Source organism: Oceanobacillus phoenicis (genome assembly GCF_047238145.1).
Classification (GTDB): domain Bacteria; phylum Bacillota; class Bacilli; order Bacillales; family Amphibacillaceae; genus Oceanobacillus.
Genome location: NZ_JBDFME010000001.1, coordinates 3,907,276 through 3,953,746, shown reverse-complemented (window position 1 = coordinate 3,953,746; position 46,471 = coordinate 3,907,276). Strand labels below are relative to the sequence as shown.

General features: G+C 35.7%; 35 protein-coding genes, 2 tRNA genes, 2 rRNA genes, 1 pseudogene and 1 riboswitch (1 of these 41 cut by a window edge). Of the genes and pseudogenes, 30 read left to right on the top strand and 10 right to left on the bottom strand.

All coding sequences use genetic code 11. The annotated features are described in order from the left end of the window. Nucleotides 1-124 precede the first annotated feature (124 nt). Together rrf (ABC346_RS19780) and ABC346_RS19775 are read left to right on the top strand one after the other, a co-directional pair. Nucleotides 125-240: ribosomal RNA gene (gene rrf, locus ABC346_RS19780) — 5S ribosomal RNA — on the top strand. An 848-nt stretch (nucleotides 241-1,088) separates the two neighbouring features. Further along, the gene (locus tag ABC346_RS19775) at nucleotides 1,089-1,457 is read left to right on the top strand and encodes a thiol-disulfide oxidoreductase DCC family protein (RefSeq protein ID WP_413236488.1); all 369 of its coding nucleotides are present in this window, start codon (nucleotides 1,089-1,091) and stop codon (nucleotides 1,455-1,457) included. Between the two features lie 444 nt (nucleotides 1,458-1,901). Here the strand turns inward: ABC346_RS19775 and tenA are convergent, their stop codons facing one another. The 3 genes from tenA to thiM are packed head-to-tail and all read right to left on the bottom strand — an operon-like array spanning nucleotide 1,902 to nucleotide 3,775. Continuing rightward, nucleotides 1,902-2,579 (bottom strand): thiaminase II, encoded by a 678-nt coding sequence (gene tenA / locus ABC346_RS19770; protein WP_413236487.1) that lies wholly within the window; start codon nucleotides 2,577-2,579, stop codon nucleotides 1,902-1,904. A 23-nt stretch (nucleotides 2,580-2,602) separates the two neighbouring features. Beyond that, complete coding sequence (locus tag ABC346_RS19765; protein ID WP_413236486.1) at nucleotides 2,603-2,962, bottom strand: Lin0512 family protein; 360 nt, start codon at nucleotides 2,960-2,962, stop codon at nucleotides 2,603-2,605. A 33-nt stretch (nucleotides 2,963-2,995) separates the two neighbouring features. Next, complete coding sequence (gene thiM, locus ABC346_RS19760; RefSeq protein ID WP_413236485.1) at nucleotides 2,996-3,775, bottom strand: hydroxyethylthiazole kinase; 780 nt, start codon at nucleotides 3,773-3,775, stop codon at nucleotides 2,996-2,998. 90 nt (nucleotides 3,776-3,865) lie between these two features. Further along, a riboswitch (TPP riboswitch) is annotated at nucleotides 3,866-3,968 on the bottom strand. 385 nt (nucleotides 3,969-4,353) lie between these two features. On the opposite strand from thiM, the gene rrf (ABC346_RS19755) reads away from it, so the two are divergent. The 9 genes from rrf (ABC346_RS19755) to ABC346_RS19715 all read left to right on the top strand — a co-directional run bounded on the left by rrf (ABC346_RS19755) (nucleotide 4,354) and on the right by ABC346_RS19715 (nucleotide 9,920). Further along, nucleotides 4,354-4,469 (top strand): 5S ribosomal RNA (gene rrf, locus ABC346_RS19755). An 88-nt stretch (nucleotides 4,470-4,557) separates the two neighbouring features. Continuing rightward, nucleotides 4,558-4,634: transfer RNA gene (locus ABC346_RS19750), tRNA-Met, on the top strand. An 81-nt stretch (nucleotides 4,635-4,715) separates the two neighbouring features. Beyond that, nucleotides 4,716-4,792: transfer RNA gene (locus tag ABC346_RS19745), tRNA-Asp, on the top strand. Between the two features lie 153 nt (nucleotides 4,793-4,945). Beyond that, nucleotides 4,946-5,905, top strand: a complete 960-nt coding sequence (gene thiL / locus ABC346_RS19740; RefSeq protein ID WP_413236484.1) for a thiamine-phosphate kinase — start codon at nucleotides 4,946-4,948, stop codon at nucleotides 5,903-5,905. A 9-nt stretch (nucleotides 5,906-5,914) separates the two neighbouring features. After that, entirely contained in the window at nucleotides 5,915-6,364 is a 450-nt protein-coding gene (tsaE, locus tag ABC346_RS19735) for a tRNA (adenosine(37)-N6)-threonylcarbamoyltransferase complex ATPase subunit type 1 TsaE (RefSeq protein ID WP_413236483.1), read from the top strand. A gap of 10 nt (nucleotides 6,365-6,374) precedes the next feature. Continuing rightward, nucleotides 6,375-7,082: a tRNA (adenosine(37)-N6)-threonylcarbamoyltransferase complex dimerization subunit type 1 TsaB gene (gene tsaB / locus ABC346_RS19730; RefSeq protein ID WP_413236482.1), complete on the top strand. Its 708-nt coding sequence runs from the start codon at nucleotides 6,375-6,377 to the stop codon at nucleotides 7,080-7,082. After that, on the top strand, nucleotides 7,075-7,524 hold the full coding sequence (gene rimI / locus ABC346_RS19725; RefSeq protein WP_413236481.1) for a ribosomal protein S18-alanine N-acetyltransferase: 450 nt from the start codon (nucleotides 7,075-7,077) through the stop codon (nucleotides 7,522-7,524). Before tsaB ends, rimI begins: the two co-directional genes overlap by 8 nt. Further along, on the top strand, nucleotides 7,521-8,531 hold the full coding sequence (gene tsaD, locus ABC346_RS19720; RefSeq protein ID WP_413236480.1) for a tRNA (adenosine(37)-N6)-threonylcarbamoyltransferase complex transferase subunit TsaD: 1,011 nt from the start codon (nucleotides 7,521-7,523) through the stop codon (nucleotides 8,529-8,531). The genes rimI and tsaD overlap by 4 nt, the downstream gene beginning before the upstream one ends. Nucleotides 8,532-8,750: 219 nt before the next feature. Further along, a complete protein-coding gene (locus ABC346_RS19715) occupies nucleotides 8,751-9,920 on the top strand; it encodes an FtsW/RodA/SpoVE family cell cycle protein (RefSeq protein WP_413236479.1) in 1,170 nt (389 codons plus the stop codon). A 67-nt stretch (nucleotides 9,921-9,987) separates the two neighbouring features. On the opposite strand, the gene ABC346_RS19710 is transcribed toward ABC346_RS19715, so the two are convergent. Both ABC346_RS19710 and ABC346_RS19705 read right to left on the bottom strand, forming a co-directional pair. After that, nucleotides 9,988-10,863 carry a transporter associated domain-containing protein gene (locus ABC346_RS19710; protein ID WP_413236478.1) on the bottom strand — a complete coding sequence of 292 codons (876 nt, stop codon included), beginning with the start codon at nucleotides 10,861-10,863 and terminating at the stop codon, nucleotides 9,988-9,990. 133 nt (nucleotides 10,864-10,996) lie between these two features. Continuing rightward, nucleotides 10,997-12,928, bottom strand: coding sequence for an ABC-F family ATP-binding cassette domain-containing protein (locus ABC346_RS19705; RefSeq protein ID WP_413236477.1), 1,932 nt, complete (start codon nucleotides 12,926-12,928; stop codon nucleotides 10,997-10,999). A 146-nt stretch (nucleotides 12,929-13,074) separates the two neighbouring features. Between ABC346_RS19705 and ABC346_RS19700 the strand changes: the two genes are divergently transcribed. After that, entirely contained in the window at nucleotides 13,075-13,704 is a 630-nt protein-coding gene (locus tag ABC346_RS19700) for a redox-sensing transcriptional repressor Rex (protein ID WP_413236476.1), read from the top strand. A gap of 97 nt (nucleotides 13,705-13,801) precedes the next feature. Here ABC346_RS19700 and ABC346_RS19695 read toward each other — a convergent pair whose 3' ends face one another. Together ABC346_RS19695 and ABC346_RS19690 are read right to left on the bottom strand one after the other, a co-directional pair. Then, nucleotides 13,802-13,999 carry a YdiK family protein gene (locus ABC346_RS19695; protein ID WP_413236475.1) on the bottom strand — a complete coding sequence of 66 codons (198 nt, stop codon included), beginning with the start codon at nucleotides 13,997-13,999 and terminating at the stop codon, nucleotides 13,802-13,804. A 3-nt stretch (nucleotides 14,000-14,002) separates the two neighbouring features. After that, nucleotides 14,003-14,701: a CPBP family intramembrane glutamic endopeptidase gene (locus ABC346_RS19690; protein ID WP_413236474.1), complete on the bottom strand. Its 699-nt coding sequence runs from the start codon at nucleotides 14,699-14,701 to the stop codon at nucleotides 14,003-14,005. A 278-nt stretch (nucleotides 14,702-14,979) separates the two neighbouring features. Here ABC346_RS19690 and groES point away from each other — a divergent pair, with 278 nt between their 5' ends. The 7 genes from groES (at nucleotide 14,980) to ABC346_RS19655 (ending at nucleotide 28,671) form a co-directional block, all read left to right on the top strand. Next, nucleotides 14,980-15,261 carry a co-chaperone GroES gene (gene groES, locus ABC346_RS19685; protein WP_011065061.1) on the top strand — a complete coding sequence of 94 codons (282 nt, stop codon included), beginning with the start codon at nucleotides 14,980-14,982 and terminating at the stop codon, nucleotides 15,259-15,261. A 61-nt stretch (nucleotides 15,262-15,322) separates the two neighbouring features. After that, the gene (gene groL, locus ABC346_RS19680) at nucleotides 15,323-16,957 is read left to right on the top strand and encodes a chaperonin GroEL (protein WP_413236473.1); all 1,635 of its coding nucleotides are present in this window, start codon (nucleotides 15,323-15,325) and stop codon (nucleotides 16,955-16,957) included. Nucleotides 16,958-17,295: 338 nt separating this feature from the next. Further along, nucleotides 17,296-19,830 (top strand): GH39 family glycosyl hydrolase, encoded by a 2,535-nt coding sequence (locus tag ABC346_RS19675; RefSeq protein ID WP_413236472.1) that lies wholly within the window; start codon nucleotides 17,296-17,298, stop codon nucleotides 19,828-19,830. A gap of 513 nt (nucleotides 19,831-20,343) precedes the next feature. Continuing rightward, nucleotides 20,344-23,094: a glycoside hydrolase family 3 protein gene (locus ABC346_RS19670; protein WP_413236471.1), complete on the top strand. Its 2,751-nt coding sequence runs from the start codon at nucleotides 20,344-20,346 to the stop codon at nucleotides 23,092-23,094. Between the two features lie 73 nt (nucleotides 23,095-23,167). Continuing rightward, nucleotides 23,168-25,504 (top strand): glycoside hydrolase family 3 C-terminal domain-containing protein, encoded by a 2,337-nt coding sequence (locus ABC346_RS19665; protein WP_413236470.1) that lies wholly within the window; start codon nucleotides 23,168-23,170, stop codon nucleotides 25,502-25,504. Nucleotides 25,505-25,898: 394 nt separating this feature from the next. Next, nucleotides 25,899-27,428 carry a BCCT family transporter gene (locus ABC346_RS19660; protein ID WP_413236469.1) on the top strand — a complete coding sequence of 510 codons (1,530 nt, stop codon included), beginning with the start codon at nucleotides 25,899-25,901 and terminating at the stop codon, nucleotides 27,426-27,428. Nucleotides 27,429-27,609: 181 nt separating this feature from the next. After that, entirely contained in the window at nucleotides 27,610-28,671 is a 1,062-nt protein-coding gene (locus ABC346_RS19655; RefSeq protein ID WP_413236468.1) for a tartrate dehydrogenase, read from the top strand. A gap of 112 nt (nucleotides 28,672-28,783) precedes the next feature. On the opposite strand, the gene ABC346_RS19650 is transcribed toward ABC346_RS19655, so the two are convergent. After that, on the bottom strand, nucleotides 28,784-29,845 hold the full coding sequence (locus ABC346_RS19650; RefSeq protein ID WP_413236467.1) for a 2,3-butanediol dehydrogenase: 1,062 nt from the start codon (nucleotides 29,843-29,845) through the stop codon (nucleotides 28,784-28,786). Between the two features lie 176 nt (nucleotides 29,846-30,021). Between ABC346_RS19650 and ABC346_RS19645 the strand changes: the two genes are divergently transcribed. Continuing rightward, nucleotides 30,022-30,612: a TetR/AcrR family transcriptional regulator gene (locus ABC346_RS19645; protein WP_413236466.1), complete on the top strand. Its 591-nt coding sequence runs from the start codon at nucleotides 30,022-30,024 to the stop codon at nucleotides 30,610-30,612. 99 nt (nucleotides 30,613-30,711) lie between these two features. Here the strand turns inward: ABC346_RS19645 and ABC346_RS19640 are convergent, their stop codons facing one another. Further along, nucleotides 30,712-31,260, bottom strand: a complete 549-nt coding sequence (locus ABC346_RS19640; protein WP_413236465.1) for a cell wall hydrolase — start codon at nucleotides 31,258-31,260, stop codon at nucleotides 30,712-30,714. 881 nt (nucleotides 31,261-32,141) lie between these two features. Beyond that, nucleotides 32,142-32,495 (bottom strand): UPF0715 family protein, encoded by a 354-nt coding sequence (locus tag ABC346_RS19635; protein ID WP_413236582.1) that lies wholly within the window; start codon nucleotides 32,493-32,495, stop codon nucleotides 32,142-32,144. A 525-nt stretch (nucleotides 32,496-33,020) separates the two neighbouring features. Between ABC346_RS19635 and ABC346_RS19630 the strand changes: the two genes are divergently transcribed. The 10 genes and pseudogenes from ABC346_RS19630 to fabG all read left to right on the top strand — a co-directional run. Beyond that, nucleotides 33,021-33,611 (top strand): CalY family protein, encoded by a 591-nt coding sequence (locus tag ABC346_RS19630; RefSeq protein WP_413236464.1) that lies wholly within the window; start codon nucleotides 33,021-33,023, stop codon nucleotides 33,609-33,611. 27 nt (nucleotides 33,612-33,638) lie between these two features. Further along, on the top strand, nucleotides 33,639-35,219 hold the full coding sequence (locus ABC346_RS19625; protein ID WP_413236581.1) for a M4 family metallopeptidase: 1,581 nt from the start codon (nucleotides 33,639-33,641) through the stop codon (nucleotides 35,217-35,219). A gap of 57 nt (nucleotides 35,220-35,276) precedes the next feature. Next, nucleotides 35,277-36,761: a serine hydrolase domain-containing protein gene (locus ABC346_RS19620; RefSeq protein WP_413236463.1), complete on the top strand. Its 1,485-nt coding sequence runs from the start codon at nucleotides 35,277-35,279 to the stop codon at nucleotides 36,759-36,761. Between the two features lie 65 nt (nucleotides 36,762-36,826). Then, a complete protein-coding gene (locus ABC346_RS19615; protein ID WP_413236462.1) occupies nucleotides 36,827-38,362 on the top strand; it encodes a M14 family zinc carboxypeptidase in 1,536 nt (511 codons plus the stop codon). 368 nt (nucleotides 38,363-38,730) lie between these two features. After that, nucleotides 38,731-39,409 (top strand): annotated as a pseudogene (locus ABC346_RS19610) (L-ribulose-5-phosphate 4-epimerase). A gap of 20 nt (nucleotides 39,410-39,429) precedes the next feature. After that, nucleotides 39,430-41,109 carry a ribulokinase gene (locus ABC346_RS19605; protein WP_413236461.1) on the top strand — a complete coding sequence of 560 codons (1,680 nt, stop codon included), beginning with the start codon at nucleotides 39,430-39,432 and terminating at the stop codon, nucleotides 41,107-41,109. Nucleotides 41,110-41,126: 17 nt separating this feature from the next. Next, nucleotides 41,127-42,605: an L-arabinose isomerase gene (araA, locus tag ABC346_RS19600; RefSeq protein WP_413236460.1), complete on the top strand. Its 1,479-nt coding sequence runs from the start codon at nucleotides 41,127-41,129 to the stop codon at nucleotides 42,603-42,605. A 214-nt stretch (nucleotides 42,606-42,819) separates the two neighbouring features. Further along, nucleotides 42,820-44,403, top strand: a complete 1,584-nt coding sequence (locus ABC346_RS19595) for a long-chain-fatty-acid--CoA ligase (protein WP_413236459.1) — start codon at nucleotides 42,820-42,822, stop codon at nucleotides 44,401-44,403. 331 nt (nucleotides 44,404-44,734) lie between these two features. After that, nucleotides 44,735-45,913, top strand: coding sequence for an acyl-CoA dehydrogenase family protein (locus ABC346_RS19590; RefSeq protein WP_413236458.1), 1,179 nt, complete (start codon nucleotides 44,735-44,737; stop codon nucleotides 45,911-45,913). A gap of 11 nt (nucleotides 45,914-45,924) precedes the next feature. Continuing rightward, nucleotides 45,925-46,471 carry the 5' portion of a 3-oxoacyl-ACP reductase FabG gene (gene fabG / locus ABC346_RS19585; RefSeq protein WP_413236457.1) on the top strand. The gene runs 218 nt beyond the window's last position, so the window shows 547 of its 765 coding nt (coding positions 1-547); its start codon is at nucleotides 45,925-45,927; its stop codon lies off the right edge, out of view.

Genomic DNA, 46,471 nt, shown 5'->3' with positions numbered 1-46,471 from the left:
TTCTTAGAATGATGTCACGTTACTCTTATTTAGTTTTTAGGGTATAAACCTAAAAAAATTAAGGAAGTTCGATTAAAACCGTTCACGTCCTGTGAACAACACCGAACGACCTACATTGTGTAGGTCTGGTAGCGATAGCGAAGAGGCCACACCTGTTCCCATGCCGAACACAGAAGTTAAGCTCTTCAGCGCCGATGGTAGTTGGGGCTTTGCCCCTGCAAGAGTAGGACGCCGCCAGGCAACGAACGAAAAGACGGATTAGATTTAAGTATCTAATCCGTCTTTTTTGTTAGGAATGAAAATAAGGTTCTATAATAATTGTTTGGTTGTTGGGGTAAGGGAAAAATTTAATCAATAAAAAATACGCAATCTCCTATTTCTGATGATCTTTAACTAGTAAGCAAAAGAGTTAATCCATACTTTCACCCTTTCTTTTGCAAAGGGGAATGGAGCGAAGTGAATAAAGTTAAGTAAGCAGTAGTTACTGTTTACGTTTAATGTCTAAAGTACCCCTATTACTTGGCGACTCAAATTCGAGTCTTTAGACTAATTTAAAAGAATACAAATAGGCTAATCCTTTACAAAAAAAGGTCAACCAAATTTATTCTTTTTATTCCTCAGTAAGTAAACAATTTTCTCCGCTTCTTAAAATACGACTAGGCTTTTCTAATGTACGATCAATAACTAGATTAACTTTTCCCTTTGAAATTTCTTCTAGCATTTGTTTAAATTCTGCTCTTGTACTTAAAAACAGAGCCATACAGGATAAAATGTTTTATGTACATGGTTTAATGACCACTTGCAAAGACAGATGTACAAAACTTCCCGCCTTTTTTCAATACTTAAAGGGAAGTGAAGGACAATGCATCGCACACTACATCTACAATAGAATCAATAGAAAAAACATTGACTTCCATTATTTACTCAGTAAGATGATCTGATTTGAAAAACAGATCATGGTTTACTCAGAAGAAGTAAAAGGAAATGTATTTATATTGAAGTTATTAAGGGAATATATACAAATCAACAAATGATGGAAAACAATTTAAACTAGAAAAGACATCTGAAACAGAAGGGAGAAAAATCGTTTGAATAAACATATTGTTTTTTTCGATGCTGAATGCCCTTTATGTAGGACAGTGAAGGCAGTACTGAAAAGTCTGGACTGGAATAACAACATTTTCTGGTACCCTGTTCAGGAATTAAGTGATTCAATAAAAGAGAGAGCCAATAACTATAAAAATATGTATGACGAAATCTATATGTATACCAAAGATAAACGAATCCTGACAGGATTTAATACCGTCCGCAAGATTCTTTCTTTACTACCAGCCACTATCCCTTTAGCTTTATTGCTTTATTTACCGTTTGCACAAAAAATTGGTGATCCTGCATACCGTTTTATTTCAACTCGCCGTTATAAATGGTTTGGAAGAGTGCCTTATAATAAGCTGTGACTGGCAAAAAAGAGAGGCAGTGACAGAACATGTGGTTATTTTATATATCTTTCTCGCTTCCATAGCCTTCTCTTTATCCTCTACTCTTTCAAGTGTCTTTACCTATTTTTTTCGGTCTGAAAAACGTGCTTTATAAAGCAAATTATGGGAGGCATGGACTCTTTGTTAGTCAACTAAACTGGCTCTAAAATAATTGTTGGGGTAAGGGGAAAATGTAATCAATAAAAAACAAGCTACCTCCTTATTGCTTTATTTACACCACTAAATAAAGCAATAAGAGGATGCACTTAGATCATAAACGTAAGATATCAGCCTTCCAATGAATTGTTTGTCTGGTAACTTACATTTTACACGAAGCTGTTATGGGTTGATTATATTAACCACAATTTATAAGTAGTTCACTTATTATTACAATTTATTACAATTAGTATATTTAAAAGTCTGCTAGATTTGTTGCTTTTCCGAAAGCCATATTTCAAACGTATAGGACATTTCCCAGAATGCAAGCTCATATTCTTTCGCGATAATAAATTGTGCTTTGATTTTTTCCTTCTCTGCTTCTCCTGCTTGTTCAGCTAATGTATCGAGCAGATCAATCATTTCTTGTGTGGATTCTTGGAACCAGTCACTCCCATAGGTGTTCAACCAGTTCTGGTAAATTTTCTCCTTTGGCTTCGCATCGTTGTAGGTCAAACCAATATCTGCATACAACCAATAACATGGTAGCATTGCAGCTACAATTTGAGCTAAACTTCCGGACAACGACGCGCGGTATAAATGTGATGTATATGCGTAGGCAGTTGGTGCTGGTTTGAAATTCTCGATTTCAGCTTCTGTAATTTGTAAAATTTCTGCGTGCTCCTTATGCACCGTAAGTTCTGCTTCAGCTGTCTTCTTTGCTTTTTCAGCCAATTTAGCAGCAACATGAAAGTCATCTGAATGGGCAGCCGCAAAAGCATGCACCTTGCCGTAATGCTTCAAATAATAGATATCCTGCAGAATATAATTTTTGAATGTTTCAAATGGCAAATCACCACTTACAATCCCCTGTACAAATGGATGATTTAAACTTAACTCCCAGCTCTCTTTCGTTGCCTCTCGCAATGACTCTGAAAAACGCATAGAGAATCCTCCTTAATTTTTGTTTAATAGCCTACTTCTACAACAGCATTAACAATATACATTAAATCATTTTTATCCTGCTGATCTTCCAGAAAAATCCCACTAGTAGTTGCCAGGCCTCCAGGTAAGATCTCAACAGTGACTGTACCATAAGGAATTAATTGTTTTATTTTGTCGTGATCCAATTTTTCCAGATCCAATGGGATGCCCAGTTTTACATGTACCTTCATCTTATCTAAGTCACCATCTGGTAGAATTTTCTTCATTCCTGGCATAGAATTGGTATGGATTGCATTCATCACAGCTCTTTCTGATGCAATATTCACGTTCTGTCCATGTACATCTACGCCTGTTCTTGTCTCGATAAAGAGAAGATTTTCCAATTGCTTTTCCTCCTTCCATATTGTTACAAATCCTTATAGTTCGTGAACTTGTTTGTATTTTCCTACTTTTTCATCGGATAGAAAGTATAATTCATCGAGTAATGCCGGAATAAATGTTCCAGGCCCAGATGCTTTTTCCATTGCTAATTCAGCTGCAATACCATAACTTGTCACAGCATATATACCTGCTTGATAAAAGTCATCAACTACACTTATAAAAGGTCCAACAAAAGATGAAAGTAAACAGCCACTAGCCGTAATGTTTTGTAGCATTTCATGCCCGTTTTTACATAACGCAGTTCGCCTACCATCTGTCACAACGTCAACTTTCCCAGTTGAGATGACAACCGTATCATATTTTTTAGCGACTGTTTTTGCGATTTCTGGATCGTTTTCTTGAATAATGGAATCTGGCCCCTTTGTTTTTTCTAACTTACCCGCCAACACAGCTATTTCCCCAGCATTAGCACGTATTGTAGCTAGCTTTACCTTTTTAAGTATGTCATCAATGATCTCCGTCCGAAAATCTGTACCTCCAACTGCAATGGGGTCAAGAATAACTGGAACCCCATTCTTGTTTGCTTCCATTCCAGCTTTTAACATTGCTTCTCCCCGGTCTTCCGTTAATGTCCCCAGGTTTAGCACTACTGCATCGGCCATTTCTCCATACTTTTTAGCTTCTCTTGGAGTATGAGACATCGCAGGTGACGCTCCGATAGCGATTAAACCATTAGCAGAAAAATTAGATGCAACTTCATTGGTAATATTAAAAATAAACGGTTTATTTTCTTTAATCTTAGCAATAGCATCCACCAAAAATTCTCCTCTCCTATTAATTTAGAATAAAGAACAAAAAAACCACCCCAAAATGGAGTGGTTATATATACAGCTACAGAATAGGTATAGTCGCCAACTCCACTTTCCTACGCTGGTATTAACCAGTTCAGGTTCAAAGGGATTAAGAAATGAATCTTATCTCAGCCAATTGGCACCCCTAGTGGATTTTTATTTATTCTACCTATATCTTATTTCATTTTTTCTTAAAAGTAAAATTATTCATATGAGTCAATTTTCATCGATACTTAAGTTTTTATTATTTTATTAAAATGTTCGGATTATAACAATGACCTGGTTTGATCGTAATGGAAGTTGGCGGTATCGGTATGATGAAACTTAAAAAAACATAACACTTAAATGTACGCACAAATGTAGATTTTCTAACTGAGACTAATTTAAATTAGCAACTCGTTTAGCGATATTAGATTGTCATATCAACGTTTACTAGCATTTTTTTATAAAAACAAACGACGAAATAAAAAAAGTTTTAAAAAGGTATTGCTTTTTTATAGTTCTATGGATATAATATTACTTGTCCTTGTTTTTAAGGATTGTCTGGTAGCGATAGCGAGAAGGTCACACCTGTTCCCATGCCGAACACAGAAGTTAAGCTTTTCAGCGCCGATGGTAGTTGGGGTTATACCCCTGCAAGAGTAGGACGCCGCCAGACAAGGATAATTTATCCTTAGATTGGATAGAATATGTTAGTATAACACATAGAAGTGTACGACCATATTTTCCCATATCATAATGCATATCGCGGGGTGGAGCAGTCTGGTAGCTCGTTGGGCTCATAACCCAAAGGTCGCAGGTTCAAATCCTGCCCCCGCAACCAAATTATTTATAGTAAATAACTATTACTAAGATCCAGATTCACCATTGAAATACTGGATACCATACATAAGTAAAAAAAGTTGGTCCGGTAGTTCAGTTGGTTAGAATGCCTGCCTGTCACGCAGGAGGTCGCGGGTTCGAGTCCCGTCCGGACCGCCATGAAAATTATATTAGAAATTGTAGAGCACATGGTTTTAATTAAAACCTGTGTTTTTTTAGTTTGTGGACATAATTTAGTCGTCCAATTTTTTTCTTTTTTCTTTTGTTTTTGCTATGATAGTTGGTAGTGAATACAAAGAATGGTGATTTTAAATGGATGAGTTTTCTTTTATAGATTCGATTAAGCCGACATTTTATCAGCAGTCTTCTCTTGTAAAAGGAATTGGAGATGATGCTGCTGTCTTTCGAAGTTCGATGGATATTGTTACAGCAGTAGATACCTTTGTAGAGGACGTACATTTCTCTCGTTCTACTATGGAACCATTTCATATCGGTTATCGTGCATTAGGAGCAAATATAAGTGATTTAGCAGCAATGGGAGCTTTACCTAGTTTTTATTTAGTTTCTATTGTTATACCAAAGAATTGGACTGAAGAGGAGCTATCTCAGATATATTTAGGTATGGATGATTTAGCTTCGAAGTATCACATGGATATTATTGGTGGAGACACTGTTTCTGGTAAACAATTAACAATCTCTATTACTGTGATTGGATATACGAATACAAACAAAGCTCGATATCGTCGGCATGCAAAAGAAGGAGATATTGTTTTTGTTACGGGTACGTTAGGGGACTCTCAAGCAGGGTTTCATATCTTGTCCAATGAAAATAATTATGTTGATCAAGATTTTTATATAAGTCGACATCGAAAACCCGAACCGAGAGTGGCTTTTGCACTAGCTTTAGAAAAACTGGACAGAGTATCTTTAAATGATGTTAGTGATGGCATTGCTAATGAGGCAAGTGAAATTGCAGAAGCTTCTAATGTATCTATTGTTATAAGCGAAAATGACATACCAGTTGCACGTTCTTTTTATCAATTTACGAATGAGCAACAATACCATTGGAAATTATCTGGTGGTGAAGATTTTGAACTTCTAGGAACAGTAGATAAGCACGATTGGAATGTAGTAAAAAAAGCTGCTGAGGAAACAAACACCCAATTAACGATAATTGGTAATGTTGTAGAAGAAAACAAACATCCTGTTTATATAGAAGATAATGATGTGCGTAAAGTGCTTAAAAAAAGCGGATATACACATTTGAAGTAGGTGAATTAGATGAAAATACAGCTTCATTCTCCGGAAGAGACAAAAACTTTCGGGGAGAGACTAGCAAGGTTGCTGCATCCTGGTGATGTCATTACGTTAGAAGGTCAGCTAGGTGCCGGTAAAACAACGTTTACGAAAGGAATTGCTTCTGGATTAGAAGTGAAGCGTTATATTACGAGTCCTACGTTTACAATAGTGAAAGAATATCGTGGTAAAATGCCTTTATATCATATGGATGTCTATCGTTTGGAGGATTCACTCGAAGATATTGGTTTTGATGAATATTTTCATAGCAATGGAATCTCTGTAGTGGAGTGGGCAGGCTTTATTGAGCCATACTTACCCGAGAATCGTTTAGATATTTCCATCCATTACACAGAAGATGAAGATATCCGTGAAATTTATTTGAATCCGTATGGGTCCCATTTTGAACAAGTAGTAAATGAATTACAAGGTTAGGAGTTTATGTATGAATATACTTGCAATCGATACTTCCAATCAAGTATTAGGTGTGGCATTATTAAAGAATGGAGAGATAATTGCTGAACTTACAACTAATCTCGCAAAGAATCATTCCGTTCGTTTAATGCCTGCTATAGAAAGTCTTATGTATCAAGTATCTATGCAACCAGAAGATCTTGATCGGATTGTTGTAGCAAAAGGGCCTGGCTCATATACTGGAGTAAGAATTGGCTTATCTACTGCAAAGACAATGGCATGGGCATTACAAATACCAGTAGTAGGTGTCTCCAGTTTAGAGGTACTAGCATATCAAGGAAAGTTCTTTAATGGAATTATATGCCCTTTCTTTGATGCGAGAAGAGGATTGGTGTTTACTGGTGGATATCAATTTAACGATAATAAAATTGAAAAAGTGATTGAAGAAGAAAATTTACTTATGACTGCCATGCTTGATAAGTTAAAAAAGCAGGGTGAAAATGTAGTATTCTTAAGTCCAGATATGGATCAATTTAAAGAAATAATTAAAGAGGAATTAGGAGATTTAGCAATTATTCCTGAATCTGTATATCAGCTTCCAAAAGCTTCGCACCTAGGGCTTGCAGGAATGAATATAGAACCGAAAGACATTCATGAGCTCGTTCCAAACTATTTACGTTTAGCAGAGGCAGAAGCAAATTGGCAAAAAAGCCAAAAGGAACGTCAATTGAATGACTAATTTAACCATTCGTCCAATGGAACTTACTGATGTACCTGAAGTTTTACTTGTAGAAAATGCATGTTTTCAAACACCTTGGACAACGGATATTTTCTATCAAGAAATAATCGAAAATGCACATGCGTATTATTATGTCGTTGAAATAGAACATACAATTGTTGGTTATATTGGTTCGTGGATGGTGCTAGATGATGCTCAAATAACGAACTTTGCTATTTTACCAAGTTACCGAAGAAATAAATTAGGTGAAAAGTTATTTCGTTATGTGATGCAGCTTGCCATATCAAAAGGAGTAGAGCGTCTTTCACTAGAAGTGCGCGTATCAAATATAGCCGCGCAGTCCTTATATAGAAAATTTGGTTTAGTTCCTGGTGGTATTCGTAAGAGGTATTATACGGATAATCATGAGGATGCCATCGTGATGTGGGTGAATTTAAAATGAAAAAAGAAACAATTATATTAGGTATAGAGACTAGTTGTGATGAGACTGCGGCCTCTGTAGTAAAAGGTGGTAGAGAGATTCTAGCCAATGTAGTTGCATCACAAATCGAAAGTCATAAACGCTTTGGCGGAGTTGTTCCAGAAATTGCTTCAAGACACCATGTTGAACAAATTACACTTGTGCTTGAACAGGCAATTACGGAAGCTAATGTTACCTGGGAAGAAATAGATGCAATCGCAGTTACCGAGGGACCTGGATTAGTTGGAGCTTTATTAGTAGGTGTGAATGCAGCGAAAGCATTAGCTTTCGCTAAAAAGAAACCATTAGTAGGGGTGCATCATATTGCTGGTCATATTTATGCAAACCGTTTAGAGAATGAATTCGAATTTCCAATGTTAGCTCTGATTGTTTCTGGTGGACATACAGAATTAGTTCTAATGAAAGATCATGATGATTATGAATTAATAGGTGAGACCAGAGATGATGCCGCAGGAGAAGCATATGATAAGGTAGCTCGTATGCTGGATTTACCGTATCCAGGCGGTCCGCAAATTGATCGTTTAGCTGCTGAAGGTAAAGAGTCGATTGATTTTCCGCGTGCTTGGCTAGAAGCAGATAGTTATGATTTTAGTTTTAGCGGTTTAAAATCAGCAGTGATAAATAAAATACACAATGCGAAACAGCGTGGATTGACTTTGGATGCAGAAGATATTGCAGCTAGTTTTCAAGCGAGTGTTGTGGAAGTACTGACAGAAAAAACATATCGTGCAGCGAAAGAATATAACGTAAAACAAGTTATTGTAGCAGGTGGAGTAGCTGCTAATACAGGGTTAAGAAAAAGTCTGGAGAAACGTTTTTCAGATGAAAGTTTTCCTTTATATATTCCACCAATTCAGCTATGTACAGATAATGCAGCAATGATTGCGGCAGCTGGTACGATAATGTATGAAAAGGGATATCGTTCAACACTTGATTTAAATGCAAATCCTTCGCTTATGCTGAGTTAGTCACAGGTTATTCACAGGGATGTGGATATATCCTGTAGATAAGCTACATCATCATCTTTTAAATGTGGATGGAAAAAGTGGATAACTGTTCATTAGGTTGTGGATTATGTGTATAACTTTTTCTGATTCGAGGTTTTTAGACATTTTTCGAGCTTTTCGTTGTGGGTAAGTGTTTGGTTAAAGAAGGATATTAACAGGAAGAAATTTGGTGGGAATCCGATGAATAAAAAACAAAATTATTATTTTCAAACTGATTTGATTCTGCTTTTTTTAGGATTTGTAATCATTAGTTTATTAGCTATTTATAATGCGCAGCAAATTGACCAAAATAATACTAATTTTGTCATTAGACAAATTGCTTTTTTTGGTATTGGTGTTTGCTTTGTGGCAGCGGTACAATTTATCGATCTCGAGCAGTTATATAGAGGTAGTATATATATCTATTTAGGTGGAGTTTTCTTGTTGGGACTGTTACTCATCAGTCCGGATGCAATTGCAAGGGAAATTAATGGTGCAAATAGTTGGTTTACTTTACCTGGATTATCCATTCAACCCGCTGAATTTGCGAAAATGTCAACGATATTATTTTTAGCTGCTACAATTACTAAGCACAAAGAGAAAATAGAAGTTCAAACTATAAAGACGGATATTAAACTTTTATTGAAGTTAATCATCTTCACATTGATTCCAGTAGGATTAATTATGCTGCAACCTGATTTTGGTACATCGATGGTGTATTTGTTTATTGCAGGAATGATGATTATTTTATCAGGTATTAACTGGAAGATTATTGTTTCACTAATTCTTGGGTTGGCATCTCTGGGAGCTGCTGTCATAGGAGTGATAATTCGATTTCCACAGTTTGCGATCGATGTATTAGGAGTAGCCTCTTATCAAGTTGATCGGATTATGACATGGTTTGATCCGTCACAACAATCAGCGGATGCGACGTTTCAGTTTGAACGATCACATATGTCATTGGGTTCTGGACAATTATTTGGTAAGGGAATGAGTGGTTTAGAAGTACAATATCCAGAGGCGCATACAGACTTTATCTTTTCTGTAATCGGTGAAAGCTTTGGATTTATTGGAAGCGCGATTGTGATATTTCTTTACTTTATGCTTTTATACCGTTTAGTAACTTTAGGATTAAGCATCTATAAACATTCTCCGTTTGGCACATATTTCTGCTTTGGATTTTTAAGTTTGATGCTTGTCCATGTATTTCAAAATATCGGGATGACAATTGGTATCATGCCGATTACAGGTATTCCGTTACTGCTCATTAGTTATGGAGGGAGTTCTGTCATGTCCACCATGTTAGGGTTGGCAGTAGTATACCGAGTAGCAGTCGAGCATACGATACAAAATGACTATCTATTTAAATAAATTAAAAAAACTCTCTAAATCCAACGTTGTGGATAAAGAGAGTTTTTTAATCTATTATGAAATTGATTCAACTAGGTTGTTTATGAAATTGATCGATGTATGTTACGCCTTCTTCATAAATGGTTGCAATTGCAGATTGTATTTGTTGTGACGTATGTTCAGTTATTTCAAATTGCACATTTTTATAAAGAAGATTTGGTTTCTCGTGATTGGCAGGAGTATAGCCTAATTGATCGATTAAAAAATCACTTAAAGTATCAAAGTTCTCTTCAGGAAAAGTAATGCCCAGTATACCTTCTAATTCATACAATGGTGAATTAGCGTTAATGCGGTATCGATTTCCAGCCAATTGTTGGATAAAGGAAGGTTTATTCAATACATAACTATCATCTTCTTGAAGCACATCTGTAACCATTTCTTTGACCATATCTTCAGTTGTAATCAATCCTTCTGTTCCTCCATATTCATCTAAAACAACTGCAAGTGCAATCTGTTCTTTTTGCATATCCTTAAATGCAAGGTCTACACGTTGTGATTCTAAGATAAAGAAGGGATCATGCATGATATTCCGAAGTTGAAACTTGGTGGTATCATTATGATTATGTAAGTAAGATAGTATGTCTTTTACGTGGATAATTCCAACAATTTGATCGATATCCTCTTCAAATACAGGATATCTATTATATGGTCGGTTTATAATAACATCCATTACTTCCTTATAAGATAAATCCACTTCAAGCACACACATATCTATGCGATGAATAACGATATCCGAAATATGTTTATCATTAAATTCATAGATGTTTGTTTCAGATTCAGCTGATGCGTGCTCTCCTACATTTTTAAGCACACTTGTATTGATTACCAGCAGACCTTTTCTCCAAGCAACAAAACATGCTATGCCTACCATTAGACTAAACAAACTTATCAGCGCTATCGTCAAAATTTAACGACCTCCATGATTTATTATTATATACTTATCCGGAACCATGTCATCAATGAGACAGACCGCATATTAAAAAACAGGCAAGTTTAAACTTACCTGTTGATAATTATAAACGAAGATGAATATTTTTTCAATTGTCTAACTCTTCTAAGCTTGTCCATTGCTCTAGTAAGTCATCAAGTTTTTGTTTGTACGTGTTTGTTTGTTCCGTTAACTCTAATGCTTTTTCATGATCTTCATACACTTCTGGTAACGTCATTTGTTCTTCTAAATAAGCAATATGCTCTTCTACGGATTCAATTTGCTTTTCAAGTTCAGCAATCTGTCTTTTTCGTTTTCTTTCTTCGCTTTGTTTTTGCTTCTCTTCTTTAAAATTACGTTTTTTATCAGTAACGGTTGTTGATTGTACTTCTTTTTCCATCTGAAGACGTGCAAGTTCTGCTTCTTCTGCTTTTTTCTCTAAATAATAGTCATAGTCTCCAAGGTACATTTTAATTCCTTGTGAGCTCATTTCAGCCACTTGGTCTGCGATTCGATTAATAAAATAACGATCATGTGAAACAAAGATAATCGTACCAGGGAAATCTGCTAATGCACCTTCTAACACTTCTTTACTATCAATATCTAAGTGGTTCGTTGGTTCATCTAGAATAAGCAAGTTTGCTTTTTGCATTTTTAATTTAGCTAATGCTAAACGTGATTTTTCTCCACCACTTAATGCAGAAACTGGCTTTAACACATCATCCCCAGAGAATAAGAAATTACCTAGAATCGTACGAATATCTTTTTCGTTTACTAAAGGATACTCGTCCCATAATTCTTGAAGTACGGTTTTATTCGAATGGAGTTCGGTTTGCTCCTGATCATAGTAACCAACTTGTACATTCGTTCCTAATTGAATGTCTCCTTCAAAGGGAGATTCTTTTTCCACAATGGTCTTTAGTAACGTTGTTTTTCCGATCCCGTTTGGACCTACTAATGCGATTCGTTCTCCACGATTTGCATGGAGATTAACATGACGGAATGTAGGTTCTTGTTGCTCTTCATAACGGAAGCCTAAATTAGAGATTTTTAACACGTCATTTCCACTACGACGATTAATTTGAAATGACATCGAAGCGGATGATTCATCACCCATTGGACGATCCATTCTATCGATTTTTTCTAATTGTTTCCGTCTACTTTGTGCTCGTTTTGTAGTGGAAGCACGGACGATATTCTTTTGAATGAATTCTTCCATTCGTTTAATATCCGTTTGTTGTTTTTCATATTCTTTCATTTCTTGTTCGTAATCAAGTGCTTTTTGTTCCAAGTATTTACTGTAGGTACCGTGGTATTTTCTAGAATGATGTCTAGAAATTTCATAAACGATCGAAACGGTTCTATCAAGAAAATAACGGTCGTGGGAAACAATCACAATAGCACCAGGATAATTTACAAGATAACCTTCTAACCATGTTAGTGTATCAATGTCCAGATGGTTTGTAGGCTCATCGAGGATGAGTAGTTGAGGTTTTTGTAGTAATAATTTACCAAGAGCAAGTCTTGTTTTTTGTCCGCCACTTAATTCGTTAATCGGTGTTCCATAATCGTAATCACCAAATGAGAGTCCAGTAAGTACCGATTTTATATCCGATTCATACGTATAACCACCATTTGTTTGATAGCGAACTTGTAAGTTATCATATTCTTTTAAAATTGCTTGGTAACTAGCTTCATCTATTGCAGTAGGATCTGCCATTTTTGTTTCTAATTCACGTAACTTTTTCTCCATCTGTTGTAAATGGGAAAATACATCCGCCATCTCATCCCATATTGTTTTACCTGATTCTAACTTCATATGTTGTGATAGGTAACCATAGGTAAGATCTTTCGGTTTGAAAAATTCTCCTTCGTCATGAGAGAGTTCATTTGCCATTATTTTTAGTAGTGTCGATTTTCCTGCACCATTTCTTCCAACGATGGCTATTCGATCTTGGTCCTTTATTTCTACTTTTATATTAGACAAAATCTCTTCTGCGCCAAAAGATTTTGATATTCCGTTTAATTGCATCAGTATCATTTCATTGTCACCTCATAATACTAGTTTAGCTTATCGCCATAGAAGCGACAATATTATTGTGAAAAATGTCACGACTTCTAAGGAATAATCTGTTAAAATAAATATAGTATGATAATTATTCTAAGCATTGAAAAGAGGAAGGTCGTATGGAACAAAACAAGATTCCGCAAGCAACTGCAAAACGCTTGCCATTATATTATCGTTTCATTAATAACTTAAATCAACAAGGAAAAAAGCGTGTTTCATCAAAAGAATTAAGTGAAGCGGTTAAAGTAGATTCCGCAACCATTCGTAGAGATTTCTCTTACTTCGGTGCACTAGGTAAAAAAGGATACGGATACAATGTCGAATACTTACTAGGTTTTTTTAAAAGTACATTAGATCAACACGAAATAACAGAGGTAGCATTAATAGGTGTTGGAAATTTAGGTACAGCTTTCTTACATTATAATTTTATGAAAAACAATAACATCCGTATTACCATTGCATTTGATGCTGATGAGAAAAAGGTAGGCACCGATATCGGAGGAGTTCCAGTCTATCATATTGACGAACTAGGGGAAAGATTAAAGGACACAGAGGTTGCGATTCTAACGATACCTGCAGATGAAGCAGATGCAATTGCAAATCAACTGGTCGAACATGGTGTTAGTGGAATACTAAATTTTACACCAGCAAGAATTACAGTACCAAGCCATATTCGTGTACATCACATTGATTTAGCGATCGAACTTCAATCACTTGTATATTTTCTTAAACACTATTCATTACAGTAATTAATTCACTATTTTAAATCGATTATTATGTAAGCGGTTGTCAAAATCCGAAGTTTTTAGAAAAGAATTAAAGAAAAAGTAGACTGCAATTAACAGTCTACTTTTTCTTTTTTCTTATTTTATTGTGATAACCGAACATCTTGAAGGAAACAAAGAAGCATAATGCAGAAACAGCTGCAAAAATTAATGTAACAGTATTCCAAACCGTGCTGTCCTTACTTTGAACCCCGAAATATATAAAAGCAATTCCAACGAGAAAGTATAGAATTGCTCTTGTTAAATAAGGATGTTTCATGGATTAACCTCCAAAGAATATCATTTGCATCTCATCTAACATTCGCTGCAGCTCCTCAGGATCAATATTATATTGCATTAATAAAACAAAGGAGTTCATCCCTGCATGTACGATTATAGGAACGATAATTCGTTTTGTTTTCACATAAAGAAATGCAAATACAAATCCCATGGATGCATAAATGAGAATATGCGTTGGATCTAAATGAATAAACCCGAATATAACAGCAGAGAGTAACCCAGCGAAAAAGAAATTCATTCGCTTATAAAGCTCACCGAATATAATTTTGCGGAAGATAATTTCTTCTAATATTGGTGCAAAAATAGCCGGTACGATCATAAAGATGGGTGCTGCTCGAGTAATATCCATAATTTGTTGGGTGTTCTCTGAACCAGGGTCAATCCCTATGGCTATTTCAATTTGGGCAGCAATACCTTGCGCGAATAAAGCCATAAACACACCGAGGATGGACCACAGGATTATGCTTTCAATTCCTGCAGCGTTGTCGTTTCGCATTTGCATATCTGGTTTTAGAAAGAATAGCGTAACAACCACCGCTAGGCCAAAGGAGAATATCGACCAATAAATAGTTGCATCAGTGATAGATAATCCGAAAACCACTGTTAAAATTGGTGAAAAAAGCAACCCTGAAAACTGCATAATAATATATGTAAGAATGACATACCAATATCTACGACTCAAATAAAACGCTCCTTTATCATGTACTGTACTAATTACTATAGTTTAACATATGCATATATAGTTATTATAATCAGAACAAGCTATTAAATGAAAAGAAAATGCAGTATTATTTTTCAATATTTGATTGCTACATATATTGATTAAAAAATATAAATTCTTCACTCTCTTTTGCTTGCATTTTTTTATAGAATTAATTATTATAATAATTGTGATTAGCACTCAACTGTTAAGAGTGCTAATAAAAATAAAATGAAATCGAATTAAGGAGGCATTTCTACATGATTAAACCATTAGGAGATCGTGTTGTTATCGAACTTGTTGAACAAGAAGAAACAACTGCAAGCGGAATCGTACTTCCAGACTCTGCAAAGGAAAAACCGCAGGAAGGTAAAGTAGTAGCAGTTGGTTCTGGACGTGTAGAAAATGGAGAAAAGATCGCTCTTGAAGTTTCAGAAGGAGATCGAATCATTTTTTCTAAATTTGCTGGTACAGAAGTGAAATATGAAGGTACAGAATACTTAATTCTTCGTGAAAATGATATTTTAGCTATTATTGGCTAGTCTCTTATGAAAATTTAGAATGAATAATAAATACGTAACTACATTCAAGGAGGAATAAAGAATGGCTAAAGACTTAAAATTTAGTGAAGACGCTCGTCGCGCAATGCTACGTGGTGTAGATACATTGGCAGATGCAGTAAAAGTTACGCTTGGACCAAAAGGACGTAATGTAGTATTAGATAAAAAATTCGGATCACCTTTAATTACTAATGATGGTGTTACGATTGCAAAAGAAATTGAGTTAGAAGATGCATTTGAAAACATGGGTGCACAATTAGTATCTGAAGTTGCATCAAAAACAAATGATGTTGCTGGTGACGGTACCACAACTGCAACTGTTCTTGCTCAAGCAATGATTCGTGAAGGATTGAAAAACGTAACTTCTGGTGCGAACCCAGTAGGTATCCGTCGCGGTATTGAAAAAGCTGTTGAGTTAGCAGTTCAAGAATTAAAAGGAATTTCACAGCCAATTGAAAGTAAAGAAGCTATTTCCCAAATTGCTGCTGTATCTTCTGGAGATGAAGAAGTTGGTCAATTGATCGCTGAAGCAATGGAACGTGTAGGTAACGACGGTGTTATCACAATTGAAGAATCTAAAGGATTCAACACAGAGTTAGAAGTAGTAGAAGGTATGCAATTTGACCGTGGTTATTCTTCTCCATACATGGTGACAGACCAAGATAAAATGGAAGCAGTTTTAGAAGATCCTTATATCTTAATAACGGATAAGAAAATTGGTAATATCCAAGAAGTATTACCAGTGTTAGAACAAGTCGTTCAACAAGGTAAACCACTTCTAATGATTGCTGAAGATGTAGAAGGCGAAGCGCTTGCTACATTAGTAGTAAACAAACTTCGTGGAACATTTAATGCAGTAGCTGTAAAAGCTCCTGGATTTGGTGATCGTCGTAAAGCAATGCTAGAAGATATTGCAGTACTAACTGGTGCAGAAGTAATTACAGAAGATCTTGGATTAGATCTTAAATCTGCTGGTATCGAGCAATTAGGTCGCGCTTCAAAAGTTGTTGTAACAAAAGAAAACACAACAGTCGTAGAAGGTTCTGGTGACCCTGAAGCAATTTCTAGCCGTGTAGCACAAATCCGTGCACAAGCAGAAGAATCTACTTCAGATTTCGATAAAGAAAAATTACAAGAACGCCTAGCGAAACTAGCTGGTGGTGTAGCAGTCATCAAAGTTGGTGCAGCTACAGAAACAGAATTAAAAGAACGTAAGCTTCGTATTGAAGATGCGCTTAACTCTACTCGTGCCGGTGTTGAAGAAGGTATGGTTCCTGGAGGCGGTACAGCTCTTGTAAATATTCATCGTCAAGTAAGTGAACTAACTCTAGATGGTGATGAAGCAACTGGTGCAAGCATCGTTCTTCGTGCTTTAGAAGAGCCAGTACGCCAAATCGTACACAATGCTGGACTAGAAGGTTCAATCATTGTTGAACGTCTAAAAGGTGAAAAAGTTGGTATTGGTTACAATGCTGCAACTGACGAATGGGTAAACATGGTAGACGCAGGTATCGTTGACCCTACAAAAGTTACTCGTTCGGCACTACAAAACGCAGCATCTGTAGCAGCTATGTTCCTAACTACCGAAGCAGTAGTCGCTGATAAGCCTGAAGAAGGCGGCGGTGCACCTGCAATGCCTGATATGGGCGGCATGGGTGGAATGGGCGGCATGATGTAATAAGCCGTTTCAACCCTTGATATGTAAAGCATTTTGAGGAATTGTACCAATATGTTAAAGACAGATATATAGTAAGAGGCTTCTCATTAGTTGATTCAACTTCTGAGAAGCCTCTTTTTTTGTAAGCATTATTGTGAAATTTTTGATTTCTAATAGCCCAGGTTAGCACAAGACTGTCCTTTTCTTCTTTGCTTTATTAACGAATGGTTTATTGCTATAACAAAGTTATCAAGAACAAAGGTAGGCTTACATATGTTTAGATATAAGAAATGATTTAGTTAAAACTCTTGAAAAATTGTGTAAATATTTTTCTTATGCTAAAGTATGGATGAATTATTATGGACGAGGGATGGGTAAACATGCAGTACCAATATGAGCAGATAGATTATCAAGTTGATTTACCAATTAACATTTTCACACATACAGTAGAACAATTTCCTTTTCATTGGCACGAAGCTACGGAAATTCTTTTTGTGTTGGAAGGCGAATTAGATATTAGGATTAATCAAGATGACTATCTACTGAAAATGGGAGATATTTTTCTTGTGAATGGAAATGAACTACATTTTATTAACTCTAGAACAGTGTTTGGACAAACTCATGTGTTGGCTCTGCAATTTGACAACAGGTATTTTAAGAAGCTGGGCATTGATGTTGAACAAAAAAGATTCTATATGAACTCAGGAGATGTTGAAGAAGAATCTATTTTTGTCTTAGATGAAATCAAATATATTCTAGCCAATATGATGGATCTAGTATTGAATAAAAAAAACCTTTACAGTCTTAAGGCTACGAAAATGCTATTAGATCTTGTGATTCTTCTTCTAGAGCATTTTGAAGTTCCGACACCAACAAAGAATAAGCAATTGAAAGATGAAGAAAGACTTGTAAAAATACTTCAATATATGAATGAACATTGTATAGAAGTACATTTTGGACTACAGAATGTAGCAAAAGAGTTCTCATTAAATCCACACTATTTGTCGAGGTATTTTAAGTCAAATGTAGGGGTTTCTCTAAAGAAATATTTAGATAATATGCGTTTGAACAAATCATTGTTTACCTTGCGAACCACAGATGAGACTGTTACTGATATAGCTCTTAAGTTTGGATTCCCAGACAGTAAAGCCTATTACAGAGTCTTCAAGGAAGTGTTAGGGATAACACCAATGCAGTATCGAGGTCAATATCGAATAGAGCTCAAAAAGGGAATTATAAATGATTATCTGAGCATCAATAGCAAGGAGTCATTTGCAAATCTATTCAAATATCTAAATCGTAAGGATATTGGCGATTTACCAATAAAAAAAGAGGCAATAAAAACTATTGATGTTACCAATTTTTCAAACAAGATTACTCGATCTTTCACAAAATTAATAACTTTTGGATATGCTCCCCATGCCCTGAGAAAAGATTTCTATGAACAATTGCAACAGGTTCAGGGTGAAATAGGATTCGAATACATTCGATTTCATGGAATTTTTTCAGATCAACTCATGGTATATAACGAGAAGTCTGATGGATCCTATTACTTTAATTTTAATCACATTGATTCTCTATTGGATAATTTAGTTGGTATCGATTTAAAGCCTTTTATTGAAATTGGTTTTATGCCGAAAAGTTTAGCAAGTAATGAAAATAAGATATTTTGGTGGGAAGCATTTGTGTCACCTCCAAAGAAAATGGATAAATGGCTTAAATTATTGGATTCTTTTATCAGACATTTGATTAATCGATATGGAATGCAAGAAGTAAGAACATGGTATTTTGAGTTCTGGAATGAACCTGAAGTTCAACATTTCTGGGGTGGTACAAGACAGGAGTTTTTTAACTTTTATGCTGAAAGCTATAAATGTATTAAAGCAATTGATCCTGAAATAAAACTTGGAGGATTTGGAACAATTGACTTTTCCAAAAATCAAAATTGGCTTAATGATTTTGATCACTTTGCCCAAAATGAAAAAGTTGATGTGGATTTCTTTTCATTTCATGTTTACAATTTATCGAAAAAACTTTTACCCAAACCCGAATCGATTCAAGCGGTCGGTGAAAATGAAACAGGAACCGTTATACAAAATATAGCTGAATCTACAGGTATTATGCTGGGTGATGAAAATAATTTTACAACATGCATTGATCAGATCATTAGTAAGAGCAAAGAATTGGCGTCACTAAATCGAGAACTTTGGATAACAGAATGGAACGCAAATTCTGATAGTAGAGATTTATTACACGATACATGTTATATGGGAGCTTTTATAACTAAAAATGTTATAGAAAACTTTGATAAAGTAAAAGGAATGGGTTTTTGGACGTTCACTGACATATTTGATGAGTTTCAATTGGAGCAACCACTCTTTCATGGTGGGTTTGGATTATTGACCTATAATGGTATCAAAAAAGCTGGATATCATGCCTTCTTCTTCCTAAGCAGACTTGGTGAATATTTAGTTTCAAAAGAAGAAGATATGATTGTCACTAAAAGCGGTGAAGATTACCAAATCATACTTTTCAATTATAGCCATCCCAATCATTTATACAGCGTATTTGATTATTCTCAACTGTCCCAAACTAGTCGCTATAAGGTATTTGAAAATGAACGTGTCAAGTCAATTCAGTTAACTTTGGAGGGCTTACATGGTGAGTATATAATTAAGAAGCAATATGTTAATAGACAACAAGGGTCTTCCTATGATGCTTGGGTAGATACCGGAGCACCTAGTGATATGGACAATGACACAGTTAACTATATTAAAGGAAGGGCGGAACCAGGAATTAAAATACAATATATTTCTGCCAAGGGAAAATATAGTTTTCATTCGTTATTAGAACCTCATGAAATACAATTGATTGAGATAAAACGCCGGTATTGATAACGATAATTAAGTCTGAAACTCCATACATAAACACAAAAGTAATACCAAATAGACAGTGTCATGGATAATGGCACTGTCTATTTTACTATAAAAGTCAATAATCGGAATAGCATTTCTTAAATATTGGAATGTGTTTCATAGTGTTGGATAGTATATTTGAATTAACCTGTAGGAGAGCGCTTTCCCATAAATAATTTTAAATGCAATAAAGGGGCAGAGAGGAAAAATCTTGAATGGTTTACAAAATAGTTTAAAAAAATAATTGAAGTGTGAATTTTTAACGCATGAATGGAAGCGTTATCTTGTTGTTATTCAAGTTGATACTACTACTCATAAGTTTAATTAATGTTATACTACTTGGTTTGTAAGAGCAAGGTGCATTATTTAAAGATCATATTTTCTTATATAACTAATAGGTAGTCAGAATAACAACGCCTTCAAATATAAATTTTAAACAGATATCTTGATATATGTGAAATGAAATAAAGCAAAAGCTGGGGGGGGAACATCATGTTAGAATACTTCAAAAAAAGAAAATATAAGAAGCAAGAAATATTGCAACAAGTGAAGGAAGATAAGGTAAAACAAAAAGAAAAAAAGCAGGAAATTAAAGCTTTACCAAAAGAAGAGCGTAAGGAAGCAATTTCAAGCAATAAACTATTGCAAAAAAAGGAGAAAAAACAAAGAAAAGAAGAAATTAAATCGTTAAGCCGTAAAGAAAGTAAAGCAGCAAAAAAAGAAGCTAAGGTGTATAAAAAGTTAAAAAATAGACCAAGGCGTTTCACGGGCTGGGCGGTCTTTGCTGCATTGTTTTTATTTATTGGTGTAACAGTAGGACCGACAGTTACAACCATAGTTGAAAACATGAGTGGTAAACATATTACTATTGATACAACAAGTGCAGAAGCTGTTCAAGCAAGGGAAGCTGCTGATATTGTTTCAGAAAAGATTGCAAATGAAGGATTAGTTTTATTAAAAAATGAAAATAATTCCCTGCCATTAGAAGATAAAAAATTGAATGTATTTGGTTCTACAGCCTTTACTTTTAAATATGGTGGGGGTGGTTCTGGTGCTTCAGATTTGACTCGTGCTGTGAGTTTATTTGAAGCCCTTACGAATGCAGGTATTGAATATAATAAGGAATTATATGATTACTATGTGAAGTTGCCAGAAATAAAAGAAACGACAGGAAATTCGGACACGGGTATTGTTCAAGTTGTTAAGGGATTTTTAAGTAATGATGAGGAAGCTGGTGAACCAGATCTTCCAGATACTACAATAGCTCAAGCGAAAGAGTACTCCGAAAATGCGATGATTATTGTACAAAGTGATGCCGTAGAAGCTTCAGATGTAAATGAAAATCAATTAAAATTATCAGATGAAATGCATAATTTAGTTGAAAAAGTAGCTGGAAACTTTAGCAACGTTACAATTGTAGTAAATGCTGGTAACACCTTAGAACTAGGTTTTGTTGAGGAATATCCAAGTATTCAATCTGTTATTTGGGTTGGAACACCTGGGCCATTTGGAACGAATTCTCTTGCTAAGGTATTATCAGGCGAAATAAACCCTTCTGGACGTATTACAGATACGTATGCTTACGATGTTGAATCTTCACCAGCGAGTGAAAATTTTGGGGACTACCAGTATGAAAATTTAGATAAAGCTTACCTTAACTATGAAGAAGGAATTTATATAGGATACAGGTTCTACGAAACTTTCTATCAAGGAAATGAAGATGGGTACAATGAAATTGTTCAATTTCCATTTGGATCTGGTCTAAGCTATACAACATTTGACTGGAATATAGTTAATCAAGAATTAAATAGCGATTCTATTGAATTTCAAGTAGAAGTAACAAATACAGGTGAAGTTGCTGGTAAAGACGTCGTTCAAGTTTATTATTCTGCTCCTTATACACCAGGAGGAATTGAGAAGTCAGCTATTAATTTAGTTACATTTGAAAAAACCAAATCATTAGAACCGGGAGAGTCTGAAGTATTAACTATTCAATATGATACAAGAGACATGGCTTCTTATGATATGGAAAATGAGAACTATATTTTAGAAAATGGAACTTACGAAATTAAACTTGGTAAGAATGTCCATGAAATCGACAGTACAGTAAACTATGAATTAGCTGAAGATATTTTGTACCAAACAGATGCTGTAACAAGAACAGAATATCAAAATCGTTTTACTGAATCAGAAAACGAATTAACAGTTCTTTCTCGTAACGATTGGGAAGGAACATATCCATCAGATCAAGATGACTCAAAAATTGCAACTGATAAAGTAATTGAAAGAGTACAGGGGCATGAATATAACAATGACGTACAGATGCCAACGACAGGTGCTGATAATGGACTTAAATTGGAAGACCTAAAAGGGTTAGATTATGATGATCCTTTGTGGAGTGAATTCTTAGACCAATTGACTGTGGATCAAATGATCTCTTTTGTATCAGAAGGTGCTTATCATACAAAAGAGATTGATGAACTTGGTGTTCCGAATACAGTTTTAATGGATGGACCTGCCGGGTTTAGTTTCTTCGGCTTCAAACAGTTTGCAGCCGGCGCTTACCCAACGGAGATCGTTGTGGCATCCACTTGGAATAAAGATTTAGCATATGAGATGGGTGAAATGATTGGTCAAGAAGCACAAGCCTACGGAATTGGCGGATGGTATGCTCCAGCTCTTAATATTCATCGTTCACCAAAAGGTGGAAGAAATTTTGAGTATATGTCAGAGGATCCTGTATTAAACGGCATGATTGGTGCTGGTATGTCGAAAGGTGCATCAGATCAAGGTGTTATAGTATTCATGAAACACTTTATCATGAATGAGCAAGAAACAAATGCACGTTCAGGGATGCTAGTATGGTCTAATGAACAAGCGATGAGAGAAATTCACCTACGTCCTTTTGAAATAACAGTAAAAGAGGCTGGTGTAAATGGTGCAATGTCTAGTTTTTCTTTCATTGATGGGAAATGGGCAAATCCTGCATTATTAAATGGAATGCTAAGAGATGAGTGGGGATTTGAAGGTGTAGTATCTTCAGATGCGGTGTTCGGATTTATGAAAGCACCCCAAGCTATTACATCCGGTAATGATTTAATGTTAGATATAATGACTGTTCCAAATCAAATTCAGCTTTTAGAAGAAGCATATGAGGAGCATCCAGAAGCAATTACAGTTGGATTGCGAAATAGCATGCATAATTCACTTTATGCAACACTTCAAACGTATCTGTTTAACTAAAAATATTATTTAATAGAGCAAGAAGGCGGACTAAGTTTGCCTTCTTGCCAATTAACTTTAGGGAAGGTGTAGAATGAAACATAAAAATATTATTAAACAAATGACTTTGGAAGAGAAAGCTTCCCTCATGTCTGGACATAATTTTTGGAATACAAAAGCAATAGAACGTCTTGGAATACCATCCATTATGCTAACTGATGGACCACATGGACTACGAAAACAAGGTGGGAAAGCGGATCACTTAGGATTAAATAAAAGCTTACCAGCAACTTGTTACCCAACAGCAGCAACGTTAGCAAATAGTTGGGATAGGACACTTGTGAATAACGTAGGACAAGATATCGGTAAGGAAGCTCGTAGTGAGAAAGTAAGTGTCTTACTTGGACCGGGTTTAAATATTAAACGTAATCCTTTATGTGGTCGTAATTTTGAATATTTCTCAGAAGATCCTTTTCTGACTGGTGAACTTGCCAGTGAAATGGTGAAAGGAATTCAGTCCAATGGCATTTCAGCTTGTCCTAAGCATTATGCAGTCAATAGTCAAGAACATATGCGTATGACAATTGATGAAATTGTAGATGAACGTTCACTTAGAGAAATATACTTATCAGGCTTTGAAAAAGTTGTAAAAAAGAGTAATCCTCATACCATGATGTCTTCTTATAATAAGGTGAATGGTGAATATGCAAACGAAAATCAACATTTAGCAAATGACATATTATATTCTGAATGGGGGTTTGATGGTGTTGTTGTAACGGACTGGGGTGGAAATAATGACCGTATTGCTGGTTTGAAAGCTCATAATCAATTAGAAATGCCGTCTACAAATGGAATTACTGATAAAGAAATTGTTGATGCAATACATGAAGGAGAACTAGATGAATCAATCTTAGATGATGCTGTAGATCAATTATTATCTCTTATAGAGAAAGTGCGTTTAGATGATAAAGAATCAGTACAAGTAGATTATGTAGAGCACCACAATAAAGCAATAGATGCTGCTCGTCAGTCTATGGTACTGCTTAAGAATGAAGATAATATTCTTCCGCTTAAATCGGGAACTAAAGTAGCGGTTATTGGTGATTTTGCACAAAAACCAAGGTATCAAGGAGCAGGTAGTTCTTTAATCAATCCCTATAACTTAAGTAATCCACTTAAAAGTCTAGAAGATTCTTTTTTAAATATCGTTGGTTACGCACAAGGATTTAAGCGTATGGGAGGAAAAAGTAGTAATTTACTGAAAGAAGCAACAAGCCTTGCAGAATCTGCTGAAACAGTCATTTTATTTATTGGTCTTGATGAAAGTAAAGAAGCGGAGGGAGTAGATCGAGAAGATTTAAAACTGCCTCAAAATCAGCTAGACCTTGTCGAATCTGTAATACAGGTAAATAAAAATGTGATTGTGGTTTTAGTTGGTGGTGGAGCACTTGAATTACCTTTTGCAGATCATGTACAAGGTATTTTGCATACCTACCTTTCTGGTCAAGGTGGCGGGGAAGCGGTAGTTGATCTTCTTATCGGTAAACACAATCCAAGTGGTAAATTAAGCGAAACATTCCCAATTCAATACAGTGATGTGCCTTCCTCGGATTACTATCCGGGAGACCAAGCAACAAGTGAACATAAAGAAGGGTTATTCATCGGCTATAGATACTTTGAAACAGCTAATCTACCGGTGCATTTTCCTTTTGGATACGGGCTTTCTTATACTACATTTGAATATAACAACATTAGAATCGATGGTTTAACTGTTAGTTTTGATCTGACAAATACAGGTGAAATGGCTGGAGCTGAAATTGCACAGTTGTATATTGAAAAAGTAGATTCGAAAATTTTTCGTGCGAAAAGGGAACTAAAAGGTTTTGATAAAGTCTATTTGGACCCTGGTGAAACGAAGCGAATTACGATAGAGTTAACAAAACGAGATTTCTCTTACTATAATACTGTAATAAATGATTGGGAAATTGAAACGGGAAATTACAAGATTCAAATCGGTAGTTCAATTCAAGAGATTCATTTAGAGGAAATTATTAATATGGATGGTGTTGTTTCAGCATTATACTTAAAAAATGAATTTCCAAACTATGCATCGGCAAGTGTTAAGGCTATTCCTGATGAAGAATTTGAGAGAATATTAGGAAGAAAACTTCCACCGAAAAATTGGGATCTTGATAAAGAATTAGAAATGAATGACACTATTAACCAAGCACAATATAAGAATTGGTTGGGAAAAACGTTATATAACTTCATTATCTTATTCCATGTTTTCTTCAAGAAGGTTGGAAAACCATTAACGGCTAATAACGTGTACTTTGTTATCAACATGCCATTTAGGCAAATTGACCGCTTTTCAGGTGGAAGAGTCAGTAAAAAGACTGTTGAGTTATTTTTAAGCTGGATTAATCGATGATAAAAAACGGAACGACTTAACTACTTTTCACCAGAAGCTAATGATTATTTAGTGAAAACTATCCACGAAAAATTTCAACTTATGTTGACTGCTGAGAACAGAACTAAGGAAAATTATACTTGTGCAGGTATTGCTTTCTGAAAGCTTAATTCTTACTTATATAGTTATTACAGCTAAAAACGAGTTATCCTCTAAAATAAATTTAGAGGATAACTCATTTTAGGTTATAAGTACTATATCTTGACAAATACTCACACGAACTGTAACATTTAACGCTGTGGTAAATAAATTTAAGATGTAACTTAAACCTCACATACTACTGACTCAATAGGATAAATTAAGGTCAGTAAATCATTATGTGAGTTTTTTTGTGTTGATTTGAAAGGAGCATATTTTGAAGAATATAAAGAAACAAAATCACACTATAGATAAACCAGTACTTTTTCTAAGTGGAGGGGCGTTACTTGCCTTTGTAGTATTAGCCTTGATAAATAAGGACATGGTTACTGATGCGGTTAATACAATGTTTAATTGGTCGGTAACTTACTTTGGCTCCATTTACCAAATTCTAATGGTTGGAACCTTGTTCATTGCATTAATTCTTGGGTATTCCAAGTTTGGTAAGATCCGTTTAGGAAAACTGGAGAAACCAGAAATTGGAACCTTTAAATGGATATCGATTATAATGTGTACGCTACTTGCAGCTGGTGGTGTTTTTTGGGCAGCTGCCGAACCATTAAGTCACTTTTTAACTGTACCTCCTCATTTCTCGGGGATTGAGGCAGGAACACCTGAAGCAATAGTACCAGCACTTGCTACAAGTTTTGTCGATTGGGGTTTTGTTTCTTGGGCAATCTTAGGAACATTAGGTACGATTGTATTAATGTATTCCCATTATCACCGAAACGCACCATTAAAACCAAGATCATTACTTTACCCGATATTTGGGGATAAAATTATGAAGAAAAGTGCATTAGGAACCTTTGTTGATGCTTTTTCGATTGTATCTGTGGCAGCAGGGACGATTGGCCCGATTGGCTTTCTTGGCTTACAAGCTGGTTATGGTTTAAATGCGTTATTTGGTATACCAAATAATTTATTGATGCAATGTCTTATCGTTGCAGTAATTGTTATTGCCGCTGGGATTTCTGCTGCAACAGGTATTCATAAAGGAATACAAATTTTAAGTAGCTATAATATTGTTCTTGCTGTTGGATTAATGATCGGTGTCCTTATCTTAGGACCAGCATTATTTATATTTGATAACTACGTGCAATCATTTGGATTATATGTCCAAGACTTTTTAACGTTGAATACTTTCCGAAGTGATGGTGCTTGGCTCGGATTATGGACAATTTTTTTCTTTGCTTGGTTTATCGGTTATGGTCCAATGATGGCTATGTTTGTTAGTCGTATATCGCGTGGCCGTACAATTCGTGAACTAGTAACTGCTGTTGCAGTAATAGCTCCTGTTGTTACAACATTTTGGTTTACGGTTGTTGGGGGAACAGGAATCTTTTCGGAAATGAATAATCCTGGATCTGTCTCTGATGCTTTAAATAGTGCTGGACCTCCAGCAGCTATGATTGCAATTGCAGAGCAGCTGCCTTTCGGAACTATATTTGGTTTCCTATTCCTACTAGCAACTATTATTTTTGTACTAACAACAACGGATTCTATGTCATTAACTATTTCGATGGCGATCACTGGTCACGGAGATCCAGCTAAGTATTTACGTGTGATTTGGGCAATTCTTATGGGGCTCGTCGCAACGGTACTGATTACTATAGGTGAAGATAGTGTTGGATCCCTGCAATCATTCATCGTAGTCACGGCTGTTCCGGTTTCCTTGCTCTTGTTAACCACATTTTGGACAGCACCACGTGTAAGCCGTGAATTAGCTAAAGAACAAAAGATTGATTAAACGAAAAGGAGCTGACGTCTACGTTAGCTCCTTTTGTATTCGTAGGAAGAGTATAAGTAATTTAGAACGTTTAAAACAAAAAATTCCAATATTTCATTGATTGGAAAAATACATTCAATTATACTTTAACCATAATGAGGTCTAGTAAGTACAGGAAACTAAAGACATAAGGGGAGTAGAGATGAAAAAATATAAGATTGCTAATATTCCGGGAGATGGAATTGGAAAAGAAGTCGTACCTGCAGCAACTAAAGTTTTGGAAGCTATATCAGATATTCACGGAGGAATAAGGTTTGATTTCACTGAATTTCCTTGGAGCTGTGAATATTATATGGAATACGGTAAAATGATGTCAGAGGATGGATTAGAGATTTTAAAGGATTATAATGCAATATTTTTAGGAGCAGTTGGTAATATACAACTTGTGCCAGATCATATTTCATTATGGGGGCTTTTAATCAAATTTCGCAGAGAATTTGAACAAGTTATTAACTATAGACCTGCAAAAGTTCTTCCTGGAGTGAAATCAAAAATAGTTAATCCAAAAGACTTTGATCTTATTGTAGTTCGAGAAAATAGTGAAGGGGAGTACAGTGAAGTTGGTGGCAGAATCTTTCGAGGGGAAGATGAAATTGCCATTCAGAATAGCATCTTTTCAAGAAGAGGAACTGAACGTGTTATGCGGTTTGCTTTTGAATTGGCTGCCAAACGGAAAAAACATGTAACTAGTGCAACGAAATCTAATGGCATCGTTCATTCCATGCCATTTTGGGATGAAGTGTTTAATGATGTTTCAGGAGATTATTCTGGAATTGAAACGGACTCTCAGCATATTGATGCTTTAGCAGCTTTCTTTGTAACGAATCCGGAGAAATTTGATGTTATTGTAGCTAGTAATTTATTTGGAGATGTATTAAGTGATTTAGGAGCGGCCATTATGGGAAGTGTAGGAGTTGCTCCTGCAGCAAATATTAATGTTAATGGAAAGTATCCTTCTATGTTCGAACCGGTGCATGGGTCAGCTCCTGATATTATTGGAAAAAATATTGCGAATCCAATTGGACAAATTTGGACTGCTAAATTAATGTTAGATCATTTTGGAGAAGAAGAATTAGGCAGCTTGTTATTAGATGTGATTGAAAACACAACTAATAAAGGATTTTTAACTCCAGACCTAGGTGGGAAACATACCACAGCGGAGGTAACGGACGAGATTATTCAAGGATTGAGAGCGCGTTCTTAATCGAATTATCGTTAGAGTGAATGCTTTAATTTGGTATGTAATTAGGGGTTACATAAAAGAAGACAGGTGTGTTATACCTGTCTTCAAATGATTATTGTTCTCCAATACTATCTTAGATTTCTCCACTTAATTCAACCAGGATTTTTGCCTGTGTTAAATCACTGGATAGAGAATGGAATCCGTCTTCTACGATATTGTCTAGTTTTACTTTCTTCGTCATAATAGGATTGACATCAATATTTTTATCCATAAGGATATCAATAGATTTCTTGAAAGTCTCGAACTCATATCCAAGCGAAGAGGATAACTTAACACCTGATGTCATTAAGGAAATTGGATTAAACTCAAAGTCTCTAGCATGAATGGCAACAACGACTACATTTCCTTTAGGTTTAGTAGCACTAATTGCTGAATCAAATGTTGGCTTAACACCAGCTACTTCTAAACTTGCATCCACGCCTTCAGGATAGGTTTCTTTAATATAAGCAACTGCATCTTTATCTTTTGTATTAAGAACTTGTGTTGCTCCTACCTCTTTGGCTTTATGAAGACGATCTTCAGATAAATCAAAGGCTAATATTTCTTTAGCACCAGCTGCCTTAGCTGCTACAATGACAAATAATCCAATTGGTCCACAACCAAATACAGCAATAGTATCTCCATCTTTTACTTTTGCCTCTTTCACTGCTTGAGCTGCTACAGATAAGGGTTCTACAAGTGCAGCTTTATCCAATGGTAATTCTTTAGGGATGGGTACAACATTCTCTGCAGGTGAGATCATATATTCAGCGAAAGATCCATCTGTGTGCAATCCAGCAGAATAGAAATCATAATATCTATCCGTTTCAGGAGAATGTTTACCAGTTGTAACTACGGGATTGACTACTACTCTATCACCTTTTTTGAGATTTTTAACATTGCTTCCAACCTCTTCAACAACTCCCGAAAATTCATGACCTAGAACTAATGGTGCTTTTTCACCAGTCAATTTATTTGGGTTATCTGTCTGTATTAAAATTGGACCAATTTCATATTCATGAAGGTCTGTTCCACAAATTCCAGACCAACTTACTTTTACTTTAACATCATTATCTTTTACTTCTTTTATGTCTCTTTCTTCAACTCTAACGTCTTTTTGGTTATACCAAACTGCTGCTTTCATAGTATTACTCATATATTGTTTCCCCCCTATAATTATGATAAATTGATTATTGATAAAACGCTTCCAGTAGTGGAAGACAAGTTCAATATATCACGAATTAAAAAAAGAACGATAAACACTTTACGTATATTTGAATCTTAAACAACAATTATTATGTTAATGTCGATTAATGGAATGGAGCTACTCGTATGGAAAATAATGTAGATAGAAGAGTCAAGAAAACTAAATCTGCATTGAAAGATGCTTATATAAATTTAGTAGAACAATATTCAGAGAAGGAAATAACTGTGTCGATGGTTACACAAAATGCTGATGTAAATCGTGCGACTTTTTATTTACATTACTCTAATAAAGCGGAATTTCTTGAAGAAATTTTATATGATGTTCTAGAAGGATTAAAAGAATCGATCTTGTTTCCTTTTCAAAACGAACAAAAGATAAATGTAAACAAATTAACCCCGACCACAGAGCGTATTTTTCAATATATTGAGAATAATAATAGAATCTTCTATGCACTAAATATCGGTCATACCCATTTCAAAAAGGAATTAGAATTACTTTTTTATACGATTTTTTCAAAGGAAATATCTATCGAGACAAATCCATCGTTCGGCGATTTAAATTATGACATTTTCTTACACTATCAAACAAATGCGACATTGGGGCTGATTCTCTATTGGATAGAAAGTAAATTTCATTATTCTGCATCGTATATGATGGATCAATTAACGATTATTTCAAACACACAAATAGTTAATTTGAACAAGAATATACATTAGGAGTTTTCTCTAGCAGCGAGTGACTAATTCTCTACAAAAAAAGACTGGAATAAAGAACCATCTTTATTCCAGTCTACATGACTTCCTATTTATCTTGTGTTAATCCTTAAATACATGATTTCCAATAATTTCTGTCGTAACCTTATCATCTAACCATCTACTTGTTGCTGTGTCTGGATTATAGAAATATAAACTTTCAGTTACGAGACTTCTGTCTGTGTACAGGGCCTCTTCAACAGCATTTATACTGGACTTACCAGCAGGATTGTTAATTTTACCATTACTAACAGGGGTAAATTGCTTGTCTTGATTAATTACTTCAGAAACAGTGTCAGGAAAATGATTGCTATCTACTCTATTTAATACTACAACAGCAACAGCCACCTTACCTTCGTATGGCTCTCCTTCTGCTTCAGCGTGAACAAGTCTTTCTAATAAATCTCTTTCCTTATCCGTCATATCAACTGTCGCTTCATCTATATAAATCATATCTAATTCCTCAACATTAGATTTATGATTACTGAGCTGATGCATGCTTAACTTATTGTCTTCGTCTATTTGATCATCTGCCTCTGCAGCATTAGCATCAACAGGAGTTAGAATGATTAGTAAAATGCTAGTTACTAATATTGTTATTACTTTTAACATAGGTAAATCCTCCTATTATATATACAAATAAGAAGCAGGAATTTTCCTGCCAAGATATGAATCTAACATGTATTGCATAACTTTTAAAGGGTTTTGCACAAGTAATTATTTCCTTATTTAGTGATTATTTGTATCTTATGTTACAAATTCATGGTTATTTTGAATAACCAAAGATAGAGTAGGGTAATGGTCACAAAAGGATTTCCAGTTAACAGAAACTGGTAGAAGTGGTAGTACAAAGAAAGAGATATATTCCTTCTTCGCTCTTTTTTAGTATTTTTACAAATATTAAATATAAGATAATAGACTTATGTAAGAGATTACTTACAAAAAACGGAGTAAATGGAAGAAATTCTTGATAAGCAACTAATAATCACTCGAATATTAGTGTAGAGAAGCGAGACAATTAGTATACACTGAGAAGTCAGGTTGTAATTCTTCTATTACTCACATGAATCTTAATTCGAAAGTCAAGTGATTGATGTAAAAGTAGAGGAAAACCAACCTCTTTTATCTATCCACAGCTTAAATTTTTCCTAAGCGATATTCAATAAATGAGAGATTTTTCAGTTCAATTAGGGGGAACAAAGTGTTAGCAAACGTATTTCAGAAAAATATGTATTGCTAATTATATAAAGCAGGTAATGGTAATTACATCATGGAATTAACAGATAATCCAGCTTTATTATGGGCTGTATCTGTATATGGAGTTTTGGTATTTATTTTTCCAAGAGAATTTCACAGTAAAGATTTTATTTTAGTCGTGTTTGTTTTGGTAGTTTATTAGCACTTGTACGGGAAGCGGAAGTATTATTACAATTCATCAAATACCTTTCTTTGCTATATTACGAATGAATTCAACTAAAGTACCTTTGTTATGGTTAACTTATACGATCTTCCCTCATTACTAATGAATCTACTACCCAAAAAATAATAGCATTTAAAGTTGCCATCCAAAATAATTCTGTAGAAATATGTACAGTTAAGCTTATTTCTAGCACTGTCGGAAGTAAGATAAATGTCGCAAAAAAAGATACCGACAAGTAGATTATTAGATATTTCAATGAGTATATTTGGGGCTTTCTTCGGAGTATTATCTGTGTTGGGAAAGCGATAAAAAGATAGCAGAAAAAATAAATAATAGATACAACAATAAAGCCTAAGAAGTCAAAATAAGGATAGTACACCAAAAAATAAACCAAACTTGCCATGAAAGATGATACTAAAAGGCAAATGTAAATCTGTAATAAAATAAAAACGCCTCCTCAAAACACAAATCATTTTCCATTTTCTTAATTATAACAGAATCAAATATGATTGATTTTCCAAAAGAGTTTCCTAACCTTGTATTTGTACTGGTTTTTATCAAAAAGTCGAAATTTGTAAAATAGGATAATCATCCTGCTATAGGCTTTAATATAAAAAAGCCGTTTTTTTATCTAGAAAATCCCCCTCTAAATCCCTAAAAACTCCTTTACAAATAGTGGACATTTCTACCATTTTTTGTAATCCGACATTAAAAGTAGTTAATATTCATTATTTTTAAATTATTCAATTAAATCGACATGTACTGACACCTTTTCTGTAATAATTTTGTTATATTATCTCTAACAACTTGGCCCATTCACTTATATTCTTTGAATATTAGGAGGTGTGGTATATCGTTTCAAACTAACACTTTTCTTCAAAAAACAAGAAATGATGTCAATGTTTGAGGATGGCTGGAAAAATGTATAAGTATGAATCTTGGAGGAGATGAAATGAATTTAAAGAAAAAATTAAGTGCTGGAATTTTATCAGCTACATTGGGTTTAACGCTAATTGGAGGGGGAACGTATGCTTATTTCAGTGATCAGGAGGTAACGAATAATTCATTTGCTGCTGGAACATTAGATCTTTCTGTAGACCCTACTGCAATTATTCAAATTGAAAATTTTAAACCAGGAGATGTGATGTTACGTGAATTTTCGTTATCGAATGCTGGTAGCCTCAAAATTGAGAATGTGTTTTTAGAAACAAATTATTCTGTCACGGACAGTAATAGTGACAACACAGATGATTTTGGTAAGCATATTAAAGTGAATTTTTTATGGAATTGGAATCAAGAAAGTGAACCGGTGTTTGAAACTACTTTATATGATTTAAAAGAAATGGATCCAGATGTGGTGAAGAGAGATATTTGGGACCCTTTATGGGAACAACATGGTGGTCTCGAAACAGAAGAAATACATGATTTTTGGGTAGAGTTTGAATTTGTTGATGATGGAGAAAATCAAAACGAATATCAAGGTGATAGTTTAGAATTAGAGTGGATTTTTAATGCAACGCAATCATCTGGTGATGATATTTAAACGAATAGGATGGTGAGCGATTTGAAAATGAATAAAATTGTAGTTTCATCAGCGTTAGCAATAGCTGTATCCTTAGGGATTGGTAGTTCAGTAGTTCTCGCTAAGGATATCAAGATACAGATGAATGAAATTTATGATACACCTTCATATATTATTGAAAACTGGGAGGCACCTCAAGGCTTATCCAAAAAAGAGGTTGTTTTAGCGTATATTGAAAGCAAGGGGGAGGAATTTCAGTTAAACAGTAGTCCGGATATAGGCTTTGAGATAAATAATGTTACTGCAGATAGTGAAACGGATACTTCTCATTTTAGAGTGGAACAAACGTATAAGGGGATTCCGGTATATGGTGCCGATCAAACGATTAGCTTAGATGAAAATAATCATGTCACATCTTATTTTGGACAAGTTGTTTCCGGTATTGATGGAAATATTTCATTAGATAATCAAAAGACAGCAGAGGAAATCATCGATATTTTTAAAGAGAATCTTGAAGAAAAAATCGGAACAGTAGACCAATTTGATGGAGAGATTGAAGCAGAACCGTATATTTACGAGTTTGATGATAAATTTCATTTTACCTATTTAGTTACTGCTTCTACAACTTATCCAGAAGTTGGGTTTTGGCATTATTTTATTGATGTGAAGAGTGGCGAAGTCATTGATAATTTTAATGCATCACATGATGTAACTGCATTCGGTACAGGTGTGTTTGGCGAAAGACAAAAGTTTGAGGCACAACAGTATGAAGATATGTTTCGACTATTCGATGTAACTCGTGGAAATGGTGTTGTTACGTATGATAATGATACTGGTACAAATGTTCATGTGCTTAGTAATAATAAAATGTTTACCGACGGAGCTGCTGTAGATGCTCATGCAAATGCGCAGAAAACATATGATTATTTTCTAGATACGTTTGGTCGTAATTCTGTGGATGATAATGGTCAGATTCTGATTTCAGCGGTACATGTAGGAGATAACTGGAATAATGCATCATGGAATGGGAGACAAATGTCTTACGGTGATGGAGATGGTATCAGATTCCATCCGCTAGCTGGTGGGCTTGATGTAGCTGCCCATGAAATGTCACATGGTGTCATCCAACATACAGCAAATTTAGTTTATCGGAATGAATCTGGAGCATTAAACGAATCATTTGCGGATATTTTTGGAGCGATGGTAGATCGTGAGAATTGGTTAATGGGTGAGGATATAATGGCGGACGGTACACTTGCGTTACGTTCATTAGAAGACCCAGCAGTATTGATTGAAAATAGAACGCAGGAACCATACCCGGATCATTGGGATAGAAGATATATAGGTCCCTTAGACAATGGTGGTGTCCATATTAACAGTAGTATTAACAATAAAGCGGCTTATTTAGTTGCTGAAGGCGGAGAACATTATGACGTAGTTGTTGAGGGAGTTGGCCGCGCAGCAACGGAACAGATTTATTACCGTGCACTTGATTTATACTTGACGAGTACTTCAGATTTCAGCATGATGCGACAAGCTGCAGTTCAAGCAGCAATTGATTTATATGGTAGTAATTCACCTCATGTAGAGGCAGTAGAACAAGCTTACAATGCAGTTGGTGTCTATTAATCTAATTTTATAGACAAGTGAGCGAAATAAGAGTCTTTCTAAAATAGGGAGAAGATAATGATGAAGAAAGTAATGCCTTTGCTATTTACTTTTATACTTTTATTTTCCACTTTCATATCAGGTACTGTTAGTATTTACGCTGCAGAGAGCGGTCTAAATACAGGAGATGCAAATGATGTTGAAATGTTGCAACAGCCATTGGATGATATAGATCCATTGATTGAAAATGCAATATCAGAACAAGTGATGCCAGGTGCTGTTGTTCTAATTGTACGTGATGAACAAATTGTTAAACATGAAGCATATGGTTATGCTGCGCGTTATACGGATAACAATTTTACAGAAATGGAGAATCCTGTAGAAATGCAAGAAGATACCATTTTTGACATGGCTTCTATCTCTAAATTATTTACAGCAGTAGCGGTTATGACGCTATGGGATGAAGGGATGTTTGATTTGGATGATCCGGTAGCATTATATATCCCAGAGTTTGCAAGTAATGGTAAAGAAGATGTAACAATTAAGCAATTATTAACCCATACGTCCGGTTTCCGTGCATCTACTACGGTACCTGTTCATGAAATAGAAGGGGACCGTGAAGATCGTTTGGATTTTGTCTTAAATGAAACGTTAGAAGTCCCACCTGGTACTCGGTATCTCTATAGCGACGTTGATTTTATTACACTTGGAGTCTTAATCGAACGGCTGAGCGGGCAACGTCAAGATGAATATGTAGCAGCGAATATAACAGAACCTCTACAAATGAATGATACGATGTATAGCCCTGAAGCTTCATTAAAAGAAAGAATTGCTGCAACAGAGTATCAATCCAATGTAAATCGTGGACTTGTTTGGGGAAGTGTCCATGATGAAAAAGCGTGGGCACTGGATGGCGTTGCAGGGCATGCAGGAGTTTTTAGTTCGGCAGAGGATTTAGCTGTGTTCGGACAGATGATGTTAAATGAAGGAAGTTACCAAGATGAACAGATTCTATCCGAGGAAGCCATTGAACTTATCACGACAAATTGGAATGGTGCCTTTCCTGGTCAAGACCAAGGGTTGGGATGGGAATTGAATCAAAATTGGTATATGGATGATTTAGCAGAACAGAATACGATAGGGCATACAGGTTACACAGGTACTTCCATCGTGGTGAGTCCTAACAATAAATCTATTACTATATTGCTAACAAATAGGGTCCATCCAACGAGAAATACGGTTTCTACTAACCCTACTCGTCGAATGGTATCAGAGAAAACTGCATCTGCAATTGATGCATGGAGTGCAGAAAGTATGATGTCTCTTGTTGATCGTTTGGTTGATCGAGAAGAAATAACAGATGTGTCGGCAGCTCGGTCTTTAAACAATCATTTAACCGCAATCGATCATTTTGAATCACGAAGTAACTCTAGTAAAGTCATAAAACACTTAGAAGGATTCTCGCCATTGATTGAATTCTATTATGATAACAATTCGTTATCAGAGAATGCTTATGAAACACTTCTCTCAGATACAGAGTATCTTATGGGTAAGTGGCAATAGAAATAAACGTAATATAAAACTATTAATCTATTGAGCTATATTAAAAACTTTTAAAGGAGGATATGATGAATAATTTTAATTGGAAAAGAAGATTGTCGCAACTTATCATTGTGATGTTCATGTTTACTTTATTTCCTATAACAAGTTTTGCGGAACAGAATTATCATAATATCGATCCCCCCTTAACCGGATTTGAAGAACGAGACGGAGAAACATGGACGACGCATGAAGAAGAGCTAGACTTTTTAGAAGAAGTAGCTACATTATCTGATCGAGTTAGCTATAATCAAATTGGTACAACAGTAGAAGGAAGACCATTACATCTAGTACGTGTTGGTTTCCCAGAACCACCAACTGATGAAGATATTGCAAATGGGAATAATATTTTAGTCATTGGTACGCAACATGGAAATGAAGGTGCGCCAAGAGAAATGGCATTAAAGCTATTAAGAGATTTAGCGTTCACTGATGATGCTGAATTAATTGAATTGCTCAGTGACGCTACAATTTTATTTATACCAACTGCAAATCCAGATGGCAGAGAAGCGGATACAAGAAGCAATGCCGATGGGATAGACATTAATCGAGAACATTTAAGCTTAAGTACCTTAGAAGTGGAGGCAGTTGCAGAAGTATTAGATGAATTCAATCCGGATATTACAGTAGATGGTCATGAACGTCCAAGAGCAAGCGGCAATCCTGATATCGAGATGCTTTGGCCACGTAACCTTAATGTGGACGAGCAATTACGTTCCTTGAATCAAGAAATGGTGGAAGATTACTTGTTCCCTGAAGTGGAGGCTTACGGTTTTTCCACAGGATTATATGGAACACCAGGTGGAGCCGGTGGTGGAGATGAACGGATTATGCGCAACATATTAGGATTACGAAATGGTCTTGGGTTATTAACAGAAACAGCAGGGTTACAAGAACCAAGTTACCGTGTTGATGCACAGATGAGAGCAGTAGAAGGGGTACTTAATTTTTATTATGAACGATTTGATGAAGTAACCTCTCTAGTTGAAGGTGCTCCTGAAAGACAAGAAATATTAGGATCAGATCAATCTCAACCCTTTTATTTAGATGGAGCGGATAACTGGGAACCAACGAATATAATAGAAAAGAAACCTGCTGGTTATTTGCTTACGAATTCACAAGCTGATGACATGGACAAGCATATTTCTTTATTCTCTTTGGAGACAGAAAACATCTTCCATGTTGGTGAGTATATCACGATGAGTCAGCCTAGAATGACTGTCGTTCCATTCTTGATTGATAAGCGAGCAACTTATAATGAGGTGGAAGGGTTAGCGCTATATGATAGCGTAAATGTAGGTACTGCGGACAATATGAAATCTCTAGTAGAACACTTTCATGAAGAGAATGCTTTTACAGATCCTAGTGAAGTTAGAGCGCTGAAGATGCATTTGACAACTTTATCTAGATTTGAAATAAAAGATGATGCAGGAAAGGTAAGAAAGCATTTAATTGGATTGAATGATTTATTAAGTTATCAACAAGATAATGAGTTGATTACAGAAGATGCTTATGAAGATCTGCAAAAATATGCCGCATTTTTGAGTGATAAATGGTCGGAATAAACCTAGCAAAGACGCGTTTGAATCCCGGATAGGAATCTACTCCTATTCGGGATTTTATTTATTCTGACTGTAACGTGTAACGGACAGTAATCAATACTATGAAGCCTAGACAACAGGATAAGTGGGCCGTAGTGTCCTTTTCTGTTCAAGTGTCTTTAAGTCATGCCCTTGTGGTACTAACATACAGTAGGGGGAGAACAAAAATCTTAACCATGTGAAATTACTCTTTATCTGAATAATTTATCATAAAAGAATATTTTAAAAATTCATTCGAAAAGCATTGAATGTACGTATGAATTATATTATTATAAAAACAAATAACAAACGTACGTACAAGTGTGTGCGTTTTAGAAGGGTGTTGTTTCTGTATGCTAGAAAGTTTGAAAGAACAGGTTCTAGAAGCAAATGTATCCCTGATGAAGCATCATTTAGTAATTTTTATTTGGGGAAATGTAAGCGGATACGATTCAGAGTCTGGGTTAGTTGTGATTAAACCTAGTGGTATTCCATATCAGTAGCTAACAGTTAGTGATTTAGTAGTAGTTGACCTAGATGGAAATATTGTTGAGGAGGCCATCTTCGGATACGCCAACACATCTCGTACTGTACAGAGATTTTCCTGAAATAGGCGGAGTTGTTCTTACACATTCACCTTGGGCAACAAGTTGGGCGCAATCTGGTAAAGCAATTCCTGCACTTGGAACTACGCAGGCAGATTATTTTTATGGGGAAATTCCCTGTACAAGACAGATGACGGATGATGAAATCAATGGTGCGTATGAGTTGGAAACAGGCCATGTCATCGTAGAAACATTTAAACACCTTGATCCAATAGCGGTTCCCGGCGTATTGGTACATAGTCATGCACCATTTAATTGGGGGAAGGATCGATTAGATGCGGTCCATCAAGCGGTAGTACTAGAAGAAGTAGCGAAAATGGCTTTACAAACCTATCAAATTAATCCTGAAGTTACACCTATACAACAATCTTTACTCGATAAACATTATTTACGTAAACATGGTAAACACGCTTATTATGGTCAATAGATAAGATAGGAGGTTTTGTAATGGGAGAAAAATATACGATTGGAATTGATTACGGAACAGAATCTGGGAGAGCAGTAGTAGTATCGTTACAAACTGGTAAGGAAATTGCAGATCATGTTACGCCTTATCGTCATGGCGTAATAGATGACTTACTACCTGAAACGGGGGAGAAATTAGGTCACGAATGGGCCTTACAACATGCTGGTGACTATATCGAAGTGATTAAAAATTCTGTTCCAGCAGTATTAAAGCAATCAAAAGTGAATACAGACGATGTTGTTGGGATAGGTATTGACTTTACGGCTTGTACCATTCTTCCTGTGGATAAACATGGTGAACCACTTATGTTTAATGCTAAGTGGAAACAAAATCCGAACAGTTGGGTGAAGTTATGGAAACATCATGCTGCGCAAGATAAAGCAAATCGTATTAATGAAATTGCAGAACAAAGAGGAGAAAAATTTTTACCTCGTTATGGAGGAAGAATTTCATCGGAATGGATGATTGCTAAAGTTTGGCAAGTACTGGATGAAGCACCAGAAATCTATGAAGCTACGGATAAATTTGTGGAGGCAACGGATTGGGTTATATCTAAGTTATCCGGAAATCTTATTCGAAATAGTTGCACAGCTGGATATAAAGCGATTTGGCATAAACAAGATGGCTTTCCGAGTAACAATTATTTTAAATCACTCGATCCTCGTTTGGAAGCTTTAGCTGAGACGAAATTACGAGGGGAAATCGTACCTTTAGGGACGAATGCTGGTGGTTTAACTGAGGAAATGGCTCTCTTCACTGGATTAAATCCAGGTATTGCTGTAGCTGTTGGTAATGTGGATGCGCATGCAGCAGTTCCTGCAATGGGCGTAACGACTCCAGGAAAAATGGTTATGGTAATGGGTACTTCGATTTGCCATATGTTACTTGGTGAGGAAGAAAAACAGATTGAAGGTATGTGTGGAGTGGTGGAGGATGGAATAATCCCAGGGTATTACGGCTATGAAGCTGGACAATCTGCTGTCGGTGATATTTTTGCTTGGTTTGTACAACAAGGTGTAACGGCAGAAGTAAAAGAAGAAGCAGAAAAGAAAGATTTAGATATATACCAACTTTTAGAGCAGAAAGCATCTGATTATCAGCCCGGTGAGTCTGGCTTATTGGCTTTAGATTGGTGGAATGGAAATCGTTCAGTGCTTGTTGATACAGAATTGAGTGGGATGATTCTTGGAATGACACTACAAACAAAACCGGAAGAAATCTATCGATCATTGTTAGAATCTACCGCATTTGGCACGAGAATGATTGTTGATGCATTTCATCAAAATGGCATATCAGTTGATGAACTCTATGCATGTGGTGGATTACCCCAAAAGAGTAAGCTATTAATGCAAATATATGCTGATGTTACAAACCGAAACATTGTAATTGCTGAATCGAAGCATACTCCTGCACTAGGAGCAGCGATGTTTGCTGCAATAGCAGCAGGTTCAACTAATGGCGGATATGATACTGCAATAGAAGCAGCAAATAGTATGGCACGTGTAAAAGAAGAAGTTATTAAGCCAAATCCTGAAAACGCATACACATATGAAAAGATTTTTCAAGAATACAAACGACTTCATGACTATTTTGGACGCGGTGAAAATGATGTGATGAAACGTTTGAAGAATTTACGCATTCAAGAAGAAATAAACATTTAAATCATGGAGGTATGAATATGTTAACAATCAAACCGTACACATTTTGGTTTGTAACTGGAAGCCAATCCTTATATGGGGAAGAAACGTTAAAAGAAGTAGAGGATAACTCGAAGCAAATTGTTGAGGCACTGAATGAAAATCTACCATTTAATATTGAATTTAAAGCAGTGGTTACTACTACCACAGAAATTCAACAAGTAGTAAGAGAGGCAAACGTAAAAGAGAGCTGTGGGGGCTTAATTACCTGGATGCACACTTTCTCTCCAGCGAAATCGTGGATTGCCGGTTTAAAAGAGTTACAAACTCCATTATTACATTTGCACACACAATATCATAAAGAAATTCCTTGGGATTCTATCGATATGGATTTTATGAATACGAACCAAGCAGCACATGGGGATCGTGAATTCGGTTTTATGGTAACTCGATTAGCGATACCGAGAAAAGTTGTGGTTGGTCACTGGGAAAACAAACAGGTTACTGAAAAGATTTCTAATTGGATGTACAGTGCAGTGGCAGTATCTGAGGGTACATCGATTCGAGTGGCTAGATTTGGTGATAACATGCGTAATGTTGCTGTCACAGATGGTGATAAAATCGAAGCCCAAATCAAATTTGGTTGGACAGTAGATTATTATGGTATAGGCGACTTAGTAGCAGAAATAGAGAGGATTTCAGAAGAACAAATTGATAATTTATATGAAGAATATAAACAGCAATATGATTTCCCATCTGACATAGAAACAGATGCATCTATTCAAGCATCGATACGATATCAAGCAAAAACAGAGCTTGGGTTGAAATCATTTTTAGCAAAAGGAAACTATACTGCTTTTACGACAAATTTTGAAGATTTGCATGGAATGAAACAACTTCCAGGTCTTGCAGCTCAACGTTTAATGGCAGAAGGATATGGATTTGCTGGAGAAGGCGACTGGAGAACAGCGGCTTTATTACGTTTAATGAAGATTATTTCAAGCAATAAGAATACTTCTTTTATGGAAGACTATACATATCATTTGGAAGAAGGAAATGAAATGATATTAGGCTCCCATATGTTAGAGGTTTGTCCCACAGTTGCTGCTAATAAGCCAAAGATTGTTGTAAATCCGCTATCAATGGGTGATAGAGAAGATCCAGCACGTCTTGTGTTTGATGGTAAATCAGGGGATGCAATAAATGTTTCATTGGTAGAGATGGGTGGACGATATCGATTAATCATTAATGAAATTAAAGCGGAACGTCCCAAGCAGCAAACACCATATTTACCAGTGGCAAAAGTATTATGGAAACCTGAACCTTCATTTAGTGAAGCGACTGAAGCTTGGATTTATGCAGGTGGTGCTCATCATACCGTATTGTCATTTGATGTTACCACGGAACAAATGTATGATATTGCAGAAATGATGAATATAGAGTGTATTGTTATTGATAAGGATACTAAATTAAGAGATTTAAGAAATGAATTGAAATGGAATGAAGCAACGTATCGTTAAATATTAAAAGAGAGGAGAGTAATTCTCCTCTCTTTTAATATAAATGTCTAAGGGAAATTCATATGATCTTCGTGCCTCTATTCTTTAATTAAATATGAGAAATTTAGATCAAAAAAAATTACCGATTGATTTTTTAATAATCTCTGGTATACTCTTATTATAATATTCTGAACATACCGTATGGTTAGTATGTTTATGATAAAGGAGGAGAATGATGGATAGACCATGGATAAAACATGTTCCAGAAGGAAATCCAACCAATGTCCAAATACCAGAAATCTCACTTCAAGAGCTACTTTTTGAATCTGTGGATGCGTACTCAGATAATGTAGCAATGACCTTCTTTAACCGCACGTATACGTACCAACAACTCGAAAAAATGATTTATACGGTAGCAAGTTCCCTTTATAATCTTGGCATCGAAAAAGGGGATCGGATAGCGTTAATGTTACCGAATTGTCCACAATATCCGATAAGCTATTTTGCAACATTGCTTTGTGGTGGAATTATTGTTCAAATTAATCCAATGTATAAGTCTAGTGAACTTTTACATGTTTTAAATGACTCAGAAGCCAAAGTTATTATTTGTTTGGATAGTTTATTACCTATAGTAGAAGAAGTAATGGACCAAACCAGTTTGGTAAGTGTTATTCCGGTTTCCTTTGAAAGCGATTCCAAATTCAATGACTTGCTTGTAGACAAGGGATATAAATTACCAGAAATTCCGATTGATCCAATCGAAGATATTGCAGTTTTACAATATACGGGTGGAACTACTGGACGATCAAAAGGTGTCATGCTCACCCATTATAATTTAGTTGCTAATACAATCCAAAGCTATGGTACTTCGCAAATCAATATAAAAACTGGGGAAGAAAAGGTGCTAACAATATCACCATTATTTCATGTTTATGGAATGACTAGTTGTATGAACTTTACGTTTTATATTGGAGGAAATTTAATTTTAGTTCCAAAATTTGAGGTTGAACAAACCGTGGATATAATTGAGAAAGTGAAGCCTACCTTATTTATGGGCGTACCAACAATGTTTATCGCTTTATTAAATTATTATCATGAAGAAAAGAAGTTTGATTTAAGTTGTTTAAGAACTTGTTCAAGTGGATCAGCCCCGTTACCAGTTGAAATTATAAACCAATTTAATAATGTTAGTGGATCAAATGTAGCGGAAGGTTTTGGCTTATCTGAAGCCTCTCCAGTCACCCATCGTAATCCGGTTGAAGGTTTACAGAAACCAGGGAGTATAGGAATTCCTCTACCAAACACAGATTCTAAAATAGTTGATTTAGCAACAGGAGAAGAGACATTACCGAATGGTGAAGTTGGAGAGCTAGTAATTAAGGGACCTCAAGTTATGAAAGGTTATTGGAGAATGGAAGATGAAACCAATCAAGTGCTGAGAAATGGATGGTTATATACTGGAGATTTAGCAAAGATGGATGATGATGGGTTCTTCTATATTACTGGAAGGAAAAAAGAACTCATAATTGCAAGTGGCTATAATGTGTATCCAGTTGAAATTGAAGATGTGATTTATCAACACCCAAGTATACTAGAGGTTGCTATTATTGGGGTACCGGATAAATATCGCGGAGAAACAGTAAAAGCATTTGTTGTATTAAAAAATAACTCAACACTAACAGAAGAAGAACTAATCCAGTATTGCCGAGATAGATTAGCTACATTTAAAGTACCTCGTTCGGTAGAATTTTTGCAAGAGCTACCAAAGACGGCTGTTGGAAAAATTCTAAAAAGAAAGTTAAAAGAACAATTTAGTTAAGTTAATTTTATAATGGTTAGTTACTATATAAATATTTCAGTGATAGTTATATACAAATTGACGAAATAATTGGCTTTGATTGAAATGGAAGACGGCGACTCCTGCTCAGATCAACAGAGCTTGAAGATCCACTTGAAAAGCTGTCTTCTTTTCAAGTTAGCTGAGGCCGTGCCTGCTAAAAAGCGTCCGGCTGCAATGGAAATCAAACAGCGCAACATTCGGATTTTATACTCAATCAATTACTACAATATTTTTTAAAAATAAACATACCAACTGGTTAGTATTTTAGGCGAGCTTCGAACATATAGATGGTGAAAAGGAGAGGAAAGTTATGCATTTAAGATTGACTGATGAACAAAAAATGGTACAGCAAACGATTCGTAAATTTGTAGAAAAGGAGCTTATTCCTTTAGAAAATGATGTGCTAAGGAATGAACGAGAGGGAAAACGAAGTCTATCTAAAGAGAAACAGGAAGAATTGGTAATGAAAGCCAAGAATGCTGGTTTTTGGGGGATAAATACTCCTGAAGAATATGGTGGAGCAGATCTAGGACAAATGATGCAAGCGATTGTTGCGATGGAAGTGTCGAAAACATTCGTTCCATTTCAATTTGGAGGATCGGCCGATAATATTCTGTATTATGGCAATGAAGAGCAAAAAAAGAAATATCTGATTCCAACGATAAATGGGGAGAAAAAGTCATGTTTTGCGATGACTGAACCAGGTGCAGGGTCTGATACACAGAATATTAAAATGACTGCAGTAAAAGACGGATCCAAATGGGTACTTAACGGAGAAAAAACATTTATTACGGGTGGAAACGAAGCGGATTTTGTCATGGTGATTGCGATTACCGATAAGGAAATGCATCAAAACACAAAAGGTAGAGAGGGAGTTACATGTTTTATTGCTGACCGTAATATGGGATGGGAATCGGAATATATCCATACGATGGGAGAATGGGGACCGGCTAGTTTGTTTTTTGAAAATGTTCCTATTCCGGAAGAAAATATTCTAGGAGAATTGCATAAAGGTTATAATCTGGGACTCGAGTGGATTGGATTCGCAAGGTGGATCGTCGGTGCTCGTGCAGTTGGAACCGCAGAACGACTATTACAAATGGCGATCGACTACTCAAAAGAACGAGAAACCTTTGGTAAACCTATTTCCGAAAGGCAAGCAATCCAATGGCAAATTGCGGATTCTGCAGTGGAAATAGAAGCAGCAAGATGGCTTGTGCTTAACGCAGCTTTCACCCTTGATCATGGAGAAGATAATCGACATTTAGCATCTATTGCTAAATTGTATGGAGCAAATATGGGGACGAGAGTCGTCGATCGTGTTATGCAAATCCATGGCGGGATGGGCTATACACGTGAATTACCTATTGAACGTTGGTACCGCGAGGCGAGATTATGGAGGATCTATGATGGTACGGATGAAATTCAACGTGTGATTATATCTAGGAATCTACTAAAAGGACATGTCAAACTAGGACAGTACGTATAGGAGGAAAAATGATGACAAACAGGTTTTCTGGTAAAGTCGCTTTAATTACAGGTGGAAGTAGAGGAATTGGAAAAGCTGTCGCTTCATTATTAGCGGAAGAAGGGGCGAAGGTTGCAATTATTGATGTAAACGAAGAAGCTCTAACACAATCAGCTAAAGAATTTACAGAAAAAGGTTACACCGTTTATTCAAAGGTCGCAGATGTGGTAAATGCAAGTGAAGTCGAGTCAGCAGTAAAGGAAATCAACGAAGCATTTGGATCAATTGATATTCTTGTGAATAATGCCGGAGTAATCAGAGACAATTTGTTATTTAAAATGACGGATAATGATTGGCAACAAGTAATGGATGTGCATTTAAAAGGAGCTTTTAATGCAACACGAGCAGTTCAACAATATATGGTAGAGCAAAAATATGGGCGTATTATTAATATTTCATCTACTTCAGCCCTTGGAAATAGAGGTCAGGCGAATTATGCTACGGCAAAAGCTGGTTTACAAGGACTGACCAAAACAGTAGCAATTGAACTAGGGAAATTTGGTATAACTGCTAATGCTG

Coding starts and splice junctions, on each gene's coding strand:
- ABC346_RS19625 (WP_413236581.1), top strand. CDS start 33,639: ATGAATAAAATTGTAGTTTCATCAGCGTTAGCAATAGCTGTATCCTTA.
- ABC346_RS19675 (WP_413236472.1), top strand. CDS start 17,296: ATGGACGAGGGATGGGTAAACATGCAGTACCAATATGAGCAGATAGAT.
- ABC346_RS19655 (WP_413236468.1), top strand. CDS start 27,610: ATGAAAAAATATAAGATTGCTAATATTCCGGGAGATGGAATTGGAAAA.
- ABC346_RS19645 (WP_413236466.1), top strand. CDS start 30,022: ATGGAAAATAATGTAGATAGAAGAGTCAAGAAAACTAAATCTGCATTG.
- tsaE (WP_413236483.1), top strand. CDS start 5,915: ATGAAAATACAGCTTCATTCTCCGGAAGAGACAAAAACTTTCGGGGAG.
- ABC346_RS19595 (WP_413236459.1), top strand. CDS start 42,820: ATGGATAGACCATGGATAAAACATGTTCCAGAAGGAAATCCAACCAAT.
- ABC346_RS19650 (WP_413236467.1), bottom strand. CDS start 29,845: ATGAGTAATACTATGAAAGCAGCAGTTTGGTATAACCAAAAAGACGTT.
- thiL (WP_413236484.1), top strand. CDS start 4,946: ATGGATGAGTTTTCTTTTATAGATTCGATTAAGCCGACATTTTATCAG.
- groL (WP_413236473.1), top strand. CDS start 15,323: ATGGCTAAAGACTTAAAATTTAGTGAAGACGCTCGTCGCGCAATGCTA.
- ABC346_RS19620 (WP_413236463.1), top strand. CDS start 35,277: ATGATGAAGAAAGTAATGCCTTTGCTATTTACTTTTATACTTTTATTT.
- groES (WP_011065061.1), top strand. CDS start 14,980: ATGATTAAACCATTAGGAGATCGTGTTGTTATCGAACTTGTTGAACAA.
- ABC346_RS19705 (WP_413236477.1), bottom strand. CDS start 12,928: ATGATACTGATGCAATTAAACGGAATATCAAAATCTTTTGGCGCAGAA.
- ABC346_RS19670 (WP_413236471.1), top strand. CDS start 20,344: ATGTTAGAATACTTCAAAAAAAGAAAATATAAGAAGCAAGAAATATTG.
- rimI (WP_413236481.1), top strand. CDS start 7,075: ATGACTAATTTAACCATTCGTCCAATGGAACTTACTGATGTACCTGAA.
- ABC346_RS19605 (WP_413236461.1), top strand. CDS start 39,430: ATGGGAGAAAAATATACGATTGGAATTGATTACGGAACAGAATCTGGG.
- ABC346_RS19630 (WP_413236464.1), top strand. CDS start 33,021: ATGAATTTAAAGAAAAAATTAAGTGCTGGAATTTTATCAGCTACATTG.
- ABC346_RS19695 (WP_413236475.1), bottom strand. CDS start 13,999: ATGAAACATCCTTATTTAACAAGAGCAATTCTATACTTTCTCGTTGGA.
- ABC346_RS19590 (WP_413236458.1), top strand. CDS start 44,735: ATGCATTTAAGATTGACTGATGAACAAAAAATGGTACAGCAAACGATT.
- tsaB (WP_413236482.1), top strand. CDS start 6,375: ATGAATATACTTGCAATCGATACTTCCAATCAAGTATTAGGTGTGGCA.
- ABC346_RS19615 (WP_413236462.1), top strand. CDS start 36,827: ATGAATAATTTTAATTGGAAAAGAAGATTGTCGCAACTTATCATTGTG.
- ABC346_RS19665 (WP_413236470.1), top strand. CDS start 23,168: ATGAAACATAAAAATATTATTAAACAAATGACTTTGGAAGAGAAAGCT.
- tsaD (WP_413236480.1), top strand. CDS start 7,521: ATGAAAAAAGAAACAATTATATTAGGTATAGAGACTAGTTGTGATGAG.
- ABC346_RS19715 (WP_413236479.1), top strand. CDS start 8,751: ATGAATAAAAAACAAAATTATTATTTTCAAACTGATTTGATTCTGCTT.
- tenA (WP_413236487.1), bottom strand. CDS start 2,579: ATGCGTTTTTCAGAGTCATTGCGAGAGGCAACGAAAGAGAGCTGGGAG.
- araA (WP_413236460.1), top strand. CDS start 41,127: ATGTTAACAATCAAACCGTACACATTTTGGTTTGTAACTGGAAGCCAA.
- ABC346_RS19640 (WP_413236465.1), bottom strand. CDS start 31,260: ATGTTAAAAGTAATAACAATATTAGTAACTAGCATTTTACTAATCATT.
- ABC346_RS19700 (WP_413236476.1), top strand. CDS start 13,075: ATGGAACAAAACAAGATTCCGCAAGCAACTGCAAAACGCTTGCCATTA.